General features: G+C 35.0%; 51 protein-coding genes and 1 tRNA gene (2 of these 52 cut by a window edge). 24 read left to right on the forward strand and 28 right to left on the reverse strand.

The genetic code is table 11. The annotated features are described in order from the left end of the window. Both DFQ05_RS11125 and odhB read left to right on the forward strand, forming a co-directional pair. Nucleotides 1–744, forward strand: partial view of a 2-oxoglutarate dehydrogenase E1 component gene (locus DFQ05_RS11125; RefSeq protein WP_132705485.1) — the 3' portion only. It extends 2,016 nt beyond the left edge of the window; only the last 744 of its 2,760 coding nucleotides appear in the window; its start codon lies beyond the left edge, outside the window; its stop codon occupies nt 742–744. Between the two features lie 46 nt (nt 745–790). Next, nucleotides 791–2,032 carry a 2-oxoglutarate dehydrogenase complex dihydrolipoyllysine-residue succinyltransferase gene (gene odhB / locus DFQ05_RS11130; protein WP_132705486.1) on the forward strand — a complete coding sequence of 414 codons (1,242 nt, stop codon included), beginning with the start codon at nt 791–793 and terminating at the stop codon, nt 2,030–2,032. Between the two features lie 409 nt (nt 2,033–2,441). On the opposite strand, the gene DFQ05_RS11135 is transcribed toward odhB, so the two are convergent. From DFQ05_RS11135 to DFQ05_RS11155, 5 genes are all read right to left on the reverse strand, one after another. Further along, on the reverse strand, nt 2,442–2,894 hold the full coding sequence (locus DFQ05_RS11135; protein WP_132705487.1) for a retropepsin-like aspartic protease: 453 nt from the start codon (nt 2,892–2,894) through the stop codon (nt 2,442–2,444). Beyond that, nucleotides 2,878–5,466 carry a CHAT domain-containing protein gene (locus tag DFQ05_RS11140; RefSeq protein ID WP_132705488.1) on the reverse strand — a complete coding sequence of 863 codons (2,589 nt, stop codon included), beginning with the start codon at nt 5,464–5,466 and terminating at the stop codon, nt 2,878–2,880. Before DFQ05_RS11140 ends, DFQ05_RS11135 begins: the two co-directional genes overlap by 17 nt. Next, nucleotides 5,467–7,428 (reverse strand): PKD domain-containing protein, encoded by a 1,962-nt coding sequence (locus tag DFQ05_RS11145; RefSeq protein WP_132705489.1) that lies wholly within the window; start codon nt 7,426–7,428, stop codon nt 5,467–5,469. Nucleotides 7,429–7,503: 75 nt separating this feature from the next. Continuing rightward, nucleotides 7,504–8,499 (reverse strand): riboflavin synthase family protein, encoded by a 996-nt coding sequence (locus DFQ05_RS11150; RefSeq protein ID WP_132705490.1) that lies wholly within the window; start codon nt 8,497–8,499, stop codon nt 7,504–7,506. Between the two features lie 72 nt (nt 8,500–8,571). After that, complete coding sequence (locus tag DFQ05_RS11155) at nt 8,572–9,015, reverse strand: hypothetical protein (protein WP_132705491.1); 444 nt, start codon at nt 9,013–9,015, stop codon at nt 8,572–8,574. Between the two features lie 116 nt (nt 9,016–9,131). On the opposite strand from DFQ05_RS11155, the gene DFQ05_RS11160 reads away from it, so the two are divergent. The 10 genes from DFQ05_RS11160 to DFQ05_RS11205 all read left to right on the forward strand — a co-directional run bounded on the left by DFQ05_RS11160 (nt 9,132) and on the right by DFQ05_RS11205 (nt 15,650). Continuing rightward, on the forward strand, nt 9,132–9,713 hold the full coding sequence (locus tag DFQ05_RS11160; RefSeq protein WP_132705492.1) for an RNA polymerase sigma factor: 582 nt from the start codon (nt 9,132–9,134) through the stop codon (nt 9,711–9,713). Beyond that, complete coding sequence (locus DFQ05_RS11165; protein ID WP_132705493.1) at nt 9,713–10,459, forward strand: tetratricopeptide repeat protein; 747 nt, start codon at nt 9,713–9,715, stop codon at nt 10,457–10,459. Before DFQ05_RS11160 ends, DFQ05_RS11165 begins: the two co-directional genes overlap by 1 nt. 20 nt (nt 10,460–10,479) lie before the next feature. Further along, nucleotides 10,480–11,247 carry a TatD family hydrolase gene (locus DFQ05_RS11170; protein WP_132705494.1) on the forward strand — a complete coding sequence of 256 codons (768 nt, stop codon included), beginning with the start codon at nt 10,480–10,482 and terminating at the stop codon, nt 11,245–11,247. A gap of 2 nt (nt 11,248–11,249) precedes the next feature. Beyond that, nucleotides 11,250–12,275, forward strand: a complete 1,026-nt coding sequence (locus DFQ05_RS11175; RefSeq protein ID WP_132705495.1) for an asparaginase — start codon at nt 11,250–11,252, stop codon at nt 12,273–12,275. Nucleotides 12,276–12,346: 71 nt separating this feature from the next. Then, nucleotides 12,347–12,434 (forward strand) — tRNA-Ser (locus tag DFQ05_RS11180). Nucleotides 12,435–12,507: 73 nt separating this feature from the next. Continuing rightward, on the forward strand, nt 12,508–13,278 hold the full coding sequence (locus tag DFQ05_RS11185) for a MotA/TolQ/ExbB proton channel family protein (protein ID WP_132705496.1): 771 nt from the start codon (nt 12,508–12,510) through the stop codon (nt 13,276–13,278). A 9-nt stretch (nt 13,279–13,287) separates the two neighbouring features. After that, nucleotides 13,288–13,743, forward strand: coding sequence for a hypothetical protein (locus tag DFQ05_RS11190; RefSeq protein ID WP_132705497.1), 456 nt, complete (start codon nt 13,288–13,290; stop codon nt 13,741–13,743). A gap of 6 nt (nt 13,744–13,749) precedes the next feature. Then, nucleotides 13,750–14,364, forward strand: a complete 615-nt coding sequence (locus DFQ05_RS11195; protein WP_132705498.1) for an ExbD/TolR family protein — start codon at nt 13,750–13,752, stop codon at nt 14,362–14,364. A gap of 5 nt (nt 14,365–14,369) precedes the next feature. Then, the gene (locus tag DFQ05_RS11200; RefSeq protein ID WP_132705499.1) at nt 14,370–14,834 is read left to right on the forward strand and encodes an ExbD/TolR family protein; all 465 of its coding nucleotides are present in this window, start codon (nt 14,370–14,372) and stop codon (nt 14,832–14,834) included. A gap of 123 nt (nt 14,835–14,957) precedes the next feature. Continuing rightward, nucleotides 14,958–15,650 (forward strand): porin family protein, encoded by a 693-nt coding sequence (locus DFQ05_RS11205; protein WP_132705500.1) that lies wholly within the window; start codon nt 14,958–14,960, stop codon nt 15,648–15,650. Here the strand turns inward: DFQ05_RS11205 and DFQ05_RS11210 are convergent. The 4 genes from DFQ05_RS11210 to DFQ05_RS11225 all read right to left on the reverse strand — a co-directional run bounded on the left by DFQ05_RS11210 (nt 15,645) and on the right by DFQ05_RS11225 (nt 21,677). Continuing rightward, nucleotides 15,645–16,250, reverse strand: a complete 606-nt coding sequence (locus DFQ05_RS11210; protein ID WP_132705501.1) for a hypothetical protein — start codon at nt 16,248–16,250, stop codon at nt 15,645–15,647. The two genes, DFQ05_RS11205 and DFQ05_RS11210, sit on opposite strands and share 6 nt — an antisense overlap. 9 nt (nt 16,251–16,259) lie before the next feature. Next, nucleotides 16,260–17,723, reverse strand: a complete 1,464-nt coding sequence (rpoN, locus tag DFQ05_RS11215) for an RNA polymerase factor sigma-54 (RefSeq protein WP_132705502.1) — start codon at nt 17,721–17,723, stop codon at nt 16,260–16,262. A gap of 86 nt (nt 17,724–17,809) precedes the next feature. After that, on the reverse strand, nt 17,810–19,243 hold the full coding sequence (asnS, locus tag DFQ05_RS11220) for an asparagine--tRNA ligase (protein ID WP_132705503.1): 1,434 nt from the start codon (nt 19,241–19,243) through the stop codon (nt 17,810–17,812). 19 nt (nt 19,244–19,262) lie between these two features. After that, entirely contained in the window at nt 19,263–21,677 is a 2,415-nt protein-coding gene (locus DFQ05_RS11225) for an efflux RND transporter permease subunit (RefSeq protein WP_132705504.1), read from the reverse strand. Between the two features lie 191 nt (nt 21,678–21,868). On the opposite strand from DFQ05_RS11225, the gene DFQ05_RS11230 reads away from it, so the two are divergent. Then, entirely contained in the window at nt 21,869–24,559 is a 2,691-nt protein-coding gene (locus tag DFQ05_RS11230; RefSeq protein WP_132705505.1) for a hypothetical protein, read from the forward strand. Nucleotides 24,560–24,565: 6 nt separating this feature from the next. Here the strand turns inward: DFQ05_RS11230 and DFQ05_RS11235 are convergent, their stop codons facing one another. The 13 genes from DFQ05_RS11235 to DFQ05_RS11295 form a co-directional block, all read right to left on the reverse strand. Further along, complete coding sequence (locus tag DFQ05_RS11235) at nt 24,566–25,840, reverse strand: DUF5686 family protein (protein ID WP_132705506.1); 1,275 nt, start codon at nt 25,838–25,840, stop codon at nt 24,566–24,568. Nucleotides 25,841–25,895: 55 nt separating this feature from the next. Further along, nucleotides 25,896–26,450: a ribosome recycling factor gene (frr, locus tag DFQ05_RS11240; RefSeq protein WP_132705507.1), complete on the reverse strand. Its 555-nt coding sequence runs from the start codon at nt 26,448–26,450 to the stop codon at nt 25,896–25,898. 47 nt (nt 26,451–26,497) lie between these two features. Next, a complete protein-coding gene (pyrH, locus tag DFQ05_RS11245; protein ID WP_132705508.1) occupies nt 26,498–27,205 on the reverse strand; it encodes a UMP kinase in 708 nt (235 codons plus the stop codon). 141 nt (nt 27,206–27,346) lie between these two features. Then, nucleotides 27,347–28,321 carry a translation elongation factor Ts gene (gene tsf / locus DFQ05_RS11250; protein ID WP_132705509.1) on the reverse strand — a complete coding sequence of 325 codons (975 nt, stop codon included), beginning with the start codon at nt 28,319–28,321 and terminating at the stop codon, nt 27,347–27,349. A gap of 112 nt (nt 28,322–28,433) precedes the next feature. Then, nucleotides 28,434–29,219 (reverse strand): 30S ribosomal protein S2, encoded by a 786-nt coding sequence (gene rpsB / locus DFQ05_RS11255; protein ID WP_132705510.1) that lies wholly within the window; start codon nt 29,217–29,219, stop codon nt 28,434–28,436. A gap of 218 nt (nt 29,220–29,437) precedes the next feature. Continuing rightward, nucleotides 29,438–29,824: a 30S ribosomal protein S9 gene (gene rpsI / locus DFQ05_RS11260; RefSeq protein ID WP_132705511.1), complete on the reverse strand. Its 387-nt coding sequence runs from the start codon at nt 29,822–29,824 to the stop codon at nt 29,438–29,440. Continuing rightward, nucleotides 29,824–30,279, reverse strand: coding sequence for a 50S ribosomal protein L13 (gene rplM / locus DFQ05_RS11265; protein WP_132705512.1), 456 nt, complete (start codon nt 30,277–30,279; stop codon nt 29,824–29,826). The genes rpsI and rplM overlap by 1 nt, the downstream gene beginning before the upstream one ends. A gap of 159 nt (nt 30,280–30,438) precedes the next feature. After that, on the reverse strand, nt 30,439–31,395 hold the full coding sequence (locus DFQ05_RS11270) for an L-threonylcarbamoyladenylate synthase (protein ID WP_132705513.1): 957 nt from the start codon (nt 31,393–31,395) through the stop codon (nt 30,439–30,441). 37 nt (nt 31,396–31,432) lie between these two features. Continuing rightward, nucleotides 31,433–34,303 carry a DNA polymerase I gene (gene polA, locus DFQ05_RS11275; RefSeq protein WP_132705514.1) on the reverse strand — a complete coding sequence of 957 codons (2,871 nt, stop codon included), beginning with the start codon at nt 34,301–34,303 and terminating at the stop codon, nt 31,433–31,435. A 57-nt stretch (nt 34,304–34,360) separates the two neighbouring features. Then, on the reverse strand, nt 34,361–36,514 hold the full coding sequence (locus DFQ05_RS11280) for a T9SS type A sorting domain-containing protein (protein WP_132705515.1): 2,154 nt from the start codon (nt 36,512–36,514) through the stop codon (nt 34,361–34,363). A 158-nt stretch (nt 36,515–36,672) separates the two neighbouring features. After that, entirely contained in the window at nt 36,673–37,710 is a 1,038-nt protein-coding gene (locus tag DFQ05_RS11285; protein ID WP_132705516.1) for an aldo/keto reductase, read from the reverse strand. A gap of 206 nt (nt 37,711–37,916) precedes the next feature. Then, nucleotides 37,917–38,876 (reverse strand): OmpA/MotB family protein, encoded by a 960-nt coding sequence (locus DFQ05_RS11290; protein WP_132705517.1) that lies wholly within the window; start codon nt 38,874–38,876, stop codon nt 37,917–37,919. A 35-nt stretch (nt 38,877–38,911) separates the two neighbouring features. Beyond that, complete coding sequence (locus DFQ05_RS11295; RefSeq protein ID WP_132705518.1) at nt 38,912–39,673, reverse strand: exodeoxyribonuclease III; 762 nt, start codon at nt 39,671–39,673, stop codon at nt 38,912–38,914. 220 nt (nt 39,674–39,893) lie between these two features. Between DFQ05_RS11295 and DFQ05_RS11300 the strand changes: the two genes are divergently transcribed. Then, entirely contained in the window at nt 39,894–43,337 is a 3,444-nt protein-coding gene (locus DFQ05_RS11300; RefSeq protein ID WP_132705519.1) for a hypothetical protein, read from the forward strand. Nucleotides 43,338–43,479: 142 nt separating this feature from the next. Continuing rightward, entirely contained in the window at nt 43,480–44,019 is a 540-nt protein-coding gene (locus tag DFQ05_RS11305; RefSeq protein ID WP_132705520.1) for a DUF3575 domain-containing protein, read from the forward strand. Between the two features lie 96 nt (nt 44,020–44,115). Here DFQ05_RS11305 and DFQ05_RS11310 read toward each other — a convergent pair whose 3' ends face one another. Continuing rightward, on the reverse strand, nt 44,116–45,660 hold the full coding sequence (locus tag DFQ05_RS11310; protein WP_132705521.1) for a glycine--tRNA ligase: 1,545 nt from the start codon (nt 45,658–45,660) through the stop codon (nt 44,116–44,118). Between the two features lie 114 nt (nt 45,661–45,774). Here DFQ05_RS11310 and DFQ05_RS11315 point away from each other — a divergent pair, with 114 nt between their 5' ends. Together DFQ05_RS11315 and DFQ05_RS11320 are read left to right on the forward strand one after the other, a co-directional pair. Next, nucleotides 45,775–46,455, forward strand: a complete 681-nt coding sequence (locus DFQ05_RS11315; RefSeq protein ID WP_132705522.1) for a ComF family protein — start codon at nt 45,775–45,777, stop codon at nt 46,453–46,455. 104 nt (nt 46,456–46,559) lie between these two features. Then, nucleotides 46,560–48,179 (forward strand): Ig-like domain-containing domain, encoded by a 1,620-nt coding sequence (locus DFQ05_RS11320; RefSeq protein WP_132705523.1) that lies wholly within the window; start codon nt 46,560–46,562, stop codon nt 48,177–48,179. Here the strand turns inward: DFQ05_RS11320 and DFQ05_RS11325 are convergent. Continuing rightward, nucleotides 48,160–48,945 carry an amidohydrolase gene (locus tag DFQ05_RS11325; RefSeq protein ID WP_132705524.1) on the reverse strand — a complete coding sequence of 262 codons (786 nt, stop codon included), beginning with the start codon at nt 48,943–48,945 and terminating at the stop codon, nt 48,160–48,162. The genes DFQ05_RS11320 and DFQ05_RS11325 overlap by 20 nt on opposite strands. Nucleotides 48,946–49,059: 114 nt before the next feature. On the opposite strand from DFQ05_RS11325, the gene DFQ05_RS11330 reads away from it, so the two are divergent. After that, the gene (locus tag DFQ05_RS11330; RefSeq protein ID WP_422398652.1) at nt 49,060–50,250 is read left to right on the forward strand and encodes a serine hydrolase domain-containing protein; all 1,191 of its coding nucleotides are present in this window, start codon (nt 49,060–49,062) and stop codon (nt 50,248–50,250) included. Here DFQ05_RS11330 and DFQ05_RS11335 read toward each other — a convergent pair. The 4 genes from DFQ05_RS11335 to ahcY all read right to left on the reverse strand — a co-directional run bounded on the left by DFQ05_RS11335 (nt 50,247) and on the right by ahcY (nt 53,917). After that, entirely contained in the window at nt 50,247–50,762 is a 516-nt protein-coding gene (locus tag DFQ05_RS11335) for a hypothetical protein (RefSeq protein ID WP_132705525.1), read from the reverse strand. The genes DFQ05_RS11330 and DFQ05_RS11335 overlap by 4 nt on opposite strands. Before the next feature lie 66 nt (nt 50,763–50,828). Continuing rightward, on the reverse strand, nt 50,829–51,971 hold the full coding sequence (locus DFQ05_RS11340; protein ID WP_132705526.1) for a methionine aminotransferase: 1,143 nt from the start codon (nt 51,969–51,971) through the stop codon (nt 50,829–50,831). A 46-nt stretch (nt 51,972–52,017) separates the two neighbouring features. Then, complete coding sequence (locus DFQ05_RS11345; RefSeq protein ID WP_132705527.1) at nt 52,018–52,485, reverse strand: DUF1569 domain-containing protein; 468 nt, start codon at nt 52,483–52,485, stop codon at nt 52,018–52,020. A 115-nt stretch (nt 52,486–52,600) separates the two neighbouring features. Beyond that, entirely contained in the window at nt 52,601–53,917 is a 1,317-nt protein-coding gene (ahcY, locus tag DFQ05_RS11350) for an adenosylhomocysteinase (protein WP_132705528.1), read from the reverse strand. A 123-nt stretch (nt 53,918–54,040) separates the two neighbouring features. Between ahcY and DFQ05_RS11355 the strand changes: the two genes are divergently transcribed. The 6 genes in view from DFQ05_RS11355 to DFQ05_RS11380 are tightly spaced (at most 56 nt apart) and all read left to right on the forward strand, a layout consistent with a single transcriptional unit that may run on beyond the window. Beyond that, nucleotides 54,041–54,667 carry a 4'-phosphopantetheinyl transferase family protein gene (locus tag DFQ05_RS11355; protein WP_132705529.1) on the forward strand — a complete coding sequence of 209 codons (627 nt, stop codon included), beginning with the start codon at nt 54,041–54,043 and terminating at the stop codon, nt 54,665–54,667. Further along, the gene (locus DFQ05_RS11360) at nt 54,667–55,395 is read left to right on the forward strand and encodes a phosphoglycerol geranylgeranyltransferase (RefSeq protein ID WP_132705530.1); all 729 of its coding nucleotides are present in this window, start codon (nt 54,667–54,669) and stop codon (nt 55,393–55,395) included. Before DFQ05_RS11355 ends, DFQ05_RS11360 begins: the two co-directional genes overlap by 1 nt. A gap of 43 nt (nt 55,396–55,438) precedes the next feature. After that, nucleotides 55,439–55,699: a hypothetical protein gene (locus DFQ05_RS11365; protein ID WP_132705531.1), complete on the forward strand. Its 261-nt coding sequence runs from the start codon at nt 55,439–55,441 to the stop codon at nt 55,697–55,699. Nucleotides 55,700–55,755: 56 nt separating this feature from the next. Next, nucleotides 55,756–56,388: a nicotinamide riboside transporter PnuC gene (pnuC, locus tag DFQ05_RS11370; RefSeq protein WP_132705532.1), complete on the forward strand. Its 633-nt coding sequence runs from the start codon at nt 55,756–55,758 to the stop codon at nt 56,386–56,388. Then, the gene (locus tag DFQ05_RS11375) at nt 56,349–56,912 is read left to right on the forward strand and encodes an AAA family ATPase (RefSeq protein ID WP_132705533.1); all 564 of its coding nucleotides are present in this window, start codon (nt 56,349–56,351) and stop codon (nt 56,910–56,912) included. Before pnuC ends, DFQ05_RS11375 begins: the two co-directional genes overlap by 40 nt. A gap of 3 nt (nt 56,913–56,915) precedes the next feature. Continuing rightward, nucleotides 56,916–57,671, forward strand: partial view of a DUF4301 family protein gene (locus DFQ05_RS11380; protein WP_132705534.1) — the 5' portion only. 798 nt of this gene lie beyond the right edge of the window; only the first 756 of its 1,554 coding nucleotides appear in the window; the start codon lies at nt 56,916–56,918; the stop codon falls past the right edge of the window.

A 57,671-nucleotide genomic window follows, 5' to 3' on the forward strand; every position in this document is an offset into this window, starting at 1 on the left:
GATTTTAGTAATGGTGCCCAGATAATGATAGACCAATACATATCTTCTGGAGAAGATAAGTGGAAAACACAGAACGGATTGGTTATGTTATTGCCACATGGCTACGAAGGTCAGGGTGCAGAGCACTCTTCTGGTCGTATGGAGCGATACCTACAAGTTTGTGCCAAAGACAATATGTTCGTTGCAGATTGTACAACACCAGCTAATATGTTTCATTTGTTACGCCGACAAATGAAAGCTAATTACAGAAAGCCATTAGTAATTTTTACGCCTAAAAGTTTATTACGTCATCCAAAAGTAATCTCTACTGTAGATGAGTTTGCAACAGGAAGTTTTCAAATGTTGATAGACGATGCTAATGCGAAAGCAGATAACATAAAAACGCTTGTGTTTGTAACAGGTAAATTCTATTACGATTTATTAGAAGAGCAAGAAAAACTTGAAAGGGACGATGTAGCATTAGTAAGAATCGAACAGTTATTCCCATTACCAATAGAAGATATAAAAGCAGTTTTAAAGAAGTATAAGAATGCTGATGATATTGTTTGGGCGCAAGAAGAGCCTCGTAATATGGGAGCATATGGTCATATACTTATGCATTTAGACGAAGCTAAAAGCTGGCGAGCGGCAAGTAGAAGACCTTATGGAGCACCAGCAGCTGGAAGTTCTGTTCGCTCGAAAATTCGTCATCAAGAAGTTATAGATTTTGTTTTTGATAAAAGCAAAGACAACCAAAGAAAATAAGAAACACACTAATACTCAAATCAGAGCTTAATAAATTAAAAGAACGATGATTTTAGAAATGAAAGTGCCTTCACCAGGCGAATCAATCACAGAAGTCGAAATTGCAGAATGGTTAGTGCAAGACGGAGACTATGTAGAAAAAGACCAAGCAATTGCAGAAGTAGATAGCGATAAAGCAACGTTAGAGCTACCAGCAGAAGCAAGTGGTATTATTACCCTTGCAGATGCCGATGGAAAAAGATACGAAGAGGGCGACGCTGTTGTTGTTGGTGCTGTTGTTTGTTTAATAGATACAAGTGCATCTAAGCCTGATGCTTCGACTAGCTCGGCAACCGAAACGAATAAAGAGGAGAAAACGGTTGAGCCTAAAAAAGAAGCCGCCAAGCCAACGGAGAACGAGACCAAAACATATGCTACAGGAACAGCAAGCCCAGCAGCTAAAAAAATATTATCCGAGAAAAACATTAGTGCTTCTGACATAAAAGGTACTGGGAAAGACGGACGAATTACAAAAGAAGATGCTATAAATGCAGTACCTTCTATGGGAACACCAACAGGAGGAAACAGAGGTACTTCTCGTAACAAAATGTCTATGCTACGACGTAAAGTAGCAGAGCGTTTAGTCGAAGCCAAAAACACAACAGCGATGTTAACAACGTTTAACGAAGTGGACATGTCGCCTATATTCGATTTACGTAAGCAGTACAAAGAAGACTTTAAAGCTAAGCACGGCGTAAGTCTTGGGTTTATGAGTTTCTTTACTTTAGCTGTAGTGCGTGCTTTAAAATTATATCCTGCAGTTAATTCTATGATTGATGGTAAAGAGATGATTTCTTATGATTTTGTTGATGTAAGTATTGCTGTTTCTGGACCAAAAGGATTAATGGTGCCTGTGATAAGAAATGCTGAAAATTTATCGTTCCGTGGTGTGGAGTCAGAGGTTAAGCGTTTGGCTTTAAGAGCAAGAGATGGTAAAATTACAGTTGATGAAATGACGGGAGGAACCTTCACCATTTCTAACGGAGGTGTTTTTGGTAGTATGTTATCTACGCCAATAATTAATCCACCACAAAGTGGAATTTTAGGCATGCACAACATTGTAGAACGTCCAGTAGCGGTAAATGGAGAGGTTGTAATAAGGCCAATTATGTATGTAGCATTGTCTTACGACCATAGAATAATCGACGGGAAAGAATCTGTAGGGTTTTTAGTGGCTGTAAAAGAGGCTTTAGAAAATCCTGTAGAGTTATTAATGGACAATGATATAAAGAAAGCTTTGGAGCTGTAAATACTTAAACTTCAATATGTAATTAAAAAATCCTCAAACTTTGAGGATTTTTTGTTTTTACGATAGAATAAAAAAAGCGCAATTCCCCCAAATTGCGCTTTTAAAATTTTTAGATACCCTTTATATCTAAAAGCTAACTAAACTAATTAACTAAAAAAGATTACAGAGATGTTTGCTGTTACAATAGCAACAGTACTTACAATAAGTAGTAACACAAATATTTTACTGTTGTTATTTTTCAAACTCAAATAATTACTCTGTAAATGCTGATTGTTAGCATATGTAAATTTCGAAATAAAATTTGAGATGTATATACGTAAAACTACGTAATTTCAAATTTTTTTTATTTTCAAATTTTTTCACTTAAAAAACTGAAAATCAATTAAATAAGTTTAAATCTATAGAAAATCTATTTTTTAGTCTTTTGTAAATAGAGGAATTTTTTGTCGTAATCTATTATGCTTTTTCCCTTTTTTAAAATATCCGCGCCTATGATACCATCAACTGCTTTTGCATCATGAAGTATGAGGCCTTCGTTTACGTGGTTTAGGTCAAAAATTACAATAGACACTTTCTCTTTTTGCCATCTACCAATCTTAATTGTATTAGATTTTGAAATTTTTGTAAGCATGTCAGAAGCGCCAGCGCCAATGGCTTTTATGTCAGAATCTTTTACCTTTAATTTAAATTTTTCAGCACTATTAAAATCAACACATGTGCTAGAGGCTCCAGTATCTAAAATAAATGTTCCTGCAATGCCATTGATTTTTGCTTTAATTTCAAAGTGATTGGTTTTTGTAAGTTTTAATTTAGTTTTAAAATAGCCTTTTGCTATTAGAAATTCGCTAAGTGTGTCTTGCATTGCTACGGTAGAGTTTAAAGGCTAAAAATAAAATTATTAATACTGCTACGATGCCAAAACTTAATAAATAAAAATCGTCTTTAGCCAAATGCAATTCCTGTAAGTCTCCATAAAAGATAAAAGCACCCCAATAATATGGTGATTTTTTGGCGTTGCTAACACTTTTATCATTTAGATAATCTAATTTGGATTGTCTATTGGAAAAAATTGCAGATTTTCCTTCGCTATAATGAGCATAGAATTGAGATATTATTTTCGAAGTGCTTAAATCGTTAATCTGCCATAAAGAAAACAATATATTTTCAGCTCCGGCATATTGAAAACCCCTAGCTAAACTCATAGCGCCTTCGCCTTTTAGGAGCTTTCCAACACCAGTTTCGCAAGCACTTAGCACCACCAAGTTAGGCTTTAGATTTAGAGCGTAAAGTTCATTTAAAGATAAGTCGCCATCTGAAAACGACAATGTCGCGGGCTTAAAAAAATCACCAGAAGACGCATGTGTAGATAAATGTAATATTGAATAATCTTTTGCCTGCTCCATAAAACGGTCTTTCGTTGCCGACTCATGCATCAAAAGTCTTGCGGACATATGTTTTTCTATGGCTTTAGCCTCGTCAATGGTGTGTATTAACTCCCGATTTGTACTCTTAAATACAGGAAAAACTCCAAGTAAATCCTCTTGTCTTCTTTCGGTTTTGTTCTTTAAATAAAATAGTAAACTAGAATTATAAGCCAAAGCCTGAATATTGATTACAAAAGGCATTTTAGAAAATACAGTAGTTGCTGTTTTTTCAGTTAATAACGTTTCAAACGGGATAAAATTGATAAATCCGTCGGGGATTACCACTACTTTATCAATAGTATTTACCGCTTCAAGATTTAGTAGGTTATACATAGAATACGCATCTTCTGTAAAGGCTTTTATATCATTAGTTATTTTTGAAGCGTCATTAAAATATCTAATAAAATCAACTATTTTATGAGTCGTTGATGTGTCGATAGGTATTTTATTAAAAGCATAATCTTTTTCTGTAAATACAAATTGGTAAATGGCTTTTTTACCATAGAAGTATTCTACTATTCCAGTCTGAGTTTTTTGCAATTTCGACATTATGGACTCAAGTGTAATGGTTTCGGTAGTACCAATAGCGTACTTTTTATCGATGGTTTCTTTCAGTGACTTTAATGTAGTACTTATCTCTATCAGTCTAGACCTAATACTATCTTGTTTTTTGAGGTAACTCTGGTTTGAAGAAAAATTTAGTAATCGATTTGTTAAGAGTTTTTGCTCTTTTAAGAGTTGATGTTCTTTTACAAGTAAAGTGTCATTATCACTATATTTTTCTAGAAGCTCCTTTCTAATAGAGTTATTTTTTAAATAGGAAACTTTGTTGCGTTCGGCAAAGTTTATAGCTTGTTCTATAAACGCATTAGATTTTTCTGTTTCGTAAAGCTGATGTAAAATATCGATACATTTTTCGCTTCTAGTTTTGTTAGCGCTCGCTTCTATAAAATAGCTTTCTTCGTTGGTTGTTTCCTTGTCTAAAAGAGAAGCGACATAGAAACTAAGATTATAATTCAATAGTTTTTTAGTAGGGTTTTGCTCAATAGCAGCTAATAAATCAAACACATCTATAAACGTATTTTCTGGATACAAGTCTGTTTGGTTTAGTGATTGGTTAGCTTTAAAACCAGGAATAAGAAAAGCAAGGGTGTTTTTTAATTCATTTAGAGCTTTATTGGGTTCGTTTAAAAGATATAGTAGTTGCGCCTCTTCAAAACTAAGTTTAGCAAGTTCTCTTTTAGACGTTAATTTATTTTTTAGATGCTTGTTTTTTATTTGGTTGAAATAACTATAAGCCTTTTCATAGTCCTTTTTTTCTTTTGCAAGTTGATAGTTTTGCTCTAAAGATTCAAGATTATCTCCGGTATAAAAAATAATATCATTATCTAACAAAAGAGTATCTTGGTTAGCTTTCATCAAAAGAATACTTCTTTTTTTTATAGAGTGAAGACGTTGCAACTGTGATTTAGAAATACTATCGAATTCTAGAGTTTTGTCAATGATAGATATAACACTTCTATGCTTGTTTAAAGATTGATATAGTCTGGCAAGATTGATGCTCCCAGAAATTTGTTGCGTCTTGTTACCTTGCTGTTTTGCAAGGGAAATGTAATGCTTGGTAATGTTTTCTGCTTTGATATAAGCATTGGTTTTGTGGTATAGAATGCCAAGTGGAATCAAACAATACTCAACAATATCGTAACTATATACTTTGTTTTTTTTGTAGAGTTGGTTTGCCTTTTCATAAGCTGAAATAGCTGGTTTTAGATAATTATTCTCGCTTAAGTAAAAGGCTTTATTTACAATAAGATTGATGAAGGCAAAATACTCATCTTCTGTCTTCAATTGAGGTTCATATATTTTAATTTCAGTATTTAAAATTTGTAAGTTTTTGAGATTTGGCTCACTATAAAACTGTTCTGTAGATGCGTAAATACGCTCCTCTAAAGTCTGAGAAAAGCAAAGCGATATGCTTAAAACAAATAAAAAGAAGACGTACGTTTTCATCTAAAACTTCCAAATACCGTATAACTGAAGGTAATTAAAATTATCCTTGAAGTTTAAGACATAACGCGCACCAAAACTTGGGCCAATTCTAGCAAATCCGCCAGTGATTTCCACTAAAAAACCAGTCCTGAGATTAGTAAAGGAATCTGAAAACTCAGAAGATGTATTTAAAGTTTCTACAATGGGTGCTTGCGGATTTATACCTTCAAAACGTTCTATAAACAAAGATTCATCTTGTTTTTCACTTAGAGATATCATAGTGTTAAGACCAGCGCCTAAGCCTATGTAGTTATTAATATTATATCTCACCAAAATAGGAATTTCCCAATCGATATTCTGAAAACTAGACGAAGCCGTTGTACGCTGTAACTGCTCAAAACCTTGGGCGCCTCCTATAATCTCTTCAGTAACTGTAGTCTCAGAATCATAATTATGAAAGCTATTTAAAAGCTCTACTTGCCAATACCATCTGTAGGATTTGTAAGGAGAAACTGTGGCGCCGATAAAATAGCTCTTAGAGTCTTTTAAATCTGGGAAATAATTGTACCCTGCCTTTGCACCAATTGATATACCAGGTAAAAACCGTGTTGTAGAATAATTGGTGATTATAGGTTCGTTTTTATCGAAAATTATGGCAGTTCTACTCTTAGTCTTTTTTTTATGGAAGTCTTTAGAGAATTTAATTTTATACTTTACAAACCCTTTTGTAGAGTCGTATTCTTTTACATTTTTTTGCTCACTGCCAGGTAAGTAAATATTCTTGAAAGTGAAAATCGCTTGCTTGTCTGTAAACGTAGTGTCTAGACAACTATACTGAACCTCTTGTTTAGGGCAAATTTTAACCTTAGGGTACATGTCAATGACTTCAATGGTTTGCTTATCTAGCATCTCTGGGATGTCTGTTTCTAGGCGTATTTTTCGTGCCGGACCTTCGCCATTATTCTGAAACTTAATTTTGTATTTCAAAGTTTTAAAACGGACTAATCTATAGTTTAAAAATGTACCATTACTCGACATTTTGTTAGGATCATGAGACGTCACTATTTCCATTTCCATCTCTTTTACAGTATGATTACTATAGTTAGAATCTGGTACATACACGCCACGAACAGAAATAATAGCGCTAGTGTCTTTAAGCATTTCTGGAGTGGTTTTTAGAGTAAAAAAAACATTACGCTCCTCTTTAGGCTCCATGTTTTTAAACTCTAATACTTTAGAGTTTTTGTAGTAGTCATTGGATTCTTTTAGAGTTTTTGGTAAATCAGTTTTTTTAGTAGAATCTTGCTGCTTTTGGAAGTAGGTTACAGAAGTATTCTCTGTTGAAGCTAATAAGGTGCCTTCAAAATCGTCTTTTGGATGATTGTAAACAACGTCATTATTAATAAAATCTTTTTCGCCATGATAGGTCCGAGTGTCTATCAATTCAAAATTATCTGCGGCATATTTTTGTTCATTATAAAACAGATAAAGTCTTCCGTCTGATAGATAATCGTTTTCATTTTTATAACTCATTATTAAGACCATGTCTTGGTCTGGTACTGGTTCTCTATTGCGTTGTAGAGTAAAGTCTTCGGTCATTGATGCTTGCGCTTTAAAATCGTCATCAGCCTTAGAAACATTAATCTTTTTTGGTCTAGTTACAGGTGGTTTCCCGGTATCGTAATTATTTGTAACCCATAGCTTAACTTCATAGTCACCTTTGTCTTTGTAGATATGCTTAGGATTTTTTTCTTTACTGTAGTTGCCATCTCCAAACTCCCAGTAATAGGTATAAAATGCTTTTGGAGCGCCAGCTATTTGCTCTAATGGCGGTGTATCTGCGGTAAAAGATAAACTATCTCCCGCAGTTTTATAATTTATTGAAGCTACTCTTGGTTTTATAGAATCAGTAGCGGTGTTCTGTTGAGAAAACACCGTTAGAAAGCTTAAAAGAAAGCCAAAGACAAAAGCATTAGTCTTCATGATTATATTGAATTGATTGCATTTAAAGATATAAAAAAAGCGGTGACCAAAGTCACCGCTCTTCCAGATTAAGAATTATGGTAGGGCATTTATGGCGCTCGTTAATTCAGCATCTGTAGCCGAGATTAAGTCGCCAGCATTAAACATAATCTGGTCATTAGCCGCAATTGTCACTGATTGAATATGATACACCCATCCACCAGTGTCATTTGGCGCAGCAAAAATAACGTGACATTCTAATCCTATTGGAATTTGTCCGTAATGCTCACTAAATAATCCGTCAACCGGGTCGTAAACATCCATATTAGCAAGTCCTGTATCCTCACCGTCATATGAAATATACACGGCGCTATTTGTGTTGTCGTATCCAGCAGGAGGAGCAACCAAGATTGTAGTTTTTGGTCTTGGGTCGTTATAGAAACGGTCTACATTACTCCATCCAAAGTCATTAAAAAACGCGTAGTACTGACCACCTTCAGAGAAAACTTCGCCACCCATACCTTGTGGACCACCTTCCATTTCGTCCCAAGTGATATTGTCATTTTCATCTACTCTTCCTGTCCAAAGTTCCATTGCTGGGTCAGTACCTCCAGTAAGGTTAGATGGTATTTGTAATTCTAACGGACAGTTAGTTACAACTTCGTTTCCGTTTTGAAAAGCTTCAATTAAGAACTCACCACCTGTTAAAAGCATTGCTTTATCGCCTCCTGGTAATGTACCTAAAGTTGTTCTATTGGTTTTTAGCATATTGGCTTTGTCAAAAATTTCAATAAGCTCTACATCTATTATGCCTGTTGCAGGACTACCATTTACAGTTAAGCAAGCGCCGTTAATACTAACACTTACACCATTTGCTGTTGTTAGTGTTGTAATGCCGTCTTCAACAGTAAGTTGAAAATCTTGTTTTAAAGCTTCACGAGCGTTTTCCTTTAGATTTTGAAATTCTGCAGCTGAGGCCGGATTACATACTACACCATCGCAGTCGTTATCTCTGTCGTCTGATGATTCGCAACTTGTAAATGTGATTGCTGTGATTATTAAGGTTTTGAAAATTGATTTAATAGTCTTCATAATTTCTAGTTTTTAATGTTTTACATTTTTATATCAACAGGGTAATTGTTTTGTTACCCTGTTTTTTTGTTTTTATTTTCTTTTTCCGCTTGTTATGATTTTATAGCTAATGATTTCTCCTTTAGATACTAGGTCTATTATTTCTCTTGCTTTACTCTCAGAAGAAGAGAATCCTTTGGCATTACCGTTAGTAGATTTAACTTCCCAGTAGTAAATTCTGTTATCTGTATTCTTAGCTTCAGATTTTAACATGTAATAGCTTGTAATCTTTTTTTCTAGGACAGCTTCGTTACGGCTAAAAAGTGCAATCATCTCTTTTGCGTCTTCAAGGTTAGATGATGTTCCAGAGCTTTTACCTGACATTGTTTTTACAGACCACTCATAAACTTTAGTGATGTGGCTTTCTGTAATTTCTGTTTCAACAATCCCTGTGGCAGAAGTTGTTTCTAAGGTTGTAGCATTAATATTTAAGACTGATAATACTACTGTACTAATAATTAAAATTGATTGTTTCATGATTTCTAATTTTTAATGAATTAATTTTCTTGTTACAACCTTATATCAGCATACGCTTAAAATTGTTACCCTATTTGTTTAAAGTTTTTTTAAATTAGTAGAAAATACAAGGGGTAGTGGGCGAAAAAAAAATTCATGAAGATCAGAAATACATCACCGGATTGTTACAAAACAATTCGTTTGTTATACAATCTATCTATGACAAGTATGTGCCCAAAGTGGTTAACTATATAGAGCAGAATAGCGGGAGTACAGACGAGGCTCAGGACATTGTGCAAGATGTAATTATTACTATATATAATCAGGCAAGTCAAAAAAAACTAAAGCTTACTTGTCCTTTTGACGCCTATTTTTTTCTACTCTGTAAACGTAAGTGGTTAAACTATCTCAAAAAAAATTACAATAAAGAGGTAACAATTAATGAGTCCACGGTATCTATAAGTGACAATGCACAAGAATTAGCCTTTGCAACCGACCTTTTTGGAGAAAAACAAGCTTTATTTTCCGAGATGTTTAAGCAATTAGGTGATGCTTGTAAGGATTTGCTTAAAGCAACTTTTAAGATAAAATCTATGGAAGAAGTTGCCGAAAGTTTGGGCGTAACGTACGCTTATGCCAGAAAGAAAAAATCCTTATGCATTGGTAAATTAACCGACATGGTGCGTAAATCGCCCAAATTTAACCAGCTTAAGTTATAATGAAAGAAGAAAATTACATAGCGTTCGATATCTACTTGTCTCAATCTTTATCTCAAGAAGATCTTTTAGCTTTTGAAGAAAAGTTAAGCACAGACGACGATTTTAAAGAGGCTTTTGAAACTTACAGAGAATTGTCTGGATTTCTAGAGCATAGTCTAGATGATAATCATGCTTCAAAAGAGTTCGAAAAAAACCTCAAATCGATTTCTCAAAACTATTTTAAAAAGGAGAAGAAGCAGACTCAACCAACAAAGACGTCACGAACATTTAGAATAAGTCAATTAGCAATAGCAGCATCGGTAGCTGTATTTTTAGGACTGTTTATTTTTAACACCTTCTCAGATGCAGATTACAATGATTATTCAAATCATGATGCAATTAGTTTAACCGTCAGAGGAAATACAAAAGATGTAATTACCAAAGCGCAAAAGGCTTTTAATAATAGGGATTTTGAAGCTGCTGAAACCTACTTTACCCAAATTCTTAAAACTGACACTGAAAATATTGAAGTAAAACTTTACAAAGCCATTAGCCAAATAGAACAAGACAAATTTAAGGAGGCAGATGAAAGTCTTAATGAAATTGCCAAAGGACAATCAGCTTATAAATATGACGCCTTATGGTATGCAGCTTTAAGTAAACTAAAGCAAAATGATGACCAAGCATGTATTGGCTTACTTAAAAAAATTCCTGAAGATGCAGAAGCCTACAAAAAAGCGCAAAAGCTAATTAATAAGTTAGACTAAAAGATGCTTATTTTTGCTACATGGTTATTACAGATACGCACACACATTTATATAGCGAATCCTTTGACGAAGACAGGCATATTATGATAGCCAGAGCAAAGGATGCCAATATAAAACGCTTTTTTATCCCAGCAATCGATTCTAGCTACACAGAATCTATGTACAAGCTAGAAGCTGATTTCCCCGACGAGGTGTTTTTAATGATGGGTTTACATCCTACGTCTGTTAAGGAAAACTACAAGGACGAATTAGCACATGTCGAAGCGCAATTCAAAAAACGAAGTTTTTATGCCGTTGGAGAAATAGGAATAGATTTGTATTGGGATAAAAGTACCTTACCTATTCAGATAGAAGCTTTTAAACATCAGATTAACTTAGCAAAAAAATATAAGCTTCCGATTGTAATACATTGTAGAGAAGCTTTTGATGAAATTTTTCAAGTTTTAGAAGAAGAAAAGAGTGACGATTTATTCGGGATATTTCATTGCTTCACAGGAACTATAGAGCAGGCAAAACAAGCCATATCCTATAATATGAAATTAGGCATCGGCGGTGTAGTAACCTTTAAAAATGGAAAGATAGACCAGTTTATCAATCAAATAGATTTAAAACACATAGTTTTAGAAACCGACTCGCCTTACTTAGCGCCTAAACCTTACAGAGGAAAACGAAACGAAAGTTCTTATATAATTAAGGTCGTAGAAAAGCTTTCAGAATTATATGGTATTTCTGAGGAAGAAATAGCCAAAATAACAACAGAAAATTCTAAAGCCATTTTTGGTATTTAAATATGAGCAAACCAAACATTCTTTTAATATATACAGGCGGTACCATTGGTATGGTTAAAGACTCTGATACAGGTGCTCTAAAGGCTTTCGATTTTAATAACCTTCTAAAGCGAATACCAGAGTTACGCTTATTAGATTGTAATATTGAAACGGTTTCTTTTGACACACCAATAGATTCCTCTAACATGAATACCAAATATTGGTGTGATATTGCCGATATCATTAAGGATAACTATAAGACTTTTGATGGTTTTGTGGTGTTGCATGGTAGTGATACGATGAGTTATTCTGCATCTGCATTAAGTTTTATGCTAGAAAATTTGGCAAAGCCAGTAATATTTACCGGGTCTCAATTACCAATAGGAGATTTACGAACAGACGCAAAAGAAAATCTAATCACTTCAATCCAATTAGCATCGCTTCAAAAGCATGGTAATCCCCTTATTAAAGAAGTAGGTTTGTATTTTGAGTATAAATTGTATAGAGGAAATCGTACAACAAAAATAAATGCAGAGCATTTTCAAGCATTCACCTCGCCTAACTTTCCTAATCTAGCAGAATCTGGAGTACATCTTAATATAAACAAAGACTACTTATTAAAGCCTATTCTTGGGCAAGACTTAAAGGTTAATAAACGCCTAGATACTAATGTAGCGATACTTAAATTATTTCCTGGTATTTCAAAGCCAATTCTAGAGGCTGTACTAACTAGTAAACTTATTAAAGGATTAGTGCTTGAAACTTATGGGGCCGGAAATGCAACAACAGAGCGCTGGTTTATAGAATTATTAGATAAAGCAATTAAGAGAGGCATATACATTGTAAACGTAACGCAATGTGCTGGTGGAAGTGTTAGGATGGGGCAATATGAAACAAGCGCACATCTAGAAAAAGTAGGAGTTATATCAGGAAAAGATATTACAACAGAAGCCGCAATTACCAAGTTAATGTATCTCATCGGACAAAATATTAGTCCTTTAAATTTTCAATCGATTTTCGAAACAGCTTTACGCGGTGAAATGACATAAAATTAACGCCTCAAATTTTAGTGTTTGAAGTTTTTTTTGTTATTTGGCGTTCTGTAATTTTTAAGATTTACAGAGAGGTGGCCGAGTGGTCGAAGGCGCACGCCTGGAAAGTGTGTAAACGCCAAAAGCGTTTCGAGGGTTCGAATCCCTTCCTCTCTGCTGTTATTTCTTATATTGTTACATATTTTTTTTATCTTTAACCCTTTAACTAATAAAATTAAGATTCAAGACAATGAAAAGATTATTTTCTATCCTAGCCATTACGTGTTTAATGGTTATTGGAACTGTTAATGCAAATGCAACAACAGCAGTAGCATCAGCAACAGCAACCGTTACAAATGTAGCTCAAGAAGAACCAGCAGCAGCTGAAGACACTGGGTTTCATCAAGAATTAAAAAAGAGATTTATTGAAGGTGGTCCTGGATTTATGGGGATTGTTTTATTATGTTTAATTCTTGGTCTAGCAATTGCTATCGAGAGAATTATCTTTTTAAATCTTTCTACAACTAACAGTAAAAAATTAACTCAGAATGTTGAAGACGCTTTAGCATCAGGAGGCATCGAGGCAGCAAAAGAAGTTTGTAGAAATACAAAAGGGCCTGTAGCTTCTATTTTTTACCAAGGTCTAGATAGAGCTGATGAAGATATTGACGCTGCTGAGAAAGCTGTTGTAGCTTATGGTGGTGTACAAATGGGACAGTTAGAAAAGAATGTTTCATGGATTTCATTATTTATCGCTTTAGCACCAATGCTTGGTTTCATGGGTACGGTAATAGGTATGATTCAGGCTTTCGATAAAATTGAAGCAGCTGGTGATATGCAGCCTTCTTTAGTAGCAGGTGGTATTAAAGTAGCACTTTTAACTACAGTATTTGGTCTTATTGTGGCTATTATCCTTCAGATTTTTTACAACTATATTATCGCTAAGATTGATAGTATTGTAAACGATATGGAAGACTCATCTATCACATTGATGGATTTATTAGTAAGACACAAAAAATAAGAACACATTATGCATAAAATATTAAAAATAGTAGCCGCTATTGTTGGCGTTCTTGGAATTGTATTCCTAGTTAGAATTATTTCTGCTGGAGATGATGCAATCAAGAGTGGTGAGAAAGCTGGCTTAGTAGACCCTATGGCCTATGTAGCTTATGCTATATTAGCGGCCGCAGTGGTAGCCGTAGTGATATTCATCTTTAGAAATATACTCATTAATCCATCAGGATTAAAGAATACCTTAATAGGAGTAGGCGCTTTTGCAGCTGTGCTTTTAGTATCGTATTTCGTATTAGCAACAGGTGAAGACGAATCATTTAAACTAGGTTTATACAAATCAGGTGACGAAATGGCAACTGCAGGACAATCTAAACTTGTAGGAGGTGGTTTAATCGCGTTCTATATCTTAATTGTTGTTGCAGCAATATCAATGATTTTTTCAGGAGTAAAAAAAGTATTAAGTAAATAGTAAATTATGGCAAAAAGAGCAGCACCAGAGGTTAATGCCGGTTCAATGGCTGACATTGCATTCTTACTATTGATTTTTTTCTTAGTTACAACAACCATTGAAAAGGATAAAGGTATCTTAAGAAGTTTACCGCCTATCGATGACTCACAGACTGAACCACCAATTATAAAGCAAAAGAATTTGTTTACAATTTTGGTGAATAGAGACGACCGTCTTTTGGTTGAGGAAGAAGAAATGGATATTAAAGATTTAAGACAAGCTGCCATTGACTTTTTAGACAATGGAGGAGGCGTTAATCCTGAAGGAGAATCTTGTGATTACTGCAGAGGGAAAAAAGACCCAGAGTCTTCTGATCATCCAGATAAAGCAATTATTACGTTGAAGCACGATAGAGAAACTACCTACGGTAGATACATAGAAGTGCAAAACGAATTAGTAGCAGCCTATAATTTCTTAAGAGAAAGAGAAGCACAGCGAATTTTTAATCGTTCGTTTGCGTCGATGCTTGAGGAAAAAGAAAAGAATCAGTTTAACAAGGATGAAAAGTTAAACGCAGATATCCAGAGAATTAAGGACATGTATCCTATGAAGCTCTCTGAGGCAGAACCAGATAAAAGTTAATTAGTATGTCTAAGTTTAAGAAGAAAAAAGGTGGTGATTTACCGGCGATATCGACGGCATCTTTACCAGACATTGTATTTATGTTATTATTCTTTTTTATGGTTGCAACTGTAATGAGAGATAACTCTACAATGGTAGAAAACAAGCTTCCTAGTGCAACAGAAATAGAGAAGCTTAAGAAAGACAGAACTATGTTTATCTATGCTGGTAAGCCAAGTAGCCAATACAAGCAGTTTGGTACTGAAGGTCGTATCCAGATTAACGACTCATTCGTGGATTTAGATGCCATACAGCCTGCAGTTTACGAGTATATTGGAACACTTCCTGAAGAGTTAAAAGACAGAGTTGTTGTTGCACTTAAGGTAGACGAGAACACTAATGCAGGTATTGTTTCTGACGTTAAGCAAGAGCTTAGAGAAGCTAATGCCCTTAAGATAATGTACGTTACAGGTCAGAAAAAAGAAGAATAATATATCTTAATTTTTAATAAAAGGCGTTATGGTTATTATCATAACGCTTTTTTTATTGGATTGCGTCAACATATTTTAATAGCTTTACGTAAATAGCACATAATTTTTAAATCTTTCTATATAATGAAGTTTTACACTAGCCTATTCTTATTTTTAGTTTCTATTGCTTGTTTAGCGCAGGACAGTTTGGCTGTAGAGGTGGATAATAAGTATAGAGAAGATCAATTTTATGCATCAATAACATATAATGCACTTTCTAATAATCCAAAAGGAGTAAGTCAAAACGGCTTCTCTACTGGCTTCCATTTTGGATTTATAAGAGATATGCCCATAAATCCAAAACGAAATTGGGCCTTAGGGATTGGACTTGGAATATCGTCGAATTCGTATAATCAAAATCTTGTTATTAGAGAAAATAATAATGTAGTAGACTTTGCTTTACAAAACGACCTTGAGCTGGGTAATGTAACTAAGAATAAGTTTACCACCTATCTGATTGATGTTCCGTTTGAGTTGCGTTGGCGAACATCGAATGCAACAGACTATAAGTTTTGGCGTATTTATCCAGGATTTAAATTCAGTTATTTGGTCTACAATTCTACCAAACTAAAAAGTGACGCTACCGATGAGCGGTTGTCAAATCTAGATATCTTTAATAAGTTTCAGTACGGGCTTACACTTAGCGCTGGTTATGGTACTTGGAATTTTCAGGTTTATTGCGCTTTAAATCCAATATTCGATGGTAATGCTAGTCTAAATGGAAATTCTATTGACGCTAAGGCCTTAAAGGTGGGCATTATGTTTTATATCTTATAGCCACCACTTTAAGAGTAATAGCTGAGGTATAAATCCTGTTAAGCTACCGATAATTAACTCTGGATATGTATGTGCTTTTAAATGAAGTCTAGATGTAGCTATTGCACCAAGGAGTATCATCATTAGTGCTATAGTACCATTAATATTTATTTGGTAGTGTATACCAAGTGCTATAGCAAACATAAAAAAGCCACTTGCTGCTAGCATATGTATACTGGCTTTTATCTTAAAAATTACTAATACAAAACACGCTATTGTCGAAGCTAGAATACCTACAAAAAAGAAATAGAGCTCGACAATTTCGTTAGATGTAAATACCCTAGAAATTACCAAGCATATGATTACTGAATTAATTAGTAATGGTAGCTTCCGCTCGTTCGTTGACTTTAGATATATACTATTAACTTTATTAAGTGTTTTTAATAAATAGTAAACGAGTAGCGGTAAAATAATAGTGAGTAATATGGTAGAGAAAATCTTAGCGTATTGTATTGGCTGCGGAATAAATCTAGGCGTTTTAGAAAAATAAAACAAAACACCTAATAGTGGCATAATTAAAGGATGCAATACATATGATATACTTCTTAGCACAAAATCCATAAAAGTAATTTATATCTTTTTTCGAAGTCGGGCTACAGGAATATCTAGTTGCTCTCTGTATTTTGCAACAGTCCTTCTAGCAATAGGATACCCTTTTTCTTTCAGGATTTTCGCCAATTTATCGTCAGTAAGTGGTTTCTTTTTGTCTTCCTCTTCTATAACAGTTTCTAAGATTTTTTTAATCTCTCTTGTAGAGACTTCTTCGCCTTGGTCATTGGTCATAGACTCGGAGAAAAACTCTTTAATCAATTTTGTGCCATAAGGTGTATCTACGTATTTACTGTTAGCTACACGAGAAACTGTGGAGACATCCATATCTATCTCATCCGCAATATCTTTAAGAATCATCGGTTTTAGCATACGCTCATCACCCGTCAAAAAATACTCTTTTTGATAGTGCATTATCGCGCTCATCGTAACAAAAAGCGTTTGCTGGCGTTGTTTTACGGCCTCTATAAACCATTTAGCAGCGTCTAATTTTTGTTTTATAAAAAGTACAGCGTCTTTCTGGGCTTTAGATTTCTCTTTAGATTCTTTATAGCCTTTTAGCATATTGTTATAAGAGCGAGAGACATGTAGCTCCGGAGCGTTTCTACCATTAAGTGTTAGCTCTAACTCGCCATCTACGATTTTTATAGCAAAGTCTGGTACAATGTGCTCCACAATTCTATTATTACCAGAATAAGAACCGCCAGGTTTTGGGTTGAGACTCTCAATCTCTTCAATAGCATCTTTTAATTGCTGCTCTGTAATACTAAATTTTTGAAGCAATTTTTTATAATGCTTTTTAGTAAATTGTTCGAAAGCGTTATCAATAATACTCGTTGCTAATTCTACATCAGGATCTTGCTCTTTTCTATGGAGTTGAATACTTAGACACTCTTGTAGATTTCTAGCCCCAACACCAGCTGGATCGAGTTGGTGTACGATACCTAAAACTTTTTCTACTTCGTCCTCTGTAGTATATACATTTTGAGTGAACGCTAAATCATCAGTAATATCGGATAAGGACCTTCTTATGTAACCACTTTCATCTACACTACCGACTAAAAATTGGGCTATTTCATATTCTTGGTCACTAAGTCTGAAGGTGTTTAACTGATTGGTTAAGTGTTGCGTAAATGATGTGCCTGATGCGTATGGTACTGATTTTTCGTCATCGTCTGCACTATAATTGTTAGCGTGAGTACGATAATCTGGTATTTCATCATCACTAAGATATTCGTCTACATTAATATCGCCAGCATCTATAGTTTCGTTATCGTTATAATCGTCTTGCGTATTATCAAATTCGTCAAATTCATTGTCCTTTGCTTCACTTTCTTTTCCAGTATCTAAAGCAGGATTTTCTTCTAGTTCTTGCTTAAGACGTTGTTCAAAAGCTTGAGTTGGCAGCTGAATCAACTTCATGAGTTGTATTTGCTGAGGTGATAGCTTTTGTGATAACTTAAATTGTAGATACTGCTTTAACATGGGTTGGTACAGGATTTAGTTAAAAATAAAAAAACAATCTAAAACTATACCGTTCTTAGATTGTTTTCTCAAAATTTTAATCTTTTTTAGAATTCTGCATTTTGAGGCGTTCGCGGATAAGGAATCACATCTCTAATGTTACTCATGCCTGTTGCAAACATAACAAGACGTTCAAAACCTAATCCAAAGCCAGAATGTACAGCTGTACCGTACTTACGTAAGTCTAAATACCACCATAATTCTTCTTCTGGAATATCTAAGGCTGCCATTTTTTGTTTTAGCACCTCTAAACGTTCTTCTCGTTGAGAACCTCCTACGATTTCTCCAATTCCAGGGAAAAGGATATCCATGGCTCTTACTGTTTTTCCATCTTCATTTAGACGCATGTAAAATGCTTTGATATTTGCGGGATAGTCGAACAAAATTACAGGACATTTAAAGTGCTTTTCAACTAAAAAACGCTCGTGTTCCGATTGTAAATCTGCACCCCATTCTTCAATTAAATACTTAAATTTCTTTTTCTTATTTGGTTTAGAATTTCTGAGAATATCTATTGCTTCTGTATAACTAACGCGTTTAAAGTTATTATCGGTAACAAACTTTAGTTTTTCTATTAAACGCATTTCGCTACGTTCTGCCTGCGGCTTCGTTTTTTCTTCGTTAAACAAGCGCTCATCTAAGAATTGCAAATCTTCCTTATTGTGTTCTAATACGTAATCGATAACAGATTTTAAAAAGTCTTCGGCTAAATCCATATTGCCTGCCAAATCCATAAAAGCTACTTCTGGTTCAATCATCCAAAATTCCGCTAAATGACGAGATGTATTAGAGTTTTCCGCTCTAAAGGTAGGTCCAAAGGTATAAACTTTACCTAGCGACATGGCATAAGTCTCTGCTTCTAATTGTCCAGAAACGGTTAAGTTAGTTTCTTTACCAAAAAAATCTTGTTTATAATCTACCGTACCTTCATCCGTTAACGGTGGATTCTTTGGCTCCAACGTACTTACACGAAACATTTCTCCTGCGCCTTCTGCATCACTTCCCGTAATAATCGGTGTGTGCATATTATAAAAGCCGTTTTCTGTAAAATATTTGTGGATGGCAAAGGATAAGGCTGAACGTAATCGCATAACAGCACTAAATGTGTTTGTTCGGGTGCGTAAGTGAGCGTTTTCTCTTAAAAACTCAAAAGAGTGTTTTTTAGGTTGAATAGGATAGCTCTCTGGGTCTGAATCACCAAGAATTTCTATTGAAGCTACAATTATTTCAACCTTTTGTCCTTTTCCTTGACTCTCTACCAATTCTCCAGTAACATGCAATGCAGCTCCTGTTGTGATTCGTTTAAGTAAGGCTTCGTCAAAATTTTCAAAATCAACAACACACTGAATATTATTTATAGTTGAGCCGTCGTTAAGCGCTATAAAACGATTAGCTCTAAATGTACGTACCCATCCTTTTACGCTTACGTCTTGTAATGTAATGTCTTGTGCTAATAATTCTGAAACAGATTTAGTATTCATTTTTAATTTGTTTTAAATCTTAATTTTTGTTTTCCGAGACTACGTCTTCTTCTTCTTCGTCATCATCTGGAATAATATTTATTGCAGGTTCTTTAAGTACTTCTTTATTGGCTATACTTCTTTCCAAAGATAAGAGTAGAGATGGCAATAATAATAAATTAGATAGCATGGCAAATAACAAAGTTGCCGAAACTAAACCACCAAGAGCAACAGTACCGCCGAAACTTGAAATAGTAAATACTGAAAATCCGAAAAATAATACAATCGACGTGTAAAACATACTAACACCAGTTTCTCTTAGCGCTGCATAAACAGATTTGCGTATTTTCCAGTGATTGGCTTGTAATTCTTGCCTGTATTTTGCTAAAAAGTGAATGGTATCATCTACAGAAATACCGAAGGCTATACTAAACACCAATATTGTAGAAGGCTTTATAGGGACACCCAAATAACCCATCATACCGGCGGTTACTAATAGCGGTAGTAAATTTGGCACTAAGCTAACGACAATCATTCTAACCGATCTAAACATATATGCCATAAACACCGAGATAAGTATAATAGCTAGCGTTAAAGAAATAACTAAATTCCGGACTAAGTATTTTGTTCCTTTTTGAAAAACTAGCGCTTTCCCGGTCATGGTAACATTGTAACGTTCTTTTGGGAAAACTTTATTTATTTTATTCTGAAGGTCTTCCTCGATACGCTCCATTTTATCGGTGCCTATATCCTTCATAAACGTAGTTATACGGGCGTATTGTCCTGTACTATCGACGAAGTTTTTAAGTAAATCTACATCCGAAGAAGACTTCTTTACATAAGAACTTATAAATAAATTTTCTTGACTCGTAGGAAGTTGATAATACTTCGGATTTCCATTAGTATATGCCTGCTTGGCATATTTTACTAAGCTAACTACCGAAATTGGTCTTGAAAGTTCTGGAATTTCCTCAATTAATTCTTCGAGTTCGTTCATTCGTTTAATGGTGGCAAGCTTCATAACACCCTTTTTACGTTTGGTGTCAATCATTATCTCTAATGGCATTATACCATTAAACTCGGATTCGAAAAAACGGATGTCGCTAAAAAATTCAGTTTTCTTGGGCATATCTTCAATAAGACTACCAGAAATAATGATTTTGTTAATACCTAGAAGACTTACAATCAGTAGTACTAATGCCGTAACATAAATGGTAATTTTTTTATGCTTTACCATGCGTTCCATCCAATCTACAAATCCGTTAATCCATTTTTTGTTTAGATGCTCTAAATGCCTAGGCTTTGGATAAGGTAAAAACGTGTAGAGAATTGGGATGATGAGCAAGCATAATATAAATATGGCCAAAATACTTAGCGATGCAACTATACCGAACTCTTTTAAAAGTTGACTCTCGGTTAAAATAAAAGTCGCAAAACCCGAAGCTGTGGTTACGTTGGTCATTAATGTAGCGTTACCCACTTTGGTGATTACACGTTGTAATGACTTTACCTTATTGCCGTGTAATCGTACTTCGTGCTGATACTTATTAATTAAAAAAATACAATTAGGAATACCAATAACAATAATTAAAGGCGGAATTAATGCCGTGAGTACGGTTATCTCGTACTTTAAAAGGCCTAAAATCCCAAACGTCCACATTACACCAATACAAACCACGATTAACGAAATAAAGGTGGCTCTAAAGGACCTAAAGAATAAAAAGAAAATCAGTGATGTAATACCTAAGGCAGCACCAATAAATAGGCTAATCTCATCGACTATATTCTGCGAGTTCAGTGTTCTTATATAAGGCATCCCAGATACTCTGACGTTTAGAGTATTTCTTGTTTCAAAATCTTTAATTTTATCTTTCAGCGTTTTTATAACAAACTCTTTTCTTAGAGGTGTATTAACGATTTCTTTTTTTAGATATATCGCAGTACGAACGGTCTTGGTTTCTTTATTAAATAAAAAGTTGTCGTAGAACGGATACTTTTTAAAAAGCTCATCTTGTAGCTTATCTATTTGGGCAATAGATGTTATAGAATCTTTTATAAAAGGTTCTAAATCAAACCTTTCTTCTTTGGTGTTTTTTACTAGCTTTTGCAAGTCTTTAATAGAAACAACAGTTTCTACTTCGTCATAGGCTTTAAAATCTTCAGAAAGTTGATTCCAGGCATTTAGTTTATCGACGGTAAAAAGCGTAGAATCTTTAACACCAAGAACAATGAGGTTGCCCTCTTCTCCAAAAATTTCTAGAAAATCATTGTACCTAAGATTTACCTCATGCTCATCTGGTAAGAGATTTGCTTCTGTGTAAGTAAAACGCATGTGTTTCCACTGCATACTAAAAAAAATAGTATACAGAATCACAGTAATGAGAATAGCAATTTTATTACGCAAAATCAATCGCGCAACAGTTTCCCAAAATCCTGTTGTTAACAGTTTAAACATGCTTTAATTTATAAGGCGCAAAGGTAGAAAAAACCTTAGGAATCTTTGTCAAAATTAAAGCCTAATAACAAATATTTAATTAAATGCTAGTCTTTATAATTTTGAATTCGTAGACTGTTACACCTTAGATTTTAACAGACTCTTAATATCATGACTTTTAGTCCATTATTAACTTTGATTTAATGAATGTTATGAGGTCAAATTTTTGTTTTTTATTTTTATTAAGTGTAGTAGATTTATTCTTCAGTACAATTTTATTTTCTCAGAATTCAAAAATAAATAGTCATAATTCTTATGCGGAAAAAATTTATTTACAATTAGATAGTGAGATTTATACTACGGATAAGACGATTTGGTTTAAAGCGATAATAGCAAATGCCAGTTTGCATAATTTGGAGATGACGAGCGGTGTTTTATATGTTGATTTAATCAATTCGGACAAAGAGATAATAGAATCAAAACTGATAAAAACAACAGATGGTATAGGTAGTGGTCATTTTGATTTGGATAGAAGTTATGAAGAAGGAGCATATCAGATAAGAGCTTATACTCAATGGAATAAGAATTTTGAAGACGATTTTCAAACAAAAAAATATATTCAAATATTTTCAGAAAATGAACTTAACTCTAAGCAAAAAGTAATAAGTAATATTAGGCGTATAGATTCTACTTCACTTGATAATCATTATAAATTGGATATCTACCCTCAGATTATAGATTCAACACATAAAAAATCATTGAAAGTATTTATAGATGTGGACAACGAGCGAGATACGCTTTATATTAATCCAGCATCTAACGATAAGTATATTTTAGATTTAAAAGTTTCTAAATCTTCAAAACTTGCAAGTATAAAAATCTTAACAAGGTCAGGTAAAACTTTTCAAACTCAGTTTACTACTAATACCGATTATATTAATCTAAGATTTTTTCCAGAAGGAGGTAAGCTTGTTTCAGGATTGACAAGTAAAATTGGTTTTAAAGCTGTAAATTCAAATGGAAAGGGTATTTATGTAGAAGGTAGTGTAGAAAATCAAAAGGGAGAAGTTATAACAAATTTCAAGAGCAACCTTCTTGGAATGGGACATTTTACTTTAGCCAACTTGGATGAGCATGAAGTCTACACGGCAAGATTAAAAACAGGGGAAACGTTTGCGCTTCCCAATATTTCAAAATTCGGATATGTTTTAAAAGTATCAGAAATAAGAAATGTTATTACTGTTGGAGTATTTTCTAATTATATGAAGGATGAAGAAATTAATCTCATGGCTTCATTAAGAGGAGTTACTTATTTTAATTCAAGTTCCAGATTAATCAATGGTAGTTATATTTTTTCAATACCTAAAAGTACTTTTCCTGAAGGCATAATCTCTTTTAAAGTCTTTGGAAAAAATAAAGTTCCTATTTCTGAAAGATTATATTTTAACGAACTAAAAGCATCAAGATTAATAATTGACGGATTCTTAGACAAGCAAGTTTATGAAAAAAGAGACATGATAAGTTTAAATATACTCAATAAATCACAAAATGATAGTCTTATAGAGGCTAGCAGCTCTATTCTAGTATTAGAAAAATCAAGACTTAAAGATTTATTGTATAAAGAAAATATATTGTCATTTTTTTTGCTGAACTCTGATTTAAGAGGAAATATAGAATCTCCAAACCTATATTTTAGTGAAGAAGGAAATTTAAATGTTGATGATTTAATGCTCACACAGGGCTGGCGTAATTATAAATATGTTAAGCTTAAAGGTAAATTAATTAATAAGTTAGAAAAAGGGTTAAATGTCTCTGGTATAGTAAATGTGAGAAATAAAAAGTTTAAAGATAAAGAGATAGATGTCATGCTTGTAACCTTTAATGACGAAAAAACCATATATACAAAATCAGTAATACCGCCAACAAGTTTCACTTTTCAATTAGAAGATATGTTTGGTAAACCAGTAGATATTGCTATTCAGAGTGCAAATGGTAAAAACAAAAAGCGTAAAGACTACTTTTTTTCCATAAATAAAAAGGAAAAATTACCAATAGAATTTGATTTTTCAAGGAATGAAATTACTAATGATAGCATTATTATTCAAAACAGAGAACAGAAGAAAGTAACTGATAGATATTTTGAAAGAACATTTGGAGTAACAAAATTAGATGAAGTTGTAATAGATGGATATAGAATGACTCCTAAACGTAAAGAAGTTTTTGAGCTTTATGGAAAACCAGAGATTGTAATAGACGGAAAGACGATTCAAGAAAAAAAAGCGAGTTATTCGTATGGTTTATTCAGTGTTCTTCTTGATTTCTTTCCAGATAAAGTTAATGTAGTTACAACAGACGACGGTATATTAGTTCCTCAGGTAATAGGAGAGGTGACTTGTATAATGGTGGATGGTATTCCAGTTAGACCAATTTATTATCCAATTCTTCAAAATATATCAGTAGAGGAAGTTGAGAGTTATGAAGTATTAGAAACAGCTAAAAATTATACCAATCTATATTTAAGAGTTTATCCAAATGCGTCACCCCCATTTCCTAGTTTTGGGGGTATAATTTCAATTTATACAAAAAGAGGAACTGGTCTATTCGGTGCTATTAATGATTCGAAAGGCCTAGATATTAATACAATTCCTGTTTTTGCAATAGAAAGAGAGTTCTATACACCAGCACATGATAATAGTGACCCTAATAGTTTCAATATTCCCGATTTTAGGTCTACTATTTATTGGAATCCAAAAGTTACTAATGAGAAAGGAAAACCTTTAAACATAAGTTACAGTCATTCAGATGAGATAGGAGACTTTATTGTAATTATCGAATCTATAACTAAAGATGGTAAAATAGGCTACAAAACTCTTGAATACACAGTAAAAGAAGGTAAAGATTGATATTGTTTACAACGACAGATTAAACGTAAACTTAAAAGCGAAATTATCACCCAATGACGGAAGATGATAAGCGCCATAGCGATATGCGAAACTTAGTCCAAATCCAAAGATTAGTTTATTTATTTCGAAGCCAGACTCGGAATAGAGTTTATCTAGAGTGCCAAATGTAATACCTTGATGCTGATTAATGCTTTTCATATTTCCAATGGCATATCTGGAGATTAATACCAACTGAGGTCTAAAACGCTGCGATATATTAAATGGTTTTAAAAAGTGTTTAAACTGAAATGTTGCAAATCGGTCACTAAAAAATTCATTAAAGAACATAGTCTCAAAACTATTTAGTCCTGCCACAGAGAAACGCTGAAGAATGGTTTCTTTTCTAATATTATTAGGGTAAGCGTGATAAAGCTGAGTTAAAGGTGTCTCGCCAGAGGCTAATCCTGCAACTAATGTTAATCTAGTCACAGATTCGTCGTCGTAATCTATTTGGTGAATTGTTCTAAAATCAATTTTGGCAAAATTAAAATCACTTTTAAAGACATCGCCAAAACCTTGAGTAAATTGAGCCGTAAATTTTGGGTATCCATTTACTGTTTCTTCAATTTTATTGTTAAGAAATTCGAACTTACTAAATGGACTCCATTGTAGACTTAAACTCGCTGTACTAAACCTAAACGAATTAAATGCTTCGCCACCGCTTATAAACGTATAATCATAAGTTGGATTAACGCGGCTAATTGCAAACTGAGTTTCTGATAATAAATGATTGGATATTTTATGTTGTAATGCTAACGACTTTGTTATGTGTCTATGAAATAAATCAATATTAAGTAGGCGTGGTTCAAAAAAAGAGAAGAAGCGTTTATCTGTAGAAAATTTAGAACTACCTGTTTCTTGTAAATCGTCAGTATATGACACATTTAACCAAGTGTCTGTTTTTTCGTTGAGTCTTACGCCTCCACCTATACTATATTTATAACGTTCGTCTCTAAAACCATAAACAAGATATCCGTTTATTCTAAACTTATCTGAGAATTCTTCGTTAGTAACACCTCCCAATCCTGTTCTAAAGCCTTCAAACTGATTATACTTTACAAGATAGCGTAAATCAAAGTTAAAATACTTAGTCGGAAAGTATCCCAGACCTATATTTTCTAAAAAGACTCTTTTTTTCAAAGAGTCTTTTGATTTTTCTTTAACCTGCTTTTCTGAATCTATCTGAGCTAAAGCTATTGAAGAAGCGCCTAATAAAATTATGGCAAAAACGTGCTTTAGCATTTTTAAAGTTTGTAGTTAATGGATTAAAAAAGAGGGAATGCGCTATTAAAAATTGCTAAACTGTCATAATCTCTTTTTCCTTCACACCAAGTATTTGATCTACCTTACTAACGTATTTATCAGTTAGTTCTTGTACATCGATTTCAGCATTTTTTTGTAAATCTTCAGATACATCTGTTTTTTTGATGTCGTTATTGGCATCTTTACGAGCATTACGGATACCTACTTTGGCATCTTCTGCTTCTGCTTTTGCCTGTTTAGCTAAGTCTTTACGACGCTCTTCAGTTAATGGAGGGACATTAATGATAATTGTTTCTCCATTATTCATAGGATTAAAGCCTAGATTTGCTAACATAATACCGCGTTCAATTTCTTGAAGCATAGATTTCTCCCAGGGTTGTACCGTTATTGTACGTCCATCTGGGGTGTTAACATTAGCCACCTGATTTAATGGTGTCTGTGATCCATAATAATCGACCATAACACTCCCTAACATGGCAGGACTAGCCTTGCCAGCTCTAATGTTTACGAATTGTTTCTCTAAGTGTTTGATAGCAGCATCCATGGCCTCCTTTGCTGTATCTATAATAAATTGAATGTCTTCGTCCATAGTTTTTAAAAATTTATTTGACGTTTATCAAAATCTAAGCCAAAGCTTTATAAGTTAACTTCGGTACCAATATTTTCGCCTGAAACAACTTTAAGTAAATTACCTTTTTTATTCATATCAAAGACGATGATAGGTAATTTATTCTCTTGACTCAACGTAAACGCTGTAGTGTCCATTACTTTTAATCCTTTGCGAAGAACATCGTCAAAAGTAATGTGGTCAAACTTAGTAGCTGTTGTATCTTTTTCTGGATCTGCGTTATAAATACCATCGACACGCGTACCTTTTAAAATGACGTCTGCCTCTATTTCGATGGCGCGTAAAACAGCAGCCGAGTCAGTTGTGAAATAAGGGTTTCCTGTTCCACCACCAAAGATGACTACACGGCCTTTTTCTAGATGGCGTAGCGCTTTTCGTCTAATAAAAGGTTCTGCCACTTCGTTAATTTTAATGGCTGATTGTAGGCGTGTTGGTATACCTGCATCTTCAAGAGCACTTTGCAATGCCAGTCCGTTGATCACTGTTGCTAACATGCCCATATGGTCGCCTTGAACGCGATCCATACCGTTACTTGCACCAGCAACACCCCTAAATATATTTCCACCACCAATAACAATAGCTACCTGAACACCTTTGTCTATGATATCCTTGATATCTTTTGCATATTCAGAAAGTCGTTCTGGGTCAATACCATACTGACGATTTCCCATTAAGGCTTCACCAGAAAGTTTTAGTAATACTCTTTTGAATTTCATTTGCTATTTTGAAAGTTTAGCAAAGCTAAACAATTATTAGTAGGATTAAAAGCAAAATATTTATACAGAAGTTGAGTTTAATGAATAAAAAAAAGCCTTCGAAAATTCGAAGGCTTTTTAAATATTTAAAATAGGAATAAATTATCCTACAGAAGCACGCTTAAAACCTGTAACCTCTACCTCGCCGTAAGTAGCAACGTATTGAGCAACAGTTTTCTTCTCGTCTTTAATAAAATTCTGGTCTAATAAACACTGTTCTTTATCTAAAGTTGTGTTATCTGATATAAAACGTTCCATTTTACCTGGTAAAATTCTATCCCAGATTTGTTCTGGCTTACCTTCAGCTTTTAACTCTGCTTTTGCAGCTTCTTCTGCTTCTGCTAAAACGTCTTCAGTTAGCTGAGACATAGAAATATACTTAGGTACATTTTTTAATGTCTTACCTAAACGACCTAATTCGATGTTATCTTTTTCGATAGCAGCAATACGTGCTTCGGTTTCAGAAGCAACATAAGCTGGGTCAAAATCTTTGTAAGACAATGTAGTTGCGCCCATTGAAGCCACTTGCATAGCAACATCTTTTGCTAAAGTTTCAATATTATCTACAACGGCAGAAAATCCTACTATAGCAGCGATTTTATTAATATGAACGTAAGAACCAACATAAGCAGCTTCTAAAACTTCAAATGCATTGATGTCTAATTTTTCACCAATTACACCTGTTTGTTCAACTAATTTTTCTGCAACAGTCATTCCACCGAAATCAGCAGCTAAAAAATCCTCTTTATTATCGTAGTTTAAGGCAATGTCACCTAATTCGCTAGCTAATTTTAAGAAGTTTTCGTTTTTTCCTACGAAATCAGTCTCACAACCTAATACTAAAGCAATCCCTTTAGTATTATCTGCATTAATTTTTGCTACGGCAGCACCTTCAGAAGATTCTCTGTCAGCTCTTTTTGCAGCAACTTTTTGACCTTTTTTACGCAAAACTTCGATTGCTTTATCGAAATCACCACCAGCTTCTACTAGTGCTTTTTTACAATCCATCATACCTGCACCAGTAGCTTGTCTAAGCTTGTTTACTTCTGCTGCTGTAATTTTTACTGTGTTTTCCATAGTATGTTTAAAATTTGAAAAAGTCGCTTAATTATTTTCAGTTTCCCTTCGACGGTGCTTAGGGCAAGAGAAAAGAATTAAACGACTCTTAAATATTGTATAATTCTTTTATTTATTCTTCTTCTTGATCTGCAACTGGAGCTGCCTTTTTAGCGGCTGCTGAGCCTGTCGAAGCATCAGCTTTCGGAGCATCTTTTTCCGCCTTTTCAGACTTTCTTTCATTTAAGCCATCCGCTATTGCAGAAGTTACTATTGATAAAACTTTATCTATAGACTTAGATGCATCATCATTTGAAGGGATAACATAATCTACCTGACGTGGATCAGAGTTGGTATCTACCATTGCAAAGATTGGAATGTTTAATTTCTGAGCTTCTTTAATTGCGATATGCTCTCTTACGATATCTACAACAAATAACGCACCTGGTAAACGTGTCATATCAGAAATAGAACCTAAGTTCTTCTCTAATTTTGCACGCTGACGATCTACTTGTAAACGCTCTTTTTTAGAAAGAGAATTAAATGTTCCATCTTTTTTCATTCTATCGATAGATGCCATTTTCTTAACGGCTTTACGGATAGTAACAAAGTTAGTTAACATTCCACCTGGCCATCTTTCTGTAATGTAAGGTTGGTTTACAGCACCTGCTTTTTCAGCAACGATGTCCTTAGCTTGTTTTTTAGTAGCAACAAATAAGATTTTCTTTCCAGAAGCTGCAATTTTCTTAAGCGCTTCTGCAGTTTCTTCAATCTTAGCTGCAGTTTTGTAAAGGTTGATGATATGGATGCCATTACGCTCCATGTAAATGTAAGGGGCCATGTTTGGATTCCACTTACGCGTTAGGTGACCGAAGTGTACACCTGCTTCAAGTAATTCTTTTACTTCTACTTTTTCCATTTTGTAATAGTTTACGTTCTGTTGAATTAGCAATGCTAAAGTGGCTTTGTTCTAAAAGACCTCTAGCATTTAGATGCTAAACTAAACCGTGACTGTGATAACGCGTCATCGGCAACAATAACTGGTTTTTAATTTTGCTGAAATATTCAGCGATTTCAATAAAATAAAATAATTCAGAACCTGAATAAACAGATTCTGAATTAAGTGTTGTTTGGATATTAACGTTTCGAGAACTGGAATTTCTTACGCGCTTTCTTCTGACCGAATTTCTTACGCTCTACCATTCTTGGATCTCTTGTTAATAGACCTTCTGGCTTTAATATTGCTCTGTTTTCAGCATCAAGTTCGCACATTGCACGAGATAACGCTAAACGTATAGCTTCCGCCTGGCCGGTGATACCACCTCCATATACGTTAACAGTAATATCAAAGTTGCCATCATTGTTAGTCATGGCTAAAGGTTGGTTTACTTTATACTGCAATGGTGCAGTAGTAAAGTATTCCGCCATGTCTTTTTTGTTCACCGTGATGTTACCTTTTCCTTTGGCAACGTACACACGGGCAACAGCCGTCTTTCTACGGCCGATTTTGTGAATTACTTCCATTAGTTAAATTCTTTTAAATTAATTGTCTTTGGCTTCTGAGCTTCGTGAGCGTGCTCAGCACCAGCGACAACAGTTAAATTTCTAAAAAGAACAGCACCTAATTTATTCTTAGGTAACATTCCTTTTACTGACTTTTCTACTAGACGTGTTGGGTCTTTCTCAAACATTTCAGTAGCTGTCAGGCTTCTTTGACCACCTGGATAACCTGTGTGACGGATATAAGATTTATCTGTCCACTTGTTCCCAGTTAAGTTGATTTTTTCCGCGTTTACAACGATAACGTTATCACCGCAATCAACGTGTGGCGTAAAGTTAGGCTTGTGCTTACCTCTTAAAAGTATTGCTACTTTAGAAGCTAAACGACCTAAAGTTTGTCCTTCAGCATCAACTAAAACCCACTCCTTGTTAGCAGTAGCTTTGTTAGCAGAAACTGTTTTGTAGCTTAATGTATCCACGCTAATTTGATTTATTTGCACCACTTTGGTACAATTGATTAAACATTCCTCTTCCGAAAAAGAGTTTGCAAATTTACGATAACTTATTGGATTGCCAAACCTTAACTAATCTTTTTTTATGCTGAAAATCAACGCTTTTAAAATTAGAATTGTATAGGTTTATTTGGTAGCGCGTTCTAAACGGTCATTTATAGATTTTCCTAGGCCAAAATCTGGAAATTTTTCTGCTATAATCACATCTAATTGCATGCCGTCTAATTGATGTAAAACGTCATAAAGATTTGAAGCCGATTCTGTCAAGTCACCAGCTTTAGAAAGCGCAATTTGTACGTCTATATTAGTGTTTTCTATTTCAGATTTAAAAGTTATTAAGCCAACACGTTTGTTTTTATAATAATAAAGTGTCTCTAAAATATTGTCTGTTAACACCGTCTTTGTCTTTGGTGCATAATGACGCGCTAACATTCCAGGAGCTTTTGGTGCACTTTCCCTATTATTCTTTATCTCAACTTTACCAACAACGTTTTCTATAGCTTCAATTGGTGTAGAGCCTAGTCTATAAATAATAGGTTCTTCGTCTTCGAAACCAATAATTGTAGACTCAATACCACTTTTACAAGCGCCGCCGTCTAAAACCATTTGTATTTGGTCTTTAAAATAATCTTCAACATGTTGAGCTGTCGTTGGGCTTATGCGATTAAAAGGATTTGCACTAGGTGCAGCAAGCGGGAAATCTAAAGATTTTAATAGCTCTAATGTCGTTGGATGATTTGGTATACGTACCGCAACGGTATCTTTCCCGGCGGTAATTAAATCAGGGATTACAGCTTTTTTCTTTAGAACTAGAGTAATTGGTCCTGGCCAAAAGGCATCAGCTAATAATTGGGCTTTTTTTGGAATGTACTCAACGATTTTATCGAGATATTCTACAGACGGAATATGAACAATCAGCGGATTAAATAATGGCCTTTGTTTAGTAGCAAAAATAGAATTGATAGCCTTTTTGCTAAAAATATTACCTGCCAAACCATAAACCGTTTCGGTTGGTATAGCTACTAATTCTTCAGCATTTAAGATGGCTACAGCTTTGGATATGTCTTTTGAAATGATGCTCATAAAATTGGATGCAAAGCTACTTTAAAAAAACGACCTTTTAATGCGCCTCCAACCAATTATCACCAATATCTAAATCGACATCAAGCGGAACAGAAAGCTTATAGGCGTTTTCCATTTCAGTTTTAATGAGGGATTTCATAGCTTCTAATTCGGGTTTGTAGATATCAAAAACCAATTCATCATGCACTTGAAGTAGCATCTTCGATTTGTAATTGCCTTCCTTTAATTTTTGATGAATGTTTATCATCGCAATTTTAATAATATCGGCAGCGCTTCCCTGTATTGGCGCGTTTACAGCATTACGTTCTGCTGCACCACGCACCACAGCGTTACGTGAATTGATGTCTTTTAAATAACGACGGCGTCCTAAAACTGTTTGTACATAACCATTATCTCTTGCAAAATCTACCTGATCTTGTATGTAGTTTCTAAGCTTTGGGTATGTGGCGTAATACGTGTCAATTAATTCCTTCGATTCAGAACGGGTGAGATTGGTTTGGTTACTTAATCCAAATGCTGAAACGCCATAGATAATTCCAAAATTAACGGTTTTAGCGTTACTTCGTTGCTCTCGAGTGACCTCGGAAATTGGCACATTAAATACCTTTGAAGCTGTTGAGGCATGTATATCTTCACCATTTTTAAAGGCCTCAATCATGGTTTCTTCTTCACTTAAGGCCGCAATAATTCGTAATTCTATTTGAGAATAATCTGCGGCTAAAAGTGTGTAATTTTCGTTTCGTGGTACAAAGGCTTTACGGACTTGACGACCGCGCTCAGTTCGGATTGGGATATTCTGAAGATTAGGATTGTTACTACTCAAACGCCCCGTTGCAGCAACGGTTTGCATATAATCGGTATGTACGCGACCTGTACTTTCTTCCACTTGAGTAGGTAAAGCATCAACATAAGTACTTTTTAATTTAGTAAGCCCGCGATAGTCTAATATATCTTGAATAATTTGATGGTCTTTTGCCAAATAACTCAACACATCTTCTGCGGTAGAATACTGACCAGTTTTGGTCTTTTTTGGCTTATCGACTAACTTTAATTTTTCAAAAAGAATAACGCCCAATTGCTTTGGCGAGCCAATATTAAATTCTTCTCCAGCAGCTTCAAAAATGCGTTTTTCTAATGAAGCAATGTCGTTATTTAAATCTTCAGAAAGAGAATTCAGAAAGTCTTTATCTAGGTTGATGCCTTCCAATTCCATATCCGCCAAAACACGCAGCAGTGGCACTTCGATATCATCGAATAACTTTTGGGAGTTAGCTTCACCTAGCTCTTTTTCAAAATGCTCTTTCAGTTGCAGTGTAATATCCGCATCTTCTACAGCATATTCGGTTTGCTTTTCTAACGGCACATCGCGCATGGAAAGCTGATTTTTTCCTTTTTTTCCAATAAGTTCTGTAATAGAAATTGGGGTGTAGTTAAGATACGTTTCTGCCAATACATCCATATTGTGACGCATATCAGGATTAATCAAATAATGCGCTAACATGGTATCGAATAATTTGCCTTTTACTTCAATATTATATTTGGCTAAAACTTTGATATCGTATTTTAAGTTCTGACCAATTTTTTCGATGTTTTCGTTTTCAAAAAACGGACGTAAGTCTTCTATAAGAGATTGAGCCTCGGCTTTATTTTCTGGAAATGGCATATAGAATCCTTTTCCTGCTTCCCAAGAAAATGCAATACCAACCAGTTCTGCGGTCAATGGATTAAGGCTGGTGGTCTCTGTATCGAAACAAACCGAAGTTTGATTTAATAAGTTTTTTACAAAGAGTTTGGTTGCCATTCCAGGCGCAACACTTTGATAAAAATGTGACGTGGTTTCTGCTGTTTTACGCTGATAAGACGTGCCTCCTTGCTCATTTTGGTCGCTGAGGTCACTCGAAGTGCCAAATAATGAAAATTGTCCTGCGCCGGCATTCGTAGAACTTGAAGAAGAAGAAGATGAACTTGAAGACTTCTCGACTGCGCTCGAAGTGACAGCATTACTATTCGTAGAAACAGAAGCGTCTTCTGAGAATGTCTTAAGAAAATTATCCGTGAGTCGTCTAAATTCTAATTCCTGAAAGATTTCTTTAACTTTTTCAATATCTGGATGGTCGAGTTCAAAATCTTTGGCATTAAATGTTACAGGAACATCGAGCATTATGGTTGCTAGTTTTTTTGACAACAATCCTAGCTCACCATTAGCCTCAACTTTTTCTTTCATTTTACCTTTTAGCTGGTCTGTGTTGGCTAGCAGACCTTCCATACTTCCAAATTGTTGGATGAATTTTTTTGCTGTTTTTTCTCCAACTCCAGGTAATCCAGGAATATTATCTGAAGAATCTCCCATCATACCTAAGAAGTCAATAACCTGCAAAGGGCTTTCGACTTCAAATTTTTTCTGTACTTCGGGTATGCCCCAAGTTTCGTAACCACCACCAAAAACAGGGCGATACATAAAAATGTTATCTGTAACCAGTTGTGCAAAATCCTTATCTGGCGTGACCATAAAGACCTTGTAACCTTCTTTTTCGGCTTGGCGTGATAAAGTTCCTATAACATCGTCTGCTTCGTAACCTTCTTTAACCATAATTGGAATATGCATGGCTTCGAGAATATTACAAATATGCGGAATTGCGGTGCGGATGCCTTCAGGCGTTTCGTCTCGGTTGGCTTTATATTCTTCATACATTTCTACACGGTCAGCACTTCCGCCTTTGTCAAAACAAACGGCCAAATGGTCTGGACGTTCACGTTTAATAACGTCTAAAAGCGAATTCATAAAGCCCATTATGGCTGAGGTATCTTCGCCTTTAGAGTTAATTCTTGGGTTTTTTATAAAAGCGTAGTAGCCACGAAAAATGAGTGCGTAGGCATCTACTAAGAAGAGACGTTTTTGGTCGGACATTTTTTTAAATTTTGAAGTCTATAAAACTACAAAACTTAAAAGGAAATTTATAATATGTTAGTTGATGATTACACGTTTTGAAATACGTGAGTCTTGAACAAATATATTTAGGATGTACATTCCAGATTTTAAAAAAGATACATCCATATTATCTCTATTATCGACTTCTATTATTTTTTGACCTTGCAAATTGAATAATTGAAGCTTATTTATGGTTTCGTTTGTATTTATAAAAACTGTGCTAGATGCCGGATTAGGATATACACTTATAGATTCTGTTCCAAAATCTTGAGTATTCAATGTGTTGTTTATAACGATGCTGAAGCTTTTAAAACTATCGTTTGGTGCAGTTGCGGCTGTTCTAAATAATCTTAATTTATATGTTGTGCCATTTGAAAGGCCAGTAAAAGTTCCTGACGCCGAAAAACAGTCTAGTTGATTGCCATTACAAGCGTCATACAGTGCAAAGTTGTTCCAAGCAATATTGCCATTTACAGCCACATCACCATCTTCTGGCATTGTAAATTCATACCAAACGTCGGCATAATCTTCGGCAGTTGTTCCATCGCAACCTATCTCATTGTTTAAGTTAGCGCCACCGATGCCAAAAAACACGGTGGTTTCTGTGGACGATACATTTATAGTTTCGGCAGAGGCACAATCATCGTTATTTATAATTTCAAAAGCTTGTATAGTAAAACTAGTAAAACTGTTGTCAGCATTGGCGACCGTCCTAAAAACACGGAGCTTATACGTGGTGTTAGCCGTTAAATTTTCGGTAAGCAAATTGGTGTTACCACAATTAATTTCTGTACCGCTGCAGGAATCGTACAATGCAAAATTATTCCAATTAATAGCGCCACTTATCTGTAAATTACCATTTACAGGCATTGTAAAGTCGTACCAGATATCTACATAATCGTTGGTGATACCGGTGCAACCTTCTTCATTATTAATATCAGCGCCACCAATGTTAAAATCTACAGTAGATGTGCTTGTACTTACCGTTAAATTCTCTGCATTTACGCAATTATCATTAGCAGCTTCTTCAAAAGCCCTGATGGTAAAGCTGTTAAAGCTGTTGTCGGCATTAGCCACAGTTCTAAAAATTCGAAGTTTATAGTTAGTACTAGCTACTAAGTTTTGCGCAAATAAATTGGTGTTTCCGCAGTCTATTTCGGTGCCGTTACAAGTATCGTAAAGTGCAATATTATTCCAATTGATAGAAGCATCAACGAAAAGATTTCCATTGAAGGGCATCGTAAAATCGTACCAAATATCTACATAATCGTTCGTTGTACCAGAACAGCCTTCTTGATTATTTATATCTGCACCACCGATATTGAAATTTACGGTCGTTGCACTTGTAGTCACCGTTAAATTTTCTGCATTTACGCAATCATCGTTTGTAGCCTCTTCGAAAGCCCTAATGGAAAAGCTGTTAAAGCTATTATCGGCATTAGCCACAGTTCTAAAAATTCGAAGTTTATAGCTTGTGCCAGTGACTAAGTTTTGCGTAAATAAATTGGTGTTTCCGCAGTTTATTTCGGTGCCGCTACAAGCATCGTAGAGTGCAATATTATTCCAATTAATGGATGCATCAACGAAAAGATTTCCGTTAAAAGGCATAGTAAAGTCGTACCAAATATCTACATAATCGTTTGTTGTTCCTGAACAACCTTCTTCATTATTAATATCAGAGCCGCCAATATCAAAGTTCACGGTAGATTGTGTAGTTGTTACAGTAATGTTTTCGGCATTGGTACAGGTATCATTAGTTGTTTGTTCAAAGGCAACAATACTAAAACTCTGAAATCCTGTATTTGAGGCCGTTGAACTTGGTCTAAACACTCTTAATTTATAATTCGTTGAAGCCGAGAGGTTGTTATAAAACTGATTACCAAATCCGCATTGAATTAAAGAGCCACCGCAACTATCGTATAAGGCAAAGTTATTCCAATTTATGCTGCCTTCTATGTAAACATTTCCATCAACTGGCATTGAAAAGTCAAACCACACGTCGGCATAATCTGTGGTAGAACCAGGACATCCTTCTTCGTTAATTAATGCTGCAGAATTGATATCAAAAGTGTAAGAATTGGATGTAAGTTCTACCAAAATATTTTCAGAAGTTGCACACGTCTCGTTTGTAGGTTGGGCAAAGCTAGATATGGTAAAAAGGAATAATAGATAGGAGTAAAAGTGTTTCATTGGTTGGATGAATTAGACCTTCAATGTAATAAAAATTAAATTAATTTTAAATAATTTTTCGTTTATATAAAATTGATTGTTAAATAGTTATGTGGTCTTTATCAAAACAAAAAACCCAACATTTATTGTTGTGTTTTATGAATTCCGAAATTTTTGATTTAAGGCGCAGGATTAGGAATTGAAGCATGCACTTTATTAATAGCTTTCATAACATCGTCATTTAATGAGATATTAATGCTGTCAATGTTTTCTTCTAGTTGCTCTAAATTGGTTGCGCCTATAATATTACTTGTTAAAAACGGACGCTCGTTAACAAAAGCGAGAGACATTTGCGCTAAAGACATATTGTTGTCCTCGGCAATTTTTAAATAGCGTTTTGTCGCTTCGGTAGCTTGCTCGCTACTGTATCTTGCAAAACGTGGAAATAATTTTAAACGTGCATTATCTGCCGCATTTCCTTTAATGTATTTGCCGGAAAGTACGCCAAATGCCATAGGCGAGTATGCCAATAGACCAATATTTTCGCGATGTGCAATTTCTGCTAAATCGCCTTCAAACGGTCTACATAATAATGAATATGCATTTTGTATCGTAATTGGTCTTGGTAAATTATGCTGCTTAGATTCTTGCAAATAGCGCATTGTTCCCCAAGCCTTTTCATTCGAAATTCCTATTTGTCTTACTTTTCCCGACTTTACAATTTTATCTAGATTGTGTAGAATTTCATTAAAATTATCTTCCCATTTGTCATTAGGATTATGCTTATAATCGCGTTGCCCAAAAGTGTTCGTTTCGCGTTCTGGCCAATGCAACTGGTACAAGTCAATGTAATCTGTTTTTAGTCGTTTTAAACTGCCTTCAACGGCTTCATTTAATGCTTTTTTACTAAAACCAGTCGTTCTAATATGTGCTGTGTAGTCGCCAGGACCAGCTATTTTTGTTGCTAAAACTACCTTGTCTCTATTGCCTGTTTTTGCAAACCAGTTACCAATAATACGCTCGGTTTCGGCATAAGTTTCGGCTGTAGCAGGCACAGGATAGAGCTCTGCCACATCAAAAAAATTAACGCCTTTATCTAAGGCTAAATCCATTTGTGCGAAACCTTCGTCTTGGGTGTTTTGGTTTCCCCAAGTCATTGTGCCAAGGCATATTTTACTAACTTTTATGTCCGTATGTGGTAGGTTGGTGTATTTCATGGCAAATTTTAATTTGTCACCCTGATCTTGTTTCAGGGTCTCATTAATAACTCTCTCATTTAGGTTTCGACTGCGCTCAACCCGACATTAATATTTAACAAAAATAAGAAGACCTTTCAGGTTGGTAAAACTAGAAAGGTCTAAATGTATGTTAATCTTCGGAAGAAAAGATTCTGAATCAAGTTCAGAAGGACAAAATGGTTTGTTTATATCTCATTCAACAACTTCGATATCTCATCTAATTTTGGCGTCAGGATTACCTCGATTCTTCGATTTTTTGCGCGACCCTCAGCAGTTTCATTTGTAGCTATCGGAGCATATTCGCCGCGTCCGGCAGCGGTTAAATTTTCTGGGTTAATGGAAGCGTTTTCGCGTAGAATATTTACAATTGCTGTAGCACGTTTGGTAGATAAATCCCAGTTGCCACTTAATTGCGCATTGCCTTTGTACGGTACGTTGTCTGTATGACCTTCAATTAAAATAGCAATCTCTGGATTGTCGGCTAACACTTCGCCAAGTTGTTTTACAGCTTGTTTTCCTTGGGCACCGACGAACCAACTTCCTGATTCAAATAACAATTTATTTTCCATCGATACGTAGACTTTTCCGTCACGTTGTTCAACGGTTAATCCTTTGCCTTCAAAATTGGTTAGGGCTTTAGAGATAGCTTCTTTTAATTTGGTCATTGCAGCGTCTTTGCTAGCTATAACGTTCTCAAGTTCTGCCACACGCTTAGAACGATTTTCTAATTCGCTTTGCAATTTTTGTAAACGGTCGTTTTCTGCTGCTAAGGCTTGCTCTTTTGCTTCTAATTGCGCTAATAGTTCGCGATTCTTTTTAGAGTTTGCAGCGATGGATGCAGAGCTTTGCTCTTCTAAAGCGTTGTAAGACGCTTTTAAGTTTTCGAGATTGGTTTTTGTTGCTGCTAATTCTGTGGTTAATTGGTCACGTTCAGTAATAGCACCTTCGTATGCCTTTTGCAATTTTTCTAAATCATTCTCAAGCTTTGTTTTGGCATCAGAAAGTGATTGATTTTCTTCAGAAAGTTGACGATGTTCTTTTTTTAAATCGGCATATTTGTCTTCTAAATCTGTGTAAATTTTTTTAGACACACACGATGAAAATAGACCTAAACTTAAGGCTAAAATTGAGATTTTTTTAATCATAAAATGGTTGTATTTGGGTTTGATTGTGAAAATTTTTAAAATTCTAATTCGAGCAATATTGGACAATGGTCGCTATGTACTGCTTCGGTAAGTATAACGCTGCGTTTTAGATTTTCTTGTAAAGGTTCTGTAGCTAACGCATAATCCAAACGCCAACCCTTATTGTTAGCCCTCGCATTGGCACGATAACTCCACCACGAAAATTTTTGCAATTCAGGATTTAGATATCTAAAACTATCTATAAGTCCGCTATCTATAAAGTTGCCCAACCACTCGCGTTCTTCTGGTAAAAACCCTGAAACACCTTTCATTTTGGGGTTGTGGATATCGATTTCTTCATGACAAATATTATAATCGCCGCAAATGACCAAATTCGGGATGTCTTTTCGCAATTCGTTTACATAATCCTGAAACTCATCCATGTATTGAAACTTGTAGTCCAAACGTGCATCGTTTGTACCCGACGGCAAATACAAACTCATAACAGATACGTTATCAAAGTCGGCACGGATGTTACGACCTTCAAAATCCATATGGTCAATACCAGTACCAAACTCGACATGATTAGGTTCGGTTTTGCTTAAAATAGCTACGCCACTATAGCCCTTTTTTTGTGCGCTAAACCAGTAATTGTATTTGTAGCCAGCGTCTTCAAATTCTTGCAAATCGAGTTGGTCTTCTTGGGCTTTAGTTTCTTGCAAACAAATCACGTCTGGGTTTGTGGCTACTAACCAATCTATAAATCCTTTTTTCAAAGCGGCACGTATGCCATTGACATTGTATGATGCTATTTTCATATTTATCTTGCGCAAAAGCGGAAGTTTCATTTTAAGTGTTAAACATAAATACTGTCTGTTCGAGCGCAGTCGAGAACTATTAAATTGAAATAATATTAAAAACCTCTCGACTGCGCTCGAGGAGACATAATTCCCATTTAGCCAAAAATAAATAATACCGTACTTTTACAAGGCGTTTTTATTGTGAAATATGTCTTAAATAAAGGCGTTAGGTTTCTGTATGCGACAATTAATTACTCTTTTAGTTTTCTTTATTACACTCTCTGTGTTTTCGCAAGAGCGAAAGAGTAATTATATAACTAAAAGGATTGCGGTAAAAGACTCTATAAAAATCGATTCTGTAAGCATTAACTCTTCTTTTTTTAAAGTGAAAACTAAATCTGGACGCATCATAGATTCTAATTTGTATACCATAGATTTTTCAAAATCTGTTTTACGGTTAAAGAATTTTCAAACGTTAGATACGGTTATTGTGGAGTATTTGCGCTATCCAGACTTTATTACAAAAACATATAAACAGCTCGATAAAAGTATTATCGTAGAAAATACAGAGGCGCGTCAGAAGTTATATCAACTTCAAAATACAAAACGCAATTCTAATTTTATCCCTTTTGATGGGCTTACGACTTCTGGAAGTATTTCTCGTGGTGTTACCATTGGCAACAATCAAAACTCGGTTCTCAACAGTGAATTAGACCTTCAGATTTCTGGAAAGTTAAGTGAAAACGTATCACTAAGAGCGTCTATACAAGATGCTAATATTCCGTTGCAAGAAAGCGGATTTTCGCAACGCTTAGATGAGTTTGACCAAATTTTTATAGAACTATTTAGCAAAGATTGGCGCATAAGAGCTGGTGATATTGACCTGATGAATATCACCAGCTATTTTAACGGATTTAGCAAGCGAGTACAAGGTCTTTTTGTAAACGCTAACTTGAGTGAAAAGACAACAGTTTTTGCTTCTGGAGCATTAGTGCGTGGGCAGTTTACAACTAGCCAATTTACGGCCCAGGAAGGCAATCAAGGTCCGTATAAATTACGTGGCCAAAATGGCGAATTGTTTGTGCTTGTGGTCTCAGGAAGTGAAACGGTTTATGTTAATGGCTTGCCGCTAGAACGTGGTGAAAATAAAGATTATATCATAGATTATAATGCTGGTGAAATCATTTTCAACTCTACATTTCCCATAACTTCTGAAATGCGAATTACGGTTGATTATCAGTTTAGCGATAGAAATTATTCGCGATTTACTGTTTATGGCGGAAGCAATTATGAAAGTGAAAAGCTAAAACTCAATCTTTCGTTATATTCCGAAAGTGACGCTAAAAATCAGCCATTACAGCAGAATTTATCTACGGAGCAAGTTGGAATTTTGGCAAATGCAGGTGACGATAGAAGTTTAATGACAGCGCCATCTGCGGTTGAAGAAGAATTTTCGGAAAACCGAATTCTATACAGAAAAGAGCTATTTGGCACCGAAGAAATCTTTGTGTTCTCTAATGACCCAAATGACCAATTATTTGGCGTTCGGTTTACATTGGTTGGTGATAATCAAGGGAACTATGTGTTGAGTAACGATAGTACGGTGGCAAATATTTACGAGTATGTACCGCCAATAGCAGGAATTCCTCAAGGAAATTTTGAACCTATCATTCAGCTAATTGCACCAGAGCGTTTGCAAATAGCTACGCTTAATGGTACTTATACGCCAACGGAGACGACCAATTTATTTTTTGAATTAGCAGGAAGTAAAAACGACTTAAATCTATTTTCTGGTATAGATGATGGTAATAACGATGGCTTTGCCGGCAAATTAAAATTGCAACAAAACATTATAAAAAGAGATAGCACTTGGAATATTTCTGCCTTGGCGGATGTGGATTATTTACAAGACAATTTTAGGACAGTGCAACGTTTGTACCGACCAGAGTTTTCTAGAGATTGGAATTTAGACACGCCGCAGACCAATCAAGGCAACTTAAGCTTGGGAAATCAGTTATTGTTTAATTCTGGATTGCAAGTGTTTCATTATAAAAAGGGACGCATGGCCTATAATTTTGAACATCTAAATTATTCGGAGACCTTTAATGGAAATCGTCATAACCTTAACGCTGATTTGCGATTGGGAAATTTTTCAATTTTCTCAAAATCTAGTGCGCTGACAAGTAATTCCACAATAAATAAATCTAAATTTTTACGTTCTTTTAATCGTGTGGTTTACGGTAAAGGGAACAAATGGGCAGGTGGAAAAGTAGCTTTAGAAGATAATCAACAAACTGAAATTGCAACAGATTTACTTACGTCATTAAGTCAAAAATTCACATCGTACGAAGCCTTTGCAGGTATCGGTGATAGTACAAAGGTATTTGTAGAATTAGGTTACATCAATCGTGTAAATGACAGTTTGCGGAATAATGACTTGCAACGTGTAAATACATCAAACACCTATTATTTAAAGTCACGATTAATTCAGAGTAAAACAACCAATCTTCAATTGTTTGTTAATTACAGAAATTTAAAGGCCACGGATGTCTCAACCCAAGATGAGCAATCTTTAAACAGTCGATTAAATTACAATCAGCGTTTGTTTAAAAATGTGGTTTTGCTAAACACGAGCTACGAGACAAATTCGGGTACTTTGCCGCAACAAGACTTTACCTTTGTTGAGGTCGAAGCTGGTCAGGGCAATTTTACATGGATAGATTATAACGAAAATGGTATCCAAGAATTAGGCGAGTTTGAGGTTGCACAGTTTGCAGACCAAGGTAACTATATCAGGGTATTATTACCTAATCAGGTGTTTGTGCAAACACATCAAAATCGCTTTAGCCAGACGGTAACATTTAATCCGCAATCATGGAATTCGTCAGAACAGAAAACGAAGAAATTTTGGTCACATTTTTATAATCAGACGTCGTTTTTAGTAGATAACAAATTACGTAGAAGCGGAAGCGATTTTAATCTAAATCCGTTTGAAGCCCTGAGCGATGGTAATGATAGCGACCCCAATCGCCTAGGCTTAAACTTTAATCTTAGAAATGTCTTATTCTTTAATCGCGGAAAACAGCGTTACACAACCTCTTACACTTTTTTAACCAACAAAAGCCAGACCTTATTATCCATTGGTGCACAGCAAAGCCGCTTGCGAAGTCATCAACTAAATTTTAACCACAAGTTTGCAAAAAGTTGGTTAATTAATACTGAGGGAAGTCTAAGTAAAACAAGAAGCGAAAATGAAAGTTTTACCAATCGAAATTTTAATATTGACGAAACACAATTTCAACCAAAATTGTCCTATATTTTTAATGAAAATGCGCAGTTTGATGTGTTTTACCAATTTACAAACAAAAAAAATACCATTGGTAATTTTGAAGAACTGAGTCAGAACAATTATGGCTTCTCATTTACGTATAACAATGCACAAAAAATAGCCTTGACGGGTGAGTTTAATTACTTTCAGAATGATTATGTCGGCAATGCCAACACACCAGTGGCATTTCAGATTTTAGAAGGGTTACAACCCGGACAAAATTTTACATGGAGTCTCATTGCACAAAAGAAATTGACAAAATTTTTGGACTTAAACCTCAATTATTTTGGGCGAAAAACCGAAAGTTCTAACACTATACATACAGGAACAGTACAGTTAAAGGCGTATTTTTAACTTCGACCTTTCGACCACGCTCAAGGCAGGCAAGCTTAGTTTCCAAAAAAAATAAATGTTTTAAAGCAACCTTTTCTAAAACTTTACATCTTTGTGGTGTGATTCTTGATGTAAGAATCCACTAATTTCAATCAATTAAAAAATGAAAAAACTTCTTTTAACTATTTGTATGGTAGGTGTATTGCTTAATGTAAATGCACAAGACGACGCATCGGCAACCTCGACTTCTGATAATTTTAATGAATTAAAACTCAATGCACTTTATGCTGTGGTCGGCGTTTTAGACCTTACCTACGAGCGTACGCTTAATGAAGAATCGGGTATTGGATTGACATTTGCGGTGCCTTTTGATAAAGAATTAGATTCTGATATTAACTATTACGTTTCACCATATTATCGCTTTTACTTTGGTAAAAAATATGCAGCCGGATTTTTCCTCGAAGGTTTTGGAATGTTATCTGCTTATGAGCAGACAGATATTTTTATCGGAAATGATGTTGTTATAAACGAAGAAAGTAAATTAGCCTTTGCATTAGGAATTGGTGTTGGTGGCAAATGGGTTACTAATGGTGGATTTATTGGTGAATTAAGTTTAGGTGTAGGAAGAAATATTATTAATGCAGACGACTTTATAGACGATGTCGTTGGTAAGATTAGTATTGGGATAGGGTATCGATTCTAGATATAATATTTACTATAAAAACGCCCAAACTGAAAAGTTTGGGCGTTTTTTGTTTTTTGCATTCTTGGACTTCGCTCTGAATGACAAATAGCTTTATTACATTTTCATCAACCACTCTTTAACATCGACTTCTTTTTTTATGATGGATTTTAGGTCTTCAATCTTAACACGTTGCTGTTCCATTGTGTCTCTGTGGCGTATAGTTACAGTGTTGTTTTCTAAACTTTCACCATCTACGGTAATACAAAATGGTGTTCCGTTGGCGTCTTGTCTGCGGTAACGACGACCTACAGCATCTTTCTCGTCATAAACCACATTATAGTCCCATTTTAAATCTTCGATGATTTGTTTAGAAAGTTTTACCAAACCTTCGTCCTTTTTTACCAATGGTAAAATAGCTGCCTTTACAGGCGCTAGAACTGCTGGAAGTTTTAAAACGGTACGGCTAGAACCATCTTCTAATTCCTCCTCGATAAGCGAGTTAGAAAATACAGCTAAAAACATACGGTCTAGACCAATAGAAGTTTCTAAAACATAAGGTGTGTAACTCTCGTTTTCTTCATGGTCAAAGTACTGTAGTTTTTTACCTGAATATTCCTCGTGTTGTTTTAAATCAAAATCGGTACGCGAGTGGATACCTTCTAATTCTTTAAATCCAAATGGGAATTTAAATTCTATATCCGTAGCCGCATCTGCATAGTGCGCTAATTTTTCGTGGTCATGGAAACGGTAGTTGTCTTCACCTAAGCCTAAAGACAGATGCCATTTAAGGCGTGCTTCTTTCCAATGCTTAAACCATTCTGTTTGCGTACCCGGTTTGATGAAAAACTGCATTTCCATTTGCTCAAACTCACGCATTCTAAAGATAAATTGGCGTGCAACAATTTCATTTCTAAACGCTTTACCAGTTTGTGCAATACCAAACGGAATCTTCATGCGCCCCGTTTTTTGCACATTTAAGAAGTTAACAAATATACCCTGTGCAGTCTCTGGTCTTAGGTACAAGTCCATAGCAGAATCTGCAGAGGCACCTAATTTGGTACCAAACATAAGGTTAAACTGCTTTACATCTGTCCAGTTTTTACTTCCAGAAAGTGGGTCTGCGATTTCAAGCTCTTCAATAAGTGCTTTTACATCGGCTAAATCTTCATTTTCTAAAGATTTTGCCATTCGAGATAAAATGGTATTTATTTTTTCTTGATAGCCTAAAACGCGGCCGTTAGTGGATACAAATTCCTCTTTATTAAAAGCATCGCCAAAGCGTTTCTCAGCTTTCTTAACTTCTTTGTCAATCTTAGCTTCAATCTTAGCACAGTAATCCTCGATTAAAACATCGGCACGGTAGCGTTTTTTAGAATCTTTGTTGTCAATCAATGGGTCGTTAAACGCATCGACGTGTCCGGAGGCTTTCCAAGTTGTAGGATGCATAAAGATTGCAGCATCAATACCTACAATATTATCATTTAGTTGCACCATGGCTTTCCACCAATAGTCGCGTATGTTTTTTTTGAGTTCTACACCGTTTTGCGCATAGTCGTAAACAGCACTTAAACCATCGTAAATTTCACTACTTTGAAATACATACCCGTACTCCTTTGCGTGAGATAAAACCTTTTTAAATTGATCTTCGTTATTTGCCATTCTGCAAAAATAAAAAACCGCCAGAATTAACGTCGCTTTTTTGTTATTTATAGTCACTTAAAAATTAAGTATTACATTTAAGTTGAAAAGTGTAAGACTTATTAATTAGTAATAGTGTTTCAAAACTTACTAAATCTTTTCTTTCCGCAAATATGCGAAGCCTGCAAAACGCCACTTTCTGATAACGAAAAGGTGATTTGTGTAGACTGTCGCCACGATTTGCCAATTACAAATTTTCATTACCAAGCGGATGATGCCATAAAAAAGATTCTATATGGTCGTGTTCAGCTTGAAAATGCAACGGCATTACTCCATTTTTCAAAAAAGGGATTGGTACAAGAACTGCTTCATAATCTAAAATATAGAGGACATGAACATATTGGAGAATTCTTAGGAAAATGGCTTGGGTCCGAATTAAAAGATTTAGAGAATTACAAAATTATCGATGTTGTTGTGCCAGTTCCTATCCATAAAAACAAACTAAGAGAGCGTGGTTATAATCAAGTTACCAAATTTGGGGTTGCTATTGCAGAAATACTAAATGCTGAGTATCGCGAGAGCGCCTTGTTAAAGATAGAAAAGAGCAAAACGCAGGCTTTAAAAGATAGATTAACACGTTTAGATGATGCCGAAAAGCAATTTGCTACAGGAGATTTTAAAGGTTTAGACAACAAGCACATTTTATTAGTCGATGATATTATTACCACTGGCGCTACTGTAGAAGCTTGCATAGAGTTGCTTAATACAATTCCGGGTGTTAGAGTAAGTTTAGCAGCTATGGCAGTTACGGAATAGTATTTTTGTTTTAGCGCTTTTTGCTATGTAAAGATAATTTGAATATTGATGTTTCGTTATTAATAGAATTAAGTCGTTAATTTGCTAAAATTTTTTCGAGGTATATGTTTTCAAAATCATTTAAGATTTATTTTGCTATCGCAGGGCTTATTTTTTTTATAGTTGGTTGTGCGAGTAGAGGAAGACCTGATGGCGGACCTAAAGACGAAACACCTCCAGAAATTACTAAAGAGTCTCCACCAAATTATTCAACAAATTTTAAAGCAGAAGAAATTCGTATTTATTTTAACGAGTATGTAAAGATTAAAGATTTACAAAAACAGTTAATCATCTCGCCACCGATGAAAACCCAACCTGCAATTACGCCAATGGGTAATGCGAGTACTTACATAAAAATTAAAATAAAGGATACTTTAGAAGCCAATACAACATATGCATTTAATTTTGGGAATAGTATTGTAGATAATAATGAAGAAAATCCATATCCTTACTATCGTTATGTGTTTTCTACAGGAGATACAATCGACTCGCTTTCTGTAAAAGGTGCCGTTTTTGATGCTGAAAGTAGAAGCGCCGACCCTTTTGTTTCTGTTATGCTATACGAAATAGATTCTAGCTACACAGATTCTATTGTGTATAAGCAAAAGCCAAAATACGTAACTAATACGTTAGACAGTCTTACAACCTTTAGTATCGATAACATCAAGGAAGGGACTTATAAATTGGTGGCTCTAAAAGACGAAAATTCTAATTTTACATTCGAGCCAAAAACAGATAAAATTGGATTTTATGAAGGTGAAATTTCTGTTCCTACAGACTCGTTATACAATATTACGTTATTTAAGGAAGTGCCAGATTTCAAGGTTTTAAAACCGAGCCAAGTTGCAGAACAACGCATCTTATTTCCTTTTGAAGGATATCTTAAGGATATTGATATTACTGTCGAATCGGATTCTATAAAAAACTTAGAATACAGAATTACTAGAGATAAAGAAAAAGACACACTGTATTATTGGTACAAGCCAAAAGTGGAAGTAGATTCGGCTTCATTTTTAGTCAAGAGCGAATTGTTTACAGAGACATTTAAGTACAAGTTTAGAGGAGGCGATAGAGACTCATTAATCGTATCTCCATTGAAAGCAGGAACGATTAGTTTTAATGAAAAGTTTACGTTAGAGGCTACCACACCTTTCGAAAAAATCGACACCACTAAGATTCAGCTAATTAATAAAGATTCTATCAGAGTAGCGTACGATGTTGAGTTCGATAGGTTGTATAATCGCTACAAGTTTAAAATAGATTTAAATGAGTCAGAAAATTATAAAATGGAGTTGTTACCATCCGCAATAACCGATTTTTATGGCGAGGTAAATGATACCCTTAACTTTAGTTTTAGCACACGAAAGGAATCCGATTATGGCAGCATACGTGTAAATTTAGTTAATGCAAAATTGCCCGTAATTGTACAGCTTACGGACGATAGAGGAAAAGTGCTTCACGAAAGATATACGGATGAATATCCCGCTGTTGACTTTAATAATATCGAAGCCAAACAATACCAATTGCGAGTCGTTTTTGATGAAAATAAAAACCGAAGATTCGATACAGGGAATTACCTAAAGAAAATTCAACCAGAACGCATTAGCTATTATCCAAATCCAGAAGACACTAATGTCCGTGCAAATTTTGACTTTGTGGTTACATTTACACTCCTTGAAGAATAAAGTTGTCTCTATCGTTCAAGAAGTTGAGTTTGTTGCGATACGCTTCAATATGAGACTTATCTAAGGTCACAACGTTAATGCCATTTTCATCAGAGTTAAAATCGCTTAATGTTTCTCCTAAAACATCATAACACGCTGAATGACCTGGGTAATCATGTCCGCTATCATCTTTACCTATTCTGTTTACACCAATACAATAACTCATATTTTCGATAGCTCTTGCTTTTAATAAAGCATCCCATGCGCTAATGCGTGGTTTAGGCCAATTAGCAACGTAGAGTAACACGTCGTAATCTTCTGTATTTCTAGCCCAAACAGGGAAACGTAAATCGTAGCAAATTAACGGACAAATTCTAAAACCTTTATAATCAATAATCGTTTTTGAAGTTCCTGCGGTATAAACTTTATGTTCACCAGCAAGTGTAAACGTGTGGCGTTTATCGTAGCTATCAATTGTTCCGTTTGGATGAATAAAAACCAAACGATTGTAATAATTGTTTTTTTCTATAATCACTAAACTTCCCACAATAGCAGCCTCTTTTTTCTTGGAAAGTTCTTTAAGCCAGGCGATGGTTTCTCCATCCATAGTTTCGGCAACTTCTGAAGCATTCATCGTAAAACCAGAAGTAAACATTTCGGGTAAAACGATAAGGTCTACAGTTTCTGAAATAGAAGCAATTTTAGATGTGAAATTTTCACGATTTGCCTTAGGATTTTCCCATGCCAAATCTGTTTGTATGAGTGCAACTTTAAGTTCAGTTTTCATCTAATTTAATTCTTGAAAAATCTGTTTTATAGGATTTACTTCGTTAGTTATAATTGCTCTTTTTCGTCAAACGTTCATTATGACCTTCCATGATTTAAAATTAGTAAATTTACGATGCTTATAAAATTAATTAACGCCAATTGTAATATGTTTCTAACACGTACTTGTTTTATATTCGTTCTACTTACGTCATTCTCTCACCTTACGGCTCAAATACAATATTTCCCAGAACGAAATGCAACTTGGGAAACAAAATCGCCAGCAGATGTAAAGGTTGATTCCGAATGGTTGAATGATGCAGTAGAATTTGCAGAAGCTAACGAATATTCTGGCTCTAGAGATTTGCGCATTGCCATTTTAAAGGGTTTCGCTCGTGAGCCATTTCATGAGATTTTGGGGCCTACAAAAAAACGTGGTGGACCAGCAGGAATGATATTAAAAGACGGTTATCTTATTGCAAAATGGGGAGATACCAAACGTGTAGATATGACCTTTAGCGTAACTAAAAGTTTTCTCTCTACGGTAACTGGCTTGGCTGTAGATGAAGGTTTAATTAAAGACGAAACTGATTTTGTAAAAGACTATGTTTGGGATGGCACATTTGCAGGTGAACATAATTCAAAAATTACTTGGCAGCATTTATTACAACAGAATAGCGATTGGTCTGGCGAAATCTGGGGCGGAAAAGATTGGGCAGATAGACCACCGAGAGAAGGAAATTTAGATGATTGGAAAAACAGAAAATATAACGAACCAGGTACAGTTATGGAGTATAATGATGTACGTGTAAATGTGCTGGCATATTCTGCATTACAAGTTTGGCGAAAACCTTTACCACAAGTGTTAAAAGATGAGGTTATGGACAAAATCGGTGCATCAACCACATGGCGTTGGTTTGGTTATGACAATGCATGGACAACCATCGATGGACTAAAAATGAAATCCGTTACTGGCGGCGGACATTCTGGTGCTGGATTATTTATTTCGGCAGAAGATATGGCACGTTTTGGCTTATTGTTTTTGAATAACGGCAAATGGAAAAATGAGCAAATTATTAGTGAAGATTGGATTAAACGTGCCATTACACCATCAAAACCTAACGTAAATTACGGTTACATGTGGTGGCTAAACAAAAAAGGACCACGTCACTGGGAAAACGTTTCAGAAGATATTTATTACGCTGCAGGTTTTGGCGGAAACTTTATAATTATAGACAAAAAAACCAACGTTGTCGTAGTGACACGCTGGTTAGAACCTTCAAAAGTTGGTGAGTTTATGCAAACTTTAACCAAAGCATTTAATTAACGTATAGCTTCTAATTGTTTTTTTGTTTCAACCACCTTTTCTCTTAATTTCAAGATGTCTTTTTCGTAATCAATTTTGTCTTTGTCTGAAAGATTCCCGTTTTTCTTCAGTTTTTCAAATTCACGTTCTTTAGTTATCAAAGCCATTTTAGCATCAATATAAGCTTCTCTAGCTTTTTCAAGATTTCGTTCTTTATCTTGGATGGTTTCGACTTTGTCTTCTAAAGTCTTTATTTGGTCTTTTAGACTTTTAATTTGGTTATTCAAATTTTCAAGTTCCTCTGCACGCTGTTCCTCAGCTTGTAAACGGTCTTGTAAAACGCTTTTAATATCACTTTTTTGTTGAGATGTTAACTCTTCGGTAACGTTTTTTTCACCTATAAAAAAGTCATTATTTTTTACCGAATATACTTTTCCAGAGTCCATAATTACTTTTTGTGTACTGCCACAGGACAACAAAATTGATAAAATAATGAATAAGCTTGCTAGTTGTTTAAAATTTCTAATTGTCATAATATGGTTTTTCTATAATATAACCTCAAGATTACCAAATTGCAAAAAAGCAGCGTTAAACGTTTTCTAAATTTTGTTAAGGATTTCTGAAGCTTTTAAAAGGGTTTCGTCAGTTTTAGCAAAGCAAAATCGTAGAACTTTATCATCTTTTTGATTGAGATTGAAAACCGATAGCGGAATAGAAGCAATACCGAATTCTGTTGTTAATCGCTTGGCAAAATCTACATCATTCTCATCAGTAATATCTGAATAATCCAACACTTGAAAATAGGTGCCTTTTGAAGGTGTAAACTTGAATTTTGAATCTTTTATCAAACTTAGAAACAAATCTCGTTTTTGCTGAAAAAATTGATTTAGACCCAAATATGTGTTTGCGTCTTGCATATAATCGGCAATGCCTTTTTGCGATGGATGATGCACCGAAAACACATTAAATTGATGCACTTTTCTAAATTCTTGCATCAGTTCCGCTGGGGCACAAGTGTAGCCAATCTTCCAACCTGTGTTATGAAACGTTTTCCCGAAAGAAGCGGTTATGAAACTACGCTGTTTCAAATCTTGAAATAAACAAGCACTTTGATGCTGCTCGCCGTCAAAAACAATATGTTCGTAAACCTCGTCACTTAATACGATAATATCTGTGCCTTCGGTTAGTTTTTGAAGTCGAAGCATATCTTCCTTAGACCAAATTGTTCCGCTTGGATTGTGAGGTGAATTAATCAAAATCATCTTTGTTTTAGACGATAGTTTTGAGGCGACCTCATTCCAATCTGGTTTGTAATCTGGAGCAGACAATTGGATAGGAATTACTTTTCCACCATTAACTTCAACCGCAGGTTTGTAGCAATCGTAAGCAGGTTTAAAAACAATAACTTCATCATTTGGTCTTACAAAAGCGGAGACAATACAATAAATGGCTTGGGTCGCTCCAGAAGTTACTGTGATTTCTTTTTCAGGATGATAGGTGCTGTTGTACAACCTTTGGTATTTATTGGCAATGGCGAGGCGCAAATCTAAATTCCCAGACATTGGTGCGTATTGGTTGTAGCCATTATTCATAGCATCGTTTACCAAGTCAATAAGTTTCTGATTACTCGGGTAATTTGGGAAACCTTGAGATAAATTAATGGCATTATGCTGATTTGCCAATGCGCTCATTACTGTAAAAATGGTCGTGCCGACGTTGGGGAGTTTGGAATTGTGTTGCATTTAGTAAAGATAATCACAAGATATTACAACACGAAAATATGTTGTTTTACTCTCTCAATATGTCATCAATAATCTTTAGATGATGCTTGGTATGGATTTCTAGAAATCTAGTGACATGCTTTTTATTGATATGTCCAAACATTGGATGTTTAAAGTAAGCGTTTGCAGGTAATACGCTGATAGTTTCAATATTTTTTTTGGCATCTGTAACTTGGGTAATCAATGCTGCTTTTTCTATAACTTCTGGTGGTCTAACGTGTTTTGGAGCTTTGGCTTTTCCGCGTGGGAATTTTCCAAGGGTGAGTAAAAATTTTCCAACGAGTGTTATATTTTTTTGGTAGGTGTTTGGGTCAGAGGATTGCATGGCTAAGCACACATTATTTATCACTTTTAGACTATGGTCTATTTGCCACCCGATGGTCGCTTTTGAGACTTTTGGATTCGTAAATTCGTGTTGCGGAATATAAGACTCTAAGGTTTTTATATAGTCGGAAAGTTTATTTTGCGATGTCATTAGATATATTTTAGGAAAGGTAAATAAAAAAATCCCAAACATTGCTGCTTAGGATTTTGTATCATGAGATGCTGAATCTCCCGACGTTTCAGGACAGCATGACAAATCGATAGTTTTAGTAACGGTAATGTTCTGGCTTGTATGGACCTTCAACAGTTACACCAATATATTCAGCTTGGTCAGATTTAAGCTCTGTTAGCTCCACACCAATCTTTTCTAAGTGTAATTTTGCTACTTTTTCGTCTAAATGCTTTGGTAACATGTACACTTGGTTTTCATAATTTTCACTGTTGTTCCATAGCTCTATTTGTGCTAAAGTTTGGTTTGTAAATGAGTTGCTCATTACAAAACTTGGGTGACCAGTTGCGCAACCAAGGTTTACTAGGCGGCCTTCTGCTAGAACGATGATGTCTTTTCCATCAATAGTATATTTATCTACTTGAGGCTTAATGGTGTTTTTAGTGTTACCATAGTTTTCGTTTAACCAAGCCATTTGTATCTCGTTATCAAAGTGACCGATGTTACATACGATAGTCTTGTCTTTCATTGCTTTAAAGTGCTCCGCACGTACGATGTCTTTATTTCCTGTTGTAGTGATAACAATGTCAGAATTTCCGACAACAGTTTCTAAACGCTTTACCTCAAAACCGTCCATTGCAGCTTGTAGCGCGCAGATTGGGTCGATTTCTGTAACTGTAACGATAGAACCAGCACCTTTAAAAGAAGCGGCTGTACCTTTGCCAACATCACCATAACCACAGACCGTTACACGCTTACCAGCTAGCATAACGTCCGTTGCACGACGAATGGCATCTACTGCAGATTCTTTACAACCGTATTTATTATCGAATTTAGACTTTGTTACCGAGTCGTTTACGTTAATCGCTGGCATTGGCAATGTTCCGTTTTTTACACGCTCGTATAAACGGTGAACACCGGTTGTTGTTTCTTCAGAAAGACCTTTGATGCCTTCTGCTAAGTGCGGGTATTTATCCAACACCATATTTGTTAAATCACCACCATCATCTAAAATCATATTTAATGGCTTACGGTCTTCGCCAAAGAATAACGTCTGCTCAATGCACCAATCAAACTCTTCTTCGGTCATATCTTTCCAAGCATACACAGCAGTTCCAGCAGCAGCAATAGCAGCAGCAGCTTGGTCTTGTGTAGAGAAAATATTACAGCTACTCCAAGTCACTTCTGCTCCAAGAGCTTGTAATGTTTCTATTAAAACTGCAGTTTGGATGGTCATATGCAAACATCCAGCAATACGTGCACCTTTTAGCGGTTGTTCATTTTTGTATTCTTCGCGCAGACTCATTAAACCTGGCATTTCTGCTTCGGCTAATTCAATTTCTTTTCTTCCCCAAGCCGCTAAAGACATGTCTTTTACTTTGTTTGGAACGTAAGCAATAGTTTTTGTACTCATTTTTTATCTTTTTTATAATTGAACGCTTTTAGAATTTAGAAACTAAAATGTTTAATTTAGCTTTGCAATTACCAAACGCGTTTTAAGCGCTGCAAAGATAATACATAACATTAACATTCTTAAATGCCGCTGTACAAATCTATTAGCGTTAATACACAAACTACTGTTAAAATTTGGAAGATTGAAGAATCTTACGACGATTTAATGCAACCGCTAGACTTAAAACCCGAAAGTTTAGAGCGCGTTTTAGGTATGAAAAGTGAGTTGCACCAACGTGGTTTTTTAAGTGTACGCCATTTGTTACGCGAATTTGGATACACCGACCAAGATTTGTTTTATGATAACAATGGAAAACCACATCTTAAAGACGGGAAGCATATATCCATTACACATAGCTTTACATTTTCGGGAGTGATTGTAAGTGATACTGAAGTTGGAATTGATATTGAAAAACAACGTGAAAAGATTGCTATTATCGCTAAGAAGTTTGTGGGTTATGAGTTTAATTACCTAAAGCCTGAAGCTGAAGATTATGTACGAAAGCTGACTGTAATTTGGGCAATTAAAGAATCTTTATACAAGCTCTTTGCCACGCCAGGCATGTTATTTAGAGAGCATTTTTTAGTCATTCCGTTTACGTTTGAAGATGATGAAACGGTGTGTTGGATAGATTATAACAGTAGAAAATACAGATATAACGCTAACTTTTTGGAGTTCAAAGGTTTTACTTGTGCATATGTCATAGGCTGATGAGTGCGATTTATCACAACATAAAGTCAGCTGCGAAACAGAAAAAGAAACAATTAGCTGTTTTAATTGACCCAGATAAAGTAAAGGTTGAAAATTTGGGTAAATTCGCTCAAAAAATTAATCAATCCATAGCGACTCATATTTTTGTTGGAGGAAGTATTGTTGAAGAAAATGAAACTGAAAACGTTGTTGTTGAGCTAAAGAAGCATACTAAACTACCAATAATTTTATTTCCGGGAGATGTTACTCAAATCACAGATAAAGCCGATGGAATTTTGTTTTTGTCTTTAATATCAGGTCGAAATCCAGACTATTTAATAAGTAAACATGTTGAAGCTGTACCGAAGTTATTTAGGTCTGGATTAGAAGTCATCCCAACAGGATACATTCTTATAGAAAACGGAAGAGAAACTTCTGTTGAACGCGTAAGCCAAACAAAACCGATACCAAAGCAAGACATTGAAAACATAATAAATACCGCTAAAGCGGGCGAATATTTAGGGCATAAATTAATCTATCTCGAAGCAGGAAGTGGCGCAACAGAACCAGTAGATTTTAAAATCATTTCTGAAGTTAAAAAACGATTAGAAATCCCACTAATTGTTGGTGGCGGCATTAGAACAAAAGAAGCCTTAGATTTGGCATTCAATTCTGGCGCAGATTTGGTAGTTATTGGAACGGCTTTTGAGGAAGATGAAAATTTCTTTAATCAAATAAGGAAAGAGTAAACACAAAACAGTTTCTTCCCTTTGGGAAGATTAAGATGGGCTTATGAAAATATCAGTAGAACTTACATTCACACCATTAAAAGACGATTACGAACCGCACATAATTGCGTTTATAAAAGCGCTTCGGAATTCAGAATTTACGATTTTAGAAAATCCTCTAAGTACACAAGTTTATGGCGATTATAATAAGGTGATGCCTTTTCTTCAAACCGAAATTGAAAAAGCATTTTCTGATGTGGATATCGCCGTTTTACAACTAAAATTGGTAAAAACCGATAGAAGTAATTATGAACCAGATTTTTAGCCCCATTGTTCGCCAAGAGAACATTTCCCCAAAAGGGAAAAACCAATCAGTACAATATGAGTGACATAGTAAACTTTTTTTTTGAAGCTTATCAAACTACACCAACATTTCAAGTCGTATTGGAGGCAGTAGCTTTTGTATTTGGTATTGCTAGTGTGTGGTTTGCTAAAAAGGAAAATATTTTGGTCTATCCAACAGGGATAATCTGTACGGTAATTACAGTATATTTACTCTACATCAACGAGTATTTTGGAGACATGATGATGAATTTCTACTATTCTGTAATGAGTATTTACGGTTGGTGGAACTGGTCTCGTAAAAAAGGAAATCAATACGTTGTACCAGTTTCAAGAACTAATTCTCGGGAAAAACTTATCGGATTTGGACTGTTCCTTTTAACCATGCTAGTTACATTTTTGGTTTATAAAGGCTTTGAATATAATATTGAAATTCCAAATTATATAGACATCTTTACTTCGGGCGTATTTTTTACCGCCATGTGGTATATGGCGAATAAGAAATTGGAGAATTGGACACTTTGGATTATTGGTGACTTAATTACAATTCCGTTATATGCTTATAGAGGTTTAGGTATGTTATCTTTGCAATATTTAATTTTTACAATTCTAGCTATTCAAGGCTATCTCGCATGGAAGAAAAACTTAGACAACAACCTACAGACTGCATAAAAGTGGTTGTATTTGGGCCAGAATCTACTGGGAAAACGACACTTTCTCGTCAGTTGGCCAGGTATTATAATAGTGTTTGGGTGCCAGAATACGCTAGAGACTATCTTCAAAATAAATGGAATAACGAGCGTAAGACCTGCGAGCAAAAGGACTTATTGCCAATTGCAATTGGACAAATGAAGCTTGAGAATGAACTTGCAAAGAAAACAGATAGCGTATTAATTTGCGACACAGATTTGTTAGAAACTAAGGTGTACAGCGAAGCCTATTACCAAGGTACTTGTGACCCAATATTAGATAAGTTTGCCCAAGAAAATACGTACGACTTGTACTTTTTAACTTATATCGATACACCTTGGGAAGCCGACGATTTAAGGGATAAACCTAACGAGCGAGAGCGTATGTTCAAGGCTTTTGAAACTGCTTTGAAACAATATAAAAAACCGTACGTTTTATTAAAAGGCGGAAAACTAGAGCGACTCGAAAAAGCGGTAAGTTATATCAATGAGTTATTAAAAAAATAAAGGTTGAAATTTTCAGAAAAAGATATAGAACAAATTGAAGCTCATAATTTAAGCATTGAAATCATCTATCGACAGATAGAGCAATTTAAGTCAGGAGTTAATTTTACAAACCTAAAAGCAGCAGCTGTAATTAATAATGGAATTATAGCTCCGACGTATCTAGAAGTCGATAATTATGTAAAATTATTTGACGAGAACAAGGATAAATTATCTATTGTAAAATTTGTACCAGCATCAGGAGCAGCTACAAGAATGTTTAAATTCTTGTTCGATTTCTTAAAGGACTACAATCCCAAAGTGCAATCACTAAATGCATTTATAAATAAAAATCAATTAAAGGATTTGACCTTATTTCTAATCGCATTAGAAAAATTTCCTTTTTATCATAAAGTTTTAGAACAGTTAAAAGAAAATAGGATTGATTACGATAGTTTAAATCCAAATGAAAAAGCATACGAGTTTGTCAAGGCCATGTTAGAGGAAGATCAGCTTAATTTCGGTGCTTACCCAAAAGGTTTATTTCCATTTCATAAATATAATAACGATATCTCTACGGCATTCGAGGAGCATTTATTCGAAATGGCATTTTACGGGTCAAGAAAGACGCCTCTTTGGGTACATTTTACAATTTCCGAAGTTCATAAAAATAAATTTACAGAAGAATTTAAGCGTATTGAAGAACGGGTGGAATCCATTACAGGATTTCCATACGAAATAGCGTTTTCTTATCAGCATCAATCTACAGACACCATAGCTTTA

Origin of the sequence: Winogradskyella wandonensis, assembly GCF_004346845.1 — a bacterium.
GTDB lineage: Bacteria > Bacteroidota > Bacteroidia > Flavobacteriales > Flavobacteriaceae > Winogradskyella > Winogradskyella wandonensis.

What these genes read in the sequence shown, in the direction of transcription:
- odhB (WP_132705486.1), top strand. Translation starts at nt 791, where the DNA reads ATGATTTTAGAAATGAAAGTGCCTTCACCAGGCGAATCAATCACAGAA.
- DFQ05_RS11135 (WP_132705487.1), bottom strand. Translation starts at nt 2,894, where the DNA reads ATGCAAGACACACTTAGCGAATTTCTAATAGCAAAAGGCTATTTTAAA.
- DFQ05_RS11140 (WP_132705488.1), bottom strand. Translation starts at nt 5,466, where the DNA reads ATGAAAACGTACGTCTTCTTTTTATTTGTTTTAAGCATATCGCTTTGC.
- DFQ05_RS11145 (WP_132705489.1), bottom strand. Translation starts at nt 7,428, where the DNA reads ATGAAGACTAATGCTTTTGTCTTTGGCTTTCTTTTAAGCTTTCTAACG.
- DFQ05_RS11150 (WP_132705490.1), bottom strand. Translation starts at nt 8,499, where the DNA reads ATGAAGACTATTAAATCAATTTTCAAAACCTTAATAATCACAGCAATC.
- DFQ05_RS11155 (WP_132705491.1), bottom strand. Translation starts at nt 9,015, where the DNA reads ATGAAACAATCAATTTTAATTATTAGTACAGTAGTATTATCAGTCTTA.
- DFQ05_RS11165 (WP_132705493.1), top strand. Translation starts at nt 9,713, where the DNA reads ATGAAAGAAGAAAATTACATAGCGTTCGATATCTACTTGTCTCAATCT.
- DFQ05_RS11170 (WP_132705494.1), top strand. Translation starts at nt 10,480, where the DNA reads ATGGTTATTACAGATACGCACACACATTTATATAGCGAATCCTTTGAC.
- DFQ05_RS11175 (WP_132705495.1), top strand. Translation starts at nt 11,250, where the DNA reads ATGAGCAAACCAAACATTCTTTTAATATATACAGGCGGTACCATTGGT.
- DFQ05_RS11185 (WP_132705496.1), top strand. Translation starts at nt 12,508, where the DNA reads ATGAAAAGATTATTTTCTATCCTAGCCATTACGTGTTTAATGGTTATT.
- DFQ05_RS11190 (WP_132705497.1), top strand. Translation starts at nt 13,288, where the DNA reads ATGCATAAAATATTAAAAATAGTAGCCGCTATTGTTGGCGTTCTTGGA.
- DFQ05_RS11195 (WP_132705498.1), top strand. Translation starts at nt 13,750, where the DNA reads ATGGCAAAAAGAGCAGCACCAGAGGTTAATGCCGGTTCAATGGCTGAC.
- DFQ05_RS11200 (WP_132705499.1), top strand. Translation starts at nt 14,370, where the DNA reads ATGTCTAAGTTTAAGAAGAAAAAAGGTGGTGATTTACCGGCGATATCG.
- DFQ05_RS11205 (WP_132705500.1), top strand. Translation starts at nt 14,958, where the DNA reads ATGAAGTTTTACACTAGCCTATTCTTATTTTTAGTTTCTATTGCTTGT.
- DFQ05_RS11210 (WP_132705501.1), bottom strand. Translation starts at nt 16,250, where the DNA reads ATGGATTTTGTGCTAAGAAGTATATCATATGTATTGCATCCTTTAATT.
- rpoN (WP_132705502.1), bottom strand. Translation starts at nt 17,723, where the DNA reads ATGTTAAAGCAGTATCTACAATTTAAGTTATCACAAAAGCTATCACCT.
- asnS (WP_132705503.1), bottom strand. Translation starts at nt 19,243, where the DNA reads ATGAATACTAAATCTGTTTCAGAATTATTAGCACAAGACATTACATTA.
- DFQ05_RS11225 (WP_132705504.1), bottom strand. Translation starts at nt 21,677, where the DNA reads ATGTTTAAACTGTTAACAACAGGATTTTGGGAAACTGTTGCGCGATTG.
- DFQ05_RS11230 (WP_132705505.1), top strand. Translation starts at nt 21,869, where the DNA reads ATGAGGTCAAATTTTTGTTTTTTATTTTTATTAAGTGTAGTAGATTTA.
- DFQ05_RS11235 (WP_132705506.1), bottom strand. Translation starts at nt 25,840, where the DNA reads ATGCTAAAGCACGTTTTTGCCATAATTTTATTAGGCGCTTCTTCAATA.
- frr (WP_132705507.1), bottom strand. Translation starts at nt 26,450, where the DNA reads ATGGACGAAGACATTCAATTTATTATAGATACAGCAAAGGAGGCCATG.
- pyrH (WP_132705508.1), bottom strand. Translation starts at nt 27,205, where the DNA reads ATGAAATTCAAAAGAGTATTACTAAAACTTTCTGGTGAAGCCTTAATG.
- tsf (WP_132705509.1), bottom strand. Translation starts at nt 28,321, where the DNA reads ATGGAAAACACAGTAAAAATTACAGCAGCAGAAGTAAACAAGCTTAGA.
- rpsB (WP_132705510.1), bottom strand. Translation starts at nt 29,219, where the DNA reads ATGGAAAAAGTAGAAGTAAAAGAATTACTTGAAGCAGGTGTACACTTC.
- rpsI (WP_132705511.1), bottom strand. Translation starts at nt 29,824, where the DNA reads ATGGAAGTAATTCACAAAATCGGCCGTAGAAAGACGGCTGTTGCCCGT.
- DFQ05_RS11270 (WP_132705513.1), bottom strand. Translation starts at nt 31,395, where the DNA reads ATGAGCATCATTTCAAAAGACATATCCAAAGCTGTAGCCATCTTAAAT.
- polA (WP_132705514.1), bottom strand. Translation starts at nt 34,303, where the DNA reads ATGTCCGACCAAAAACGTCTCTTCTTAGTAGATGCCTACGCACTCATT.
- DFQ05_RS11280 (WP_132705515.1), bottom strand. Translation starts at nt 36,514, where the DNA reads ATGAAACACTTTTACTCCTATCTATTATTCCTTTTTACCATATCTAGC.
- DFQ05_RS11285 (WP_132705516.1), bottom strand. Translation starts at nt 37,710, where the DNA reads ATGAAATACACCAACCTACCACATACGGACATAAAAGTTAGTAAAATA.
- DFQ05_RS11290 (WP_132705517.1), bottom strand. Translation starts at nt 38,876, where the DNA reads ATGATTAAAAAAATCTCAATTTTAGCCTTAAGTTTAGGTCTATTTTCA.
- DFQ05_RS11295 (WP_132705518.1), bottom strand. Translation starts at nt 39,673, where the DNA reads ATGAAAATAGCATCATACAATGTCAATGGCATACGTGCCGCTTTGAAA.
- DFQ05_RS11300 (WP_132705519.1), top strand. Translation starts at nt 39,894, where the DNA reads ATGCGACAATTAATTACTCTTTTAGTTTTCTTTATTACACTCTCTGTG.
- DFQ05_RS11305 (WP_132705520.1), top strand. Translation starts at nt 43,480, where the DNA reads ATGAAAAAACTTCTTTTAACTATTTGTATGGTAGGTGTATTGCTTAAT.
- DFQ05_RS11310 (WP_132705521.1), bottom strand. Translation starts at nt 45,660, where the DNA reads ATGGCAAATAACGAAGATCAATTTAAAAAGGTTTTATCTCACGCAAAG.
- DFQ05_RS11320 (WP_132705523.1), top strand. Translation starts at nt 46,560, where the DNA reads ATGTTTTCAAAATCATTTAAGATTTATTTTGCTATCGCAGGGCTTATT.
- DFQ05_RS11325 (WP_132705524.1), bottom strand. Translation starts at nt 48,945, where the DNA reads ATGAAAACTGAACTTAAAGTTGCACTCATACAAACAGATTTGGCATGG.
- DFQ05_RS11330 (WP_422398652.1), top strand. Translation starts at nt 49,060, where the DNA reads ATGCTTATAAAATTAATTAACGCCAATTGTAATATGTTTCTAACACGT.
- DFQ05_RS11335 (WP_132705525.1), bottom strand. Translation starts at nt 50,762, where the DNA reads ATGACAATTAGAAATTTTAAACAACTAGCAAGCTTATTCATTATTTTA.
- DFQ05_RS11340 (WP_132705526.1), bottom strand. Translation starts at nt 51,971, where the DNA reads ATGCAACACAATTCCAAACTCCCCAACGTCGGCACGACCATTTTTACA.
- DFQ05_RS11345 (WP_132705527.1), bottom strand. Translation starts at nt 52,485, where the DNA reads ATGACATCGCAAAATAAACTTTCCGACTATATAAAAACCTTAGAGTCT.
- ahcY (WP_132705528.1), bottom strand. Translation starts at nt 53,917, where the DNA reads ATGAGTACAAAAACTATTGCTTACGTTCCAAACAAAGTAAAAGACATG.
- DFQ05_RS11355 (WP_132705529.1), top strand. Translation starts at nt 54,041, where the DNA reads ATGCCGCTGTACAAATCTATTAGCGTTAATACACAAACTACTGTTAAA.
- DFQ05_RS11360 (WP_132705530.1), top strand. Translation starts at nt 54,667, where the DNA reads ATGAGTGCGATTTATCACAACATAAAGTCAGCTGCGAAACAGAAAAAG.
- DFQ05_RS11365 (WP_132705531.1), top strand. Translation starts at nt 55,439, where the DNA reads ATGAAAATATCAGTAGAACTTACATTCACACCATTAAAAGACGATTAC.
- pnuC (WP_132705532.1), top strand. Translation starts at nt 55,756, where the DNA reads ATGAGTGACATAGTAAACTTTTTTTTTGAAGCTTATCAAACTACACCA.
- DFQ05_RS11375 (WP_132705533.1), top strand. Translation starts at nt 56,349, where the DNA reads ATGGAAGAAAAACTTAGACAACAACCTACAGACTGCATAAAAGTGGTT.